Source organism: Staphylococcus sp. HMSC062A01 (assembly GCF_001836805.1).
Lineage (GTDB): Bacteria > Bacillota > Bacilli > Staphylococcales > Staphylococcaceae > Staphylococcus > Staphylococcus haemolyticus.
This window is the reverse complement of sequence record NZ_KV830610.1, coordinates 1-57671: the sequence shown is the minus strand read 5'-3', so window position 1 is coordinate 57671 and position 57671 is coordinate 1. Positions and strand designations below refer to the sequence as shown.

The window sequence follows — 57671 nt, the reverse complement described above, 5'->3', positions numbered from 1 at the left end:
AAAATAATCTAAAGCAAATTTAGTTTCAGGATTAATATCTCCTAAACGATATGGCGTTGCTTCAGAGTTACCAGTTAATTGTTCAAAATCAGCCATGATGATAGCTGAAGCTATTGCATCTGTGTCTGGATTTTGATGTCCAAAAATATAAGTTTTTGCCATTGTTATTATCCACCCTTATCATTTAATTTTTCATCTTATTTTATCATGTTTTATTTAGCTACATCTACCTCTGCGCCTAATGAGTTTACAAAATGTCCTAATGCCCATTTATGACCACTCTCATTGAATGAAGCAACACCATCTTTAGGAATTGTAATGTTATACCCTAAGTTATAGGCTGAAACAGCAGTGTGTAGAATACAAATATCAGTACAAACACCTACTATTTCAATATCCTTTATATTTCTCTCTTTCAATAGACTATCTAGAGGTGTACCATAGAATGAATCATAACGGCGCTTATTTAAGTAATGAATATTACTGTTTCCACTAAAGTTATTATAAAAGGCTTTAATCTTACCATATAATTCACGTCCTGCTGTGCCCTCAATATTATGAGGGGGGAATAATTGTGTCTCAGGATGGAACATATCGTTCTCATAATGTAAATCCATCATAAAGAAAATGTCATGGCCTTCAGACTGATATGTCTCTAAACGCTTCAGTATAAAAGATTCAATATCTTGCCCAGGTTTACCACATGTTAATCGACCATCATCTGCAATGAAGTCATAAGAATAATCTACTACTATTAGTGCTTTTCTAGTCATGATCAATCTTCCTCTCTATTAAATGTTTGAGGTATTTAAAAATTGTATAATTATATAGAAACGATTAAATTATTACCTCATTAATCATTATATATATTATAGCTAATCTCATTCTAAAATGGTATATAACAATATAATAGGTTTGAAAGTTTAGATAGGGGATACGTTATGTTAATAAATGCTCAAGATTATGGATTAAAAGGATGTAATAAACGCAAAGACACTAAAGCAATACAACGAGCACTGAATAAAGCAAGATATGGTGAACACACTGTACTTATACCTAGCGGTACATATTATATTTCGAAAGCACTCATCATTTATGACTCAACAACTTTATTACTAGAAGATGATACGACATTAATAAGATGTGGTAAAGATGCACTTTTAAAAAATGGCCATCGTTTCGGTTTTTATAAAGGGTATCAAGGTAATAGTCATATTTATATCAAAGGTGGTACGTTTGATATGAATGGCTCTAAATATCCATACAATAATACTGCGATGTCAATTGGACATGCAGAAGATATTCAATTAATAGGTGTAACAGTATTAAACGTAGTTGGCGGACACGCTCTAGACGCTTGTGGTATTAATGGTTTGTATATCAAGAATTGTAATTTTAAAGGTTTTAATGATTTTGATGGGGATCGTTCATTTTCTGAAGCAATTCAATTAGATATTCAAGTACCTGGTGCGTTTCCTAAATTTGGGACGACAGACGGAACCATCACTAAAAATGTAGTCATTGAGAATTGTTATTTTGGGAATTCAGATGACCATCAAATGCGTCCATGGAATAGAGCAATTGGCTCACATGCAAGCAGGTATAACAAGTTCTACGAAAATGTGCATATAAAAGATAATTGTTTTGAGGGAACTCAAGACTATGCATTAACACCTCTAAAAGCTAAAAATATGATTATTTCACGCAATAAATTCAAAAATTGTAAAGGTGGTATTCGATTTTTAGGGGTAAAAGATGGAAAAAATGCTGCTGACCCTGTTACTGGCAAAGTTATGGAATCTCAAGCTGGTGAGAATTTCAGTGTGATTGGTAATCACTTTATTGGAGAAATGAAAAAAGATGCCATTCACATTAGAAGCTATAATAATATAAAACATCAGCAAGTGTTTATCGCCGGTAATACTTTTGATAAAGCATCACAAACCATACATTTAGAAGATATAGAAGATTTAACCCTAAACCAGGGTGAAGACGTTACTATTAAAAAAATTAATGTAGACTGAGTAGAGATAATGTTTTCGAACACAACCCAACAATAAATAGCCAGTAAATACGTTTTGAAGACGCATTTACTGGCTATTTAATTTCGATACATCAGTGTTAAATAAGGGCAAGACAACAATTTTTTATAATTTCGTCATAATGCCTTACGATACTTATCTAATGGCGATTAAATGCACCTATAATTTTAACTTCAAACTCTAAAGTCTGTAATATTGTGATAACCTTATTGAGTTTTTCATTTTTCCCAATATCGGTTTGAACAAAAAATCTGTACATACCTAACTGCGTCTTAAGAGGTCTAGACTCAATCCATGACAAGTTAATGTCAAATAATGCAAATGTGTTAAGTATACTAGCTAATAATCCAGCTTTATCATGTTTAGGTGTTATCAGTAATAGCGTACTAGAAGCAGATTCATTGTAGTGCTCGTTACTTTTTACTACCAAAAAACGAGTGACATTATGTGGATAGTCTTGTATATGTGTGTCTATCGGTTCGAAACCATATGACTCTCCGCTTCCTAATGGTGCAATAGCAGCGATATGTGTGTCAATTTTCTCTAAACTTTGAATAGTACTATCAACATAATCATATAAGAAATGATGTCGATGGATATATTGACTCGTTTGACTTATTGCAGGTGCAATGGAATAAACCTTTTCAATATCATCCAGTGAAGTACCTTTATTAGCGTATAAACCAAAATTAATATCTAAATGGATTTCGCCATGAGCGTATATATCTTCTTGTGCAAGTGCATCAGCTACAATATTAATAGTACCTTCAATTGAGTTCTCAATAGGTACGATACCAACAGCATCACTATGACTATTAACGGCTTTAATTACTTCATAGAGATTTGATTTAGGTGAATATGTAACTTCTTCCTCAGATAAATAAGTTTTTGCAGCTAAATAAGAAAATGTTCCCTTAGGGCCTAAATAATATAAACGCATCTTTGTTCGTCACCTCGTATTATCGAACACTAGTGAAATGGACATTTCATTGACTGTTTCATTTTATAATGAAAATTAGGATCCTTGATTTCATTATTATAGCCATGATGATAATTTGAGGTTAGGGTCGGTGAAAGTGGTGGGGCTAACCACGACCATTTACCCGTGACATCACGGTTATTTGCTAATTCCTTTTCTTCAAATAATTGAAATTGTTTTGATGCAGTTAGGTGATCAACAATAGAAACACCTTGAGATTTAAATGAATGGTATACCGCATAATTAAGTTCAACGAGTGTTCGATCTTTATTAAAAGAATTATTTTTTAGTGTACCAAATTCAAACGCTTCTGCAATACTTTCTAATAAATTATAGCGGTAAGAGTCAGTGAAATTGCGTACTGCTATTTCGGTTACCATATACCATCCATTAAACGGGGCAGTTGGATAAGTAATGCCACCAATTTTCAAATCCATATTAGAAATGATTGGAACACCATACCATTTTAAATTTAAATCTTTTAATTTTGGATAATGTTCATGTTCTATTTCAACTTCTTTTATTAATTCATGGGGTAATTCATACCATTTTATAGAATCATTAGGTAATTGATAAATGAGTGGTAGTACATCGAAATCAGTACCTTTGCCTTTCCAACCTAAATGCTCCGCTAATTGTGTGATTTCACGTTCAGATGGATCACCGGCATGTTCATAACCAGCATATCTAATAAGTTGATTATTATAGATACGAGGTGCTTGATTAGGTGAAAAAATCGTTATATAAGGCTTGATCTTACCATTATTCGTCGCATGTTTAAGATGATGATTGATTGTATCTATAAAATCACGCTCATTATCAACATTCCTAGCATCTTCTACATATAAAGAATCCCAAAATAAGCGTCCAATACAGCGATTAGAATTACGCCAAGCAAGTTTAGCACCATACGTCAATTCTTCCGAAGTATGCGTATATGTACCAGTATGTTCAATTTCTTTTCCTATCTCTTTTATTCTTTTATCAAAAATAGATGGATTGTAATTAAGTTCACGATACATCGTTTCGATAAAACTTCTTGCTTCTTCCAATAACATATAACCACCTCGGTTCATATTATAATCTAGACATTGAATTAACTCATTCAATTACATAGATTGTCACGAATTTGTCTTATTGGTACTTATTTAAATTTTAATTGTATCAATGGTATGTGAATACGCACTTCTACTGAATTATGATAAAATGTACTAAAACATCGTTAGGAGAGATTGTGGTGTATCGTTACGAAGATGACAGTTTAATGTTACATAATGACTTATACCAAATTAACATGGCAGAGAGCTATTGGAATGATGGTATTCATGAACGAAATGCAGTATTTGATTTGTATTTTAGAAGTATGCCATTTGAGAGTGGATATGCAGTTTTTAATGGTTTAAAAAGAGTAATTCAATTTATTGAACATTTTCATTTTAGTGATTCTGATATTGAATATTTACAGTCAATAGGTTATAAAAATGATTTTTTAAACTACTTAAAAAATTTAAAGTTCACTGGTAATATTCGCTCAATGCAAGAAGGTGAATTGTGTTTTGGAAATGAACCCTTACTTAGAGTGGAGGCACCATTAATTCAAGCGCAACTTATAGAAACCGTATTACTTAATATAATCAACTTCCATACATTAATTTCGACTAAAGCAAGTAGAATTCGTCAAGTAGCACCTGATGATACATTAATGGAATTTGGAACTCGCCGTGCTCAAGAGTTAGATGCTGCGCTCTGGGGTGCTAGAGCTGCTTATATCGGTGGTTTTGATTCTACTAGTAATGTGCGTTCTGGTAAATTATTTGGTATACCTGTTTCTGGTACGCATGCACACGCTTTAGTTCAAACATATGGTGATGAATATAAAGCTTTTAAAATTTATGCAGAACGCCATAAAAATTGTGTGTTCTTAGTTGATACGTTCCACACGCTTAAATCAGGTGTTCCTACAGCGATTAAAGTAGCGAAAGAACTAGGGGATAAAATCAATTTCATTGGTATCCGTTTAGATTCTGGAGATATTGCTTATTTATCTAAAGAAGCACGCAGAATGCTAGATGAAGCGGGATTCAAAGATGCTAAAATCATTGCATCTAATGACTTAGATGAACAAACGATAATGAGTTTGAAATCTCAAGGAGCTAAAGTTGACTCATGGGGTGTAGGTACAAAATTAATTACTGGTTATGATCAACCAGCACTTGGTGCAGTATATAAACTAGTAGCAGTTGAAGATGATAACGGTCGATATGTTGATAGAATTAAACTGTCCAACAATGCAGAAAAAGTGACAACACCTGGTAAGAAGAAAGTGTATCGCATCATCAATACTAAAACAGGTAAAGCAGAAGGTGACTATATTACTCTAGAACATGAGAATCCAAATAATGAAAAACCTTTAAAAATGTTCCATCCAGTTCACACGTATAAAATGAAACATATCAAACACTTTGAAGCGATTGATTTGCATCATTCAATCTTTGAAAATGGGAAACTTGTATACCAATTGCCGAGTGAAAAAGAGGCACAAGAATACTCTAAAAATGCATTATCTAAATTATGGGATGAAAATAAACGTTATTTAAATCCTCAAGAATACCCTGTGGATTTAAGTACAGCTTGTTGGGATAACAAACATAAGCGTATTTTCGAAGTTGCAGAACACGTAAAAGAGATGGAGGAAGACAATGACTAATATACAAGATATTGTAGTCAATGAAATGAAAGTGAAGAAACATATTGATAGTGAACAAGAGTCACGTGAAATTATTCAATTTATTAAAAGCTATGTGCAATCACATTCATTTATTAAATCTTTAGTGTTAGGTATTTCTGGTGGTCAAGATTCTACTTTGACTGGTAAATTAGCGCAGCTAGCAGTTGGGGAATTACGTAATGAAGGGCGAGATTGTCAATTTATCGCTGTGAAATTACCATATGGTGTGCAGAAAGATGCAGAAGAAGTTGAAGACGCATTAAACTTTATTCATCCTGATGAAATCATTACTGTCAATATTAAACCTGCTGTTGATCAAAGTGTTAAATCTTTAAACGAGGCTGGTATTGAATTAACGAATTTTCAACGTGGTAACGAAAAAGCACGTGAACGTATGAAGGTTCAATTTTCAATCGCATCAAATCGTAGTGGTATTGTTATTGGTACGGATCATTCTGCAGAGAATATTACAGGATTTTATACTAAGTACGGTGATGGTGCTGCTGATATTGCACCTATCTTTGGTCTAAATAAAAGACAAGGAAGACAGCTACTTAAATATTTAAATGCACCAAAGCATTTATACGAAAAAGTTCCCACAGCAGATTTAGAGGATGATAAACCACAATTACCTGATGAAGAAGCTTTGGGTGTTACTTATGATCAAATTGATGACTATTTAGAAGGAAAACACATATCTAGTGAAGCCCGTGATACGATTGAAAATCACTATGTCAAAAATGCACATAAACGTGAATTAGCCTATACGCGTTACACTTGGCCTAAAAATTAAAAAAGATTTTCTAGTGACAAAATAAAAATTCACTGATAAAATTATCTCGATTTTAGATATCCATGTAAGAAAAGGGGATTAGTATGTCAGTGATAACTTCAAATCCATGGTCAATGGTATTAGCGATATTCGTCATCAACGTTTTTTATGTTACATTTTTAACAATGCGTACAATATTAACGTTAAAAGGTTATCGTTATATGGCGGCTGCAGTAAGTTTCCTTGAAGTGTTAGTATATGTAGTTGGTCTTGGCATGGTAATGTCTAGTTTAGACCAAATTCAAAATATCTTTGCTTATGCGTTTGGTTTTTCGATTGGGATTTTAGTAGGTATGAAAATTGAAGAAAGACTCGCATTAGGGTATACAGTCGTAAATGTAACCTCATCAGAGTATGAAATTGATTTACCAAATGAGTTAAGAAATTTAGGTTATGGTGTTACACACTATGCAGCATATGGTCGCGATGGTAGTCGAATGGTAATGCAGATTTTAACGCCAAGACGTTATGAACGTAAATTAATGGAGACAGTACGAAATTTAGATGAGAAAGCGTTTATTATAGCATATGAGCCAAGAGCAATTCACGGCGGTTTCTGGACTAAAGGCGTTCGAACTCGAAAAGTAAAAGCATACGAAGTAGAAGAAATAGAAAGTGTTGTGGAGCATGATGATGAAGTTCAAAGTAAATGAAAATGAAACAATCTCAGAATGTTTATCACGTATGCGTGAAGAAGGCTATATACCAGTTAAACGAATTGAAAAACCTATATACACTGAAGATGAAAAAGGTAATGTAGTAGTATTAAGACAGGATATTCAATTTGTTGGTAAAAAGCTTTGATTTAATAATGTGAATTACAACTTAAATTAATTTTATTAAGAGTGAAAAGAAGCTAAAGTACAACTTCTTTTTACTCTTTTTATTATCGGATTATTGTTAGATAAGTGTATTATTTAGATAAAATCCATTATACTAAGTTTGTAAAAAAAGATTTATACATTTGATTAATTATCTGTTAAAATAAAAATGAAGTTTTAAAAACGAACCTTTCCTGATAATTTACGTTTAATGTACAGTTTTGAATTATAAATTTATACATAGAATAGGAGTTTAGAAATGATTGATCGTTATTCAAGAGAAGAAATGGCAAATATTTGGACTGATCAAAATAGATATGAAGCTTGGTTAGAGGTTGAAATCTTGGCCTGTGAAGCTTGGAGTGAATTAGGCCACATTCCTAAAGAAGATGTAAAAAAAATTAGAAAGAATGCTAAAGTAGATGTGAAACGTGCGCAAGAAATAGAACAAGAAACAAGACACGATGTTGTGGCATTTACTAGACAAGTATCGGAAACGTTAGGTGACGAACGTAAATGGGTTCACTATGGCTTAACTTCTACAGATGTTGTTGATACGGCGCTAAGTTATGTTATAAAACAGGCCAACGAAATTATTGAGAAAGATATTGAACGTTTCATAAAAGTTTTAGAAGAGAAAGCTAAAAATTATAAATACACATTGATGATGGGGCGTACACATGGTGTACATGCTGAACCGACTACATTTGGTGTTAAAATGGCATTATGGTATACAGAAATGAAACGTAATCTAAAGCGTTTCAAAGAGGTACGTAAAGAAATAGAAGTTGGTAAAATGAGTGGTGCAGTTGGTACATTTGCTAACATTCCTCCTGAAATAGAACAATATGTATGTGACCATTTAGGTATTGATACAGCACCCGTTTCTACTCAAACATTACAACGTGACCGTCATGCATACTATATCGCTACACTAGCCCTGGTAGCTACATCTCTTGAAAAATTTGCGGTAGAGATACGTAATTTACAAAAAACAGAAACACGTGAAGTTGAAGAAGCGTTTGCAAAAGGTCAAAAAGGGTCATCAGCTATGCCTCATAAAAGAAATCCTATTGGTTCAGAAAATATAACAGGTATTTCAAGAGTGATTCGAGGTTACATTACAACGGCTTATGAAAATGTGCCTTTATGGCACGAACGTGATATTTCTCACTCTTCAGCTGAACGTATCATGTTACCAGATGTTACAATTGCTTTAGATTATGCTTTAAATAGATTCACTAATATTGTTGATAGACTAACTGTTTTTGAAGACAACATGAGAAATAATATCGATAAAACATTTGGACTAATCTTCTCACAACGTGTATTACTAGCGTTAATTAATAAAGGCATGGTTCGTGAAGAAGCATATGATAGAGTGCAGCCTAAAGCAATGGAATCTTGGGAAACTAAAACACCATTCCGTCAATTAATAGAAAAGGATGAGTCTATCACTAATGTGCTTTCTAAAGAAGAATTAGATGAATGTTTCAACCCTGAACATCATTTAAATCAAGTTGATACAATCTTTAAACGTGCAGGTTTAGAGTAATAAGTTAACGGTTTTCAATAAAAATACTACACTTTAACTATTTAATGCGTTAAAATGAGATTATATTGAAAACGGATTATAGGGGTTGTTTGAGATGCAAATAGAGAAATTACGAGGACAAGCGTTAGATGAACTTTTTGATGCAATTCTTACACTTGAAAATAGAGAAGAATGTTATCAATTCTTTGATGATTTATGCACTGTCAATGAATTACAATCATTATCTCAAAGATTACAAGTTGCTAAGATGATTAAACAAGGGTATACTTACGCAACAATCGAAAAAGAATCTGGTGCTTCTACAGCAACAATATCTAGAGTAAAACGATCATTACAATGGGGTAATGACGCATATACAATGATATTAGAACGATTAAATATAGAAACAAAAAAATAATAATACGTTTAACATATATTTATAAATTGAAATGCTCCCTTCAAAATTGACAATAATTTGGATATTTTGATGGGAGCATTCTGTTTTATATTGAATTTATACAGGCTAATAGTAAGTAAACAACTTTTAATTTACTTAATTTTTAACAAATAAACTTATAAGATATTAGGTCTTTCGTTCTTTAAAAGACAGTATAGATTCTAATGATTCTGTTTAGAATTGGTACAACAAAAATGATATAATTTAGTGTATGTTAAAAAAAGGAGTTAAAGGAATATGTATGACATTAAAGCGTGGCAACATGTGTTTAAATTAGATCCCGCCAAAGAAATAAGTGATAATGATTTAGATTCACTATGTATGTCAGATACTGATGCTATCATGATTGGTGGCACAGATAATGTTACCGAAGATAATGTCATTCATTTGATGAGTAGAGTAAGAAGATATCCATTACCATTAGTCCTTGAAATATCTAATATTGAGAGTATTATTCCTGGTTTCGATTTTTATTTTGTACCAACAGTTCTAAATAGTAAGGATACTACATATCATAATGGAATGATGCATAAAGCTCTGAAGCAATTCGGATTCATGGTTAATTTTGATGAAGTCGTATTAGAAGGGTATTTGGTTTTAAATCCTGATAGTAAAGTAGCACAATTAACGCAATCAAATACTAATATAGATATTGAAGATGTAGAGGCATATGCGCAAATGGTTAATGAGATGTACAAACTACCGTTGATGTACATAGAATATAGTGGTCAGTATGGCGATATTGAAAAAGTGGAAGCCGCATCCAGATTATTAACGAATACACAATTGTTTTATGGCGGTGGCATTACATCTATAGAACAAGCCAGAGAGATGGCACAATATGCTGACACTATTATAGTAGGTAATATTATTTATGACGATATTAAAAAGGCTATTAAAACAGTAAAAATAAAAAAGGAGTCTAATAAATGAATTCATTAGTTAATAATATGAATAAAGAGCAAAGTGAAGCGGTAAGAACTACAGAAGGTCCATTACTAATTATGGCCGGCGCTGGTTCAGGTAAAACGAGAGTATTAACACATCGTATCGCCTATTTATTAGATGAAAAAGACGTTTCTCCTTACAATATATTAGCAATTACTTTTACAAATAAAGCAGCTAAAGAAATGAAAGAACGTGTTGAACAATTAGTAGGGGAAGAAGCACAAGTGATTTGGATGTCTACATTCCACTCTATGTGCGTAAGAATATTAAGACGTGATGCAGATAGAATAGGCATTGAACGTAATTTTACTATTATTGATCCTACTGACCAAAAATCCGTCATAAAAGACGTTCTAAAAAATGAAAATATTGACAGTAAACGCTTTGAACCAAGAATGTTTATTGGGGCGATTAGTAACTTAAAAAATGAACTTAAAACACCAGAAGATGCAATTAATGAGGCTAATGACTTCCATTCGCAAATGGTAGCTACTGTTTATAGTGGATACCAACGTCAATTGACTCGAAATGAAGCACTTGATTTTGACGATTTAATTATGAAAACAATTCAGTTGTTTGAACGCATTCCAGATGCACTTGAATATTATCAAAACAAATTCCAATATATTCACGTAGACGAATATCAAGATACAAATAAAGCACAATATACATTAGTAAAGTTGTTAGCTAGTAAATTTAAAAATCTTTGTGTAGTTGGTGACTCAGATCAGTCAATTTATGGTTGGAGGGGTGCAGACATTCAAAATATCCTATCTTTTGAAGAAGATTACCCTGATGCTAAAACGATATTTTTAGAACAAAATTATCGTTCTACAAAGACCATCCTGACTGCTGCAAATGAAGTCATTAAACATAACTCAGAAAGAAAGCCTAAAGGCCTGTGGACTGCAAATACAGGTGGCGAAAAAATTAAATATTATGAAGCAATGACTGAGCGTGATGAAGCTGAGTATGTGGTTAGAGAAATAATGAAACACCGTAAAGCTGGAAAAGATTATAGTGATATGGCAATACTTTATAGAACCAATGCACAATCACGTGTTTTAGAAGAAACATTTATGAAATCTAATCTTCCTTATACGATGGTTGGAGGCCAAAAATTCTATGACAGAAAAGAAATTAAAGACTTATTAAGTTATTTGAGAGTAGTAGCTAATAGTAATGATGAAATTAGTTTACAACGCATAATCAATGTTCCAAAACGAGGTATAGGACCTTCATCAGTTGAGAAAATTCAACGCTATGCGAATGATAACAATATAAGTATGTTTGACGCATTGGCAGAAGTAGATTTTATTGGTCTTTCAAAAAAAGTAACTCAAGAGTGCATTAAATTTTATGAACTAATTCAAAACTTAATTAAAGAACAGGAATTTTTAGAGGTAAGTGAAATTGTTGTTGAAATATTAGATAAATCTGGGTATAGAGATATGCTTGAACGCGAACAAACACTGGAATCACGTAGTAGACTTGAAAATATAGATGAATTTATGTCAGTACCTAAAGATTATGAAGAGAATACACCATTAGAAGAACAATCCTTGATTAACTTTTTAACGGATTTATCACTAGTAGCAGACATCGATGAAGCTCAAATTGAGAGTGGCGTAACCCTTATGACAATGCACTCGGCGAAAGGTTTAGAATTTCCAATTGTATTCCTTATGGGAATGGAAGAATCGCTATTTCCACATATTCGTGCAATTAAGAGTGATGATGACCACGAAATGGAAGAAGAACGTCGGATTTGTTATGTAGCAATAACAAGAGCTGAAGAAGTTCTATATATTACGCACGCGACGTCTAGAATGTTATATGGACGCTCACAATCTAATATGCCTTCAAGATTTTTACGTGAAATCCCGGAAGAGCTATTAGAGACACCATCTAAGCAACAGCGTCAAACGATTACCCCAAAAACATCATCCAAACAACCTAAGCGTGGATTTAGTAAACGTACAACGTCTTCTAAAAAACAAGTCTCTGCTTCTGATTGGAAAATAGGAGATAAAGTTACGCACAAATCATGGGGTGAAGGCATGGTAAGTAACGTTAATGAGAAAAATGGCTCAGTTGAATTAGATATTATATTTAAATCAGAAGGACCAAAGCGCCTATTAGCTCAATTTGCCCCAATCGAGAAAAAGGAGGATTAATTTATGGACAATATCCAAAGTCGTGTGAATGAATTACATGATTTATTAAATCAATATGGTTATGAATATTATGTGCAAGATAATCCTTCAGTGCCAGATAGTGAATACGATAAATTATTAAGAGAATTAATAGATATAGAAGAGGCACATCCTGAATTTAAGTCACCTGATTCTCCTACTGTACGTGTAGGAGGAGAGGTGCAATCATCTTTCGAAAAAGTCAATCATGATACACCAATGTTAAGTTTAGGTAATGCTTTCAATGAACACGAATTACGTCGTTTTGATCAACGTATTCGTGAACAAGTCGGTAGTGTTGAATATATGTGTGAATTGAAAATTGATGGATTAGCTGTGTCCCTTAAATATGTAGAAGGTCGCTTCGTTCAAGGTTTAACTCGAGGGGATGGTACTACAGGTGAAGATATCACTGAAAATTTACGCACCATTCATGCTATTCCATTAAAGATTAATGAACCATTAAGTTTTGAAGTTCGTGGCGAAGCTTACATGCCTCGTAGTTCTTTTATAAGACTAAATGAAGAAAAAGAAAAGAATGAAGAACAACCATTCGCTAATCCACGAAACGCAGCAGCGGGATCGTTAAGGCAACTTGATCCCAAATTGGCAGCTAAACGTAAATTAAGTGTATTCTTATATAGTGTTAATGATTTCACAGATTTTGATGCAACTACTCAGAGTGGTGCGTTGGATGAATTAGATCGTTTAGGATTTAAGACAAATCATGAACGTATGCGCGTGGGTGATATTGAAGGTGTATTAGAATATATTGAGAAATGGACAAAACAACGTGAACAATTATCCTATGATATTGATGGCATCGTTATAAAAGTGAATGACATTGAACAACAAGATGAAATGGGATACACTCAGAAATCTCCAAGATGGGCGATTGCATATAAATTTCCTGCCGAAGAAGTGGTAACAACATTACAAGATATTGAGTTAAGTATTGGTAGAACAGGTGTTGTAACACCAACTGCGATTCTTGATCCTGTAAGAGTTGCTGGGACAACTGTATCTAGAGCTTCTTTACATAATGAAGATTTAATACATGAGAGAGATATCAGAATTGGGGATAGTGTAGTAGTTAAAAAAGCTGGCGATATAATTCCAGAAGTAGTGAAAAGTATTATGGAACGCCGAACTGAAGGTACATTACCGTATTCAATGCCAACACATTGTCCGAGTTGTGACCATGAGTTGGTAAGAATTGAAGGGGAAGTTGCATTACGTTGTATAAATCCAAAGTGTCAAGCTCAACTTGTAGAGGGGCTGATTCACTTTGTATCACGTCAAGCCATGAATATTGATGGCTTAGGAACTAAAATCATACAACAACTCTATCATCACAATGTGATTAAAGATGTGGCCGACATCTTCTACCTAACGGAAGACGATTTATTACCTTTAGAGCGTATGGGTTCCAAAAAAGTTGAAAATTTACTAAAAGCGATTGAAAATGCTAAAACCAATTCACTAGAGCATCTATTATTTGGTTTAGGAATACGTCATCTAGGAGTTAAAGCAAGTCAAGTTCTAGCTGAAAAATACGAAACAATGGATAGATTACTTCAAGTAACCGAAGAAGAACTTATTAGTATTCATGATATTGGAGATAAGTTAGCTCAATCTGTAGTGACATATCTAGAAAATGAAGATATTAAAGCATTAATTGAAAAATTAAAATATAAAAATGTCAATATGGTTTATAATGGAATTAAAACTTCTGATATAGAAGGACACCCTGATTTTAAAGATAAAACAATTGTTTTAACAGGTAAATTACAACAACTGACACGAAAAGAAGCATCTGCCTGGTTAGAATTACAAGGCGCAAAAGTTACAAGTAGTGTAACTAAAAAAACAGATTTAGTAATTGCTGGTGAAGATGCAGGTTCTAAATTAACTAAGGCAGAAAAGTTTGGTACTGAAATTTGGACAGAAGAGCAATTCGTGGCTAAACAAAATGAAATATCAAGTTAGAGGAGAACGGCAATGAAGCGGACCCTATTCTTAATTATAACGTCGATTGTGTTGTTAACGGCATGTGGCAATAACAATGATAATAAAAATAACCAATCTGTGAATAAACAAGAAACTAAAACTGACTCAAATAGTGTGAAAACAATAGCAACAGATAAAAACGTACAAGGTGATAATTACCGCACGATTTTGCCATTTAAAGAAAGTAAGGCCCGTGGTGTATTACAAGATAACATGGCAAATAGTTACAATGGTGACGATTTCGAAAGTGGTTTATTGACACTAAGCAAAGATGTATTTCCAACTGATGATTACCTTTATCAAGACGGACAATATCTAGATAAAGATACTCTTAATAGTTATTTAAATCCCAAATACACTAAAAAAGAAATAGATAAAATGAGTGAAAAAGAGAAAGAATCCAATAAAGCGAGTGAGAATTTAGGATTAAATCCATCACACAAAGGTGAGGATGATCCAGAAAAAATCGCAGAACAATCTCCAGCTTATTTATCTAATATTCTTGAACAAGATTTTTACGATAGTGGGGATACAAAAGGAAAAAATATTAAAGGTATGACAATTGGTTTAGCCATGAATAGTGTTTATTATTATCAGAAAGAGAAAGATGGAGAAACTTATAGCAAAGAACTTGATGATAAGGAAATTAAAAAACAAGGTAAACAAATGGCTTCAGAAATCTTAACAAGATTGAGAGCCAATGATGCTTTAAAAGATATTCCTATTCATTTTGCGATTTATAAACAATCCGATCAAAATTCAATTACACCAGGAGAATTTATTGCTAATACTACAGTTGATGATGATCAAACTAAAATTAATAAATGGAAAAAAATTGATCAAGTGTCAGCATTATTGCCATCTTCAACAGCAAAAAAATACAATGAAAATTTGAATAATAATTTTAAACAATTCAACGACAACCTACAATCTTACTTTACTAACTTCACTCAAGCAGTAGGTAAAGTTAAATTTGACGGTAAAAAACCAACACAATTAACTATAGATTTACCTATTGATTATTATAGTCAAGCTGAAACGATTGGTATTACTCAATATGTTACAGAACAAGCTAGAAAATATTTTGACAACATCGATAGCTATGAAATTCGAATTAAAGACGGAAATACACCAAGAGCCTTAATTAGTAAATCTAAAGAAGATAAAGAGCCTCAAGTTCATATTTATAATAATTAACATAAAAACTACGGATAACGCCTACAAATTGGGTTATCCGTAGTTTTTGTTTAATATTATTATTTTTCACGAACAATAGATTTAACTTTTTCAATATCTCTTTCAACAAAGTCACCTGGATGTTGAGTCAATAAACTCACTACATATGTAAAGATGACACTAACGATGAATCCTGGAATAATTTCATACATTCCGAAAATTTCATTTATACTCGCTAAAGGTTTTATCCAAGCAATCCATATAATTACAACAAGGGCACCTGCTACCATACCGCTGATAGCACCAGCTCGTGTTAGCTTTTTCCAATAAAGTGAGAATAATACTAAGGGACTGAAAGAAGCTCCAAAGCCGGCCCATGCGTTGCCAACTAAGTTAAGAATTGTATCATTTGGAGACCAAGCAATTGCAATTGCTACAATTGCCACAACTAATACCGACAATCTACCAACTAACACGAATTCTTTTTGATGTGTTTTCGCACGCTCTTCACCACGTATTAATTTATAAAAGTCTTCAGTTAATGAACTTGATGTTACTAATAGTTGTGATGAGATTGTGCTCATGATAGCTGCAAGAATGGCAGCCAATAAGAACCCGCCTACTAAAGGATGAAATAAAATTTGACTCATAATGATGAATAGTGTCTCAGGATCATCCATCTTAATATGATTATCTGGAATGAATGCGATACCAGTTAATCCTACGCCTACAGCACCAAGTAAACCTACAGTCATCCAACTTATACCTAAACGGCGAGCTTTAGGTAGCATTTTATGTGACTTAATAGACATAAATCTAACGATGATATGAGGTTGTCCAAAATAACCTAGACCCCATGCAAATAATGAAACAATACCTAGGAAGGTTGTGCCTCTAAATAAATCCATATTTGTTGGCTTCATTTCAGCAACTCGAGAAAATGTATCCCAACCATTAAGTTGTAACATTGCAACAATAGGGACCATAACCATTGCAATTAACATGATTACACCTTGGAAGAAATCAGTTATAGATACAGCTAAATATCCTCCGAAGAAAGTATAAGCGATAACGATAACTGCAACTAAAATTAATCCAAAATGATAATTTAGTCCAAACGCGCTTTCAAATAGTTTACCACCTGATACAAACCCAGAGTGCGTATATAGAGTAAAGAATATAACTATTATTAAACCAGAAATAATTTTAATAATATTTTCTTTATCGTTAAGTCGATTTTTAAAGAAATCTGGAAGGGTGATTGCATCACCTGCCACTTCAGTATAAACTCTCAACCTTGGTGCAACGACTAGATAGTTAACATATGCACCTAATGTGAGACCAATTGTTATCCATATTGCTGATAAACCAGTACTATAGACTGAACCTGGTAGCCCCATTATCATCCAGCCACTCATATCTGATGCACCTGCAGATAAAGCTGTGATGTATGGGCCGATACTACGTCCACCAAGCATATAATCACTTAAATTACCTGTAGCTTGTTTGTAGCCATAATATCCAATAATAAGTAAAATAATAAAATAAATCGCAATCATTATGTATGTTTGCCAATTGGTATTAACTTGACTAGGCAAGCTTGCTCCTAAAATAAGCATAAAGAAATACCCCCTTTTTTTATATGATGTAAAGACTTAGATGACTTATAAACATTGGTAAATTTCAATTGCATGAGTATGTAACTTTTTTAAATAATTTAGTTACATGTAATATTATACAATGTAGTGAATGGTTTAGAGAAGTATAAATTTTAATTTTTAAAAATATAAACACTTTTAAAGTAAGGTAGTAAGCGTTTACAAAATGTAAAAATATTTATTGATTTTATTATACGTAACATGCAAATTAAAGATTATAAATATTTTTGATATAAAATTTAGGTCATTATTATCGTTAAATTAATAATTGAGTTACATTATTTGTAAAGCATTTATTAATTACTTACCTATGAATTAATCATCAATAATGTCATGAAGTTATGTTGTCTCAATAAATATTTAGATTTTTAAGTGAAAATTTGATACAATTTTATGATGAATGAGTAATAAGGAGGCTTTTAATAAATGACTAAAGTTACACGTGAAGAGGTTGAACATATAGCACATTTAGCAAGACTTCAAATTTCTGAAGAAGAAACTGAAGAAATGGCTAATACACTTGAAAGTATCTTAGATTTTGCTAAACAAAATGACACAGCAGATACAGAAGGTATTGAACCAACTTATCATGTATTAGATTTACAAAATGTGTTACGTGATGATGAAGCAATCGAGGGCATTCCTCAAGAACTTGCATTAAAAAATGCTAAAGAGACAGAAAATGGTCAATTTAAAGTACCAGCTATCATGAATGAGGAGGAAGCTTAAGATGAGTATTCGTTATGAATCAGTTGAAAAATTATCAGAAATGATTAAAAACAATGAGATTAAGCCTTCAGAAGTTGTCAAAGACATCTATGATGCAATTGAAGAAACGGATTCTACTATTAAATCATTTTTAGCACTAGATAAAGATAATGCTATTAAAAAAGCAAAAGAATTAGATGAATTACAAGCAAAAGGCCAAATGGAAGGTAAATTGTTTGGTATTCCTATGGGAATTAAGGACAACATCATTACTAAAGATGTGGAAACAACATGTGCTAGTAAGATGTTAGAAGGTTTTGTTCCAATCTATGAATCTACTGTAATGAACAAACTACATGATGAAAATGCGATTCTAATCGGTAAACTAAACATGGATGAATTTGCTATGGGTGGTTCTACTGAAACATCATATTTCAAACAAACTGTTAACCCATTCGATCATACAGCTGTTCCAGGTGGTTCGTCAGGTGGTTCAGCAGCAGCAGTTGCTGCAGGTTTAGTACCATTCAGTCTAGGTTCAGATACTGGTGGTTCAATTCGACAACCAGCAGCATATTGTGGTGTAGTGGGTATGAAACCAACTTATGGGCGTGTATCACGTTTCGGTTTAGTTGCTTTTGCATCTTCATTAGACCAAATTGGTCCAATTACAAGAAATGTTAAAGATAACGCTATCGTTCTAGAGACAATTTCAGGCGTTGATAGAAATGATTCTACAAGTGCACCAGTTGAAGATGTTGACTTTACTTCAGAAATTGGTAAAGACATTAAAGGCTTAAAAGTTGCTTTACCAAAAGAATATTTAGGTGAAGGTATCAATGATGATGTTAAAGAAGCTGTTAAGAATGCAGTTGAAACACTTAAATCTCTAGGTGCAGAAGTTGATGAAGTATCACTTCCAAATACGAAATATGGTATACCATCATATTATGTTATCGCGTCATCAGAAGCATCAGCGAACTTAGCTCGCTTTGATGGTATACGTTATGGCTACCATTCAAAAGAAGCGCAATCATTAGAAGAATTATATAAAATGTCTAGATCAGAAGGATTTGGTGCTGAAGTTAAGCGTCGTATCTTCCTAGGTACATTTGCATTAAGTTCTGGTTATTATGATGCTTACTATAAAAAATCACAAAAAGTTAGAACATTAATCAAGAATGACTTTGATAAAGTTTTTGAAAACTATGATGTTGTTGTAGGTCCAACTGCACCAACTACTGCGTTTAACTTAGGTGATGAAATCGATGATCCTTTAACTATGTATGCTAATGACTTATTAACTACACCTGTTAACTTAGCTGGTTTACCAGGTATTTCTGTTCCTTGTGGGCAATCAAACGGTAGACCAATTGGCTTACAATTTATCGGTAAACCTTTTGATGAAAAGACGTTATATCGTGTGGCATATCAATATGAAACACAATTCAATTTACATGACGCATATGAAAAATTATAAGGAGTGGAAATAATGCATTTTGAAACAGTTATCGGACTTGAAGTTCACGTTGAGCTAAAAACAGACTCAAAAATGTTCTCTCCATCACCAGCACATTTTGGAGCTGAACCTAACTCAAATACAAATGTTATTGATTTAGCATATCCTGGTGTATTACCGGTTGTTAATAGACGTGCTGTAGACTGGGCTATGCGTGCATCAATGGCTTTAAATATGGATATCGCTACAAATTCTAAATTTGACCGTAAAAACTATTTCTATCCAGATAATCCTAAAGCTTATCAAATTTCTCAATTTGATCAACCAATTGGTGAAAATGGTTATATTGATATTGAAGTAGATGGTGAAACAAAACGTATTGGAATCACACGTCTTCACATGGAAGAAGATGCTGGTAAATCAACACATAAAGATGGATACTCTTTAGTAGACTTAAACCGTCAAGGTACACCATTAATTGAAATTGTATCTGAACCAGATATTAGATCTCCTAAAGAAGCTTATGCTTACTTAGAAAAATTACGTTCAATTATTCAATATACAGGTGTATCAGACTGTAAAATGGAAGAAGGCTCATTACGTTGTGATGCCAATATTTCATTACGTCCTTATGGACAAGAAGAATTTGGTACAAAAACTGAATTGAAAAACCTAAATTCATTTAACTATGTTAGAAAAGGTTTAGAGTACGAAGAAAAACGCCAAGAAGAAGAATTATTAAACGGTGGTACTATTGGACAAGAGACACGCCGTTTTGATGAATCAACTGGTAAAACAATTCTTATGCGTGTTAAAGAAGGCTCAGATGACTACCGTTACTTCCCTGAACCTGATATTGTACCTTTATACGTAGATGAAGAATGGAAAGAGCGTGTACGTCAAACAATCCCTGAATTACCAGATGAGCGTAAAGCTAAATATGTAAATGATTTAGGTTTACCTGAATACGATGCGCACGTATTAACACTTACTAAAGAGATGTCTGATTTCTTTGAAGGTGCTATTGAAAAAGGTGCAGACGTTAAGTTAACTTCAAACTGGTTAATGGGTGGCGTTAATGAATATTTAAATAAAAACCAAGTTGAGTTACAAGATACTAAATTAACACCAGAAAACCTTGCTGGTATGATTAAACTTATTGAAGATGGTACGATGAGTAGTAAAATCGCTAAAAAAGTTTTCCCAGAATTAGCTGAAAATGGTGGCGATGCTAAACAAATTATGGAAGATAAAGGTTTAGTTCAAATTTCTGATGAAGCTACTTTAACTAAATTCGTCACTGAAGCTTTAGATAATAACCCTCAATCTGTTGAAGATTATAAAAATGGTAAAGGGAAAGCAATGGGCTTCTTAGTTGGTCAAATTATGAAAGCATCTAAAGGCCAAGCTAATCCTCAAAAAGTAAACCAAATATTAAAACAAGAATTAAATAAACGTTAATTAAAGATTTAAACATAATGAATTAAAGCATCATTTAAGGTTTGTTTCCTATCATGGTTAGGGAACAAGCCTTTTAATTTTGGTGTGTGGTGTTTTTAGTTCAATTATTTTTAATGTTATAACTGCTATGATTATTTAATTGTAAATAGTGTAATAAATGTATTTTAAAGATTATTGATTTAAATACTTCCAACTCTCTTATAAATCATTTAATATAAGAATATGTATAAAAAGATGAGGGATAATTTATGAGAAAACGTGCAAGAATCATTTATAATCCAACTTCTGGAAAGGAACTTTTTAAAAGAACTTTACCAGATGTTTTAATTAAATTAGAACGTGCCGGGTATGAGACAAGTGCTTATGCAACTGAGCGTGAAGGCGATGCAACGCTTGAAGCTGAACGTGCACTTAAAAGAGATTATGATATTATTATAGCAGCTGGTGGAGATGGCACACTTAATGAAGTTGTTAATGGCATAGCTGAACAGCCCAATCGCCCTAAATTAGGTATCATCCCTATGGGGACAGTGAATGATTTCGGTAGAGCCTTGCACTTACCAAGTGATATTATGGGTGCTGTTGATGTTATTATTGATGATCACACGACTAAAGTGGATATAGGAAAAATGAATAATCGTTATTTCATCAATTTAGCAGCTGGTGGTCAATTAACTCAAGTTTCTTATGAGACGCCAAGTCGATTAAAGTCAATTGTAGGCCCCTTTGCGTATTATATTAAAGGATTTGAAATGTTACCTCAGATGAAAGCTGTAGATTTGCGTATAGAATATGATAATCAAGTTTTTCAAGGTGAGGCATTATTATTCTTATTAGGACTGACAAACTCAATGGCAGGATTTGAGAAATTAGTTCCAGATGCTAAGTTAGACGACGGGCATTTTACATTAATTATTGTAGAAAAGGCTAACCTTGCTGAACTAGGGCACATCATGACCTTAGCATCTCGCGGAGAACACATTAAGCATCCAAAGGTTATTTATGAGAAAGCTAAATCAATTAATATCTCATCCTTTACTGAAATGCAATTGAATGTAGATGGTGAATATGGTGGTAAATTACCAGCTAATTTCTTGAATTTAAAAAGACATATCGAAGTATGTACGCCAAAAGATATATATAATGAGGAATTAACTGAAGATCAACAAGTCGAAGATGGTATTATTGAAGAGAAGCCATCGAATGAAGAAATTATTAAAAACAATGAAATATCAGAGTAAATTATACAGTTGAAGAGGTTGAGCAATAATTTTGATGTCTTAGGTATGAAAAACAAAACCAAGATTAAACTACTCTAACCTCTTTTTATGTGGGGTGAAATAATGCAAACCATAATTAAAAATGAAATAAAACAAGGTAACATTGTTGATTTAACACATGAAGGGCATGGCGTCATTAAAATCGACCGTTATCCGATATTTGTGCCAAATGCGTTAATTGGTGAAGTGATTAAATATAAAATTATAAAAGTAAAGAAAAATTTTGCTATTGGTAAACTACTTCAAGTTATTAAACCAAGTGAACAACGCGTGGAACCGCCATGTAAATACTATTGGAAGTGTGGTGGTTGTCAATTGCAACACATGACATATGATGCCCAATTAGCTATGAAGCAGTCACAAGTTACCAACTTATTCCATAGAAAAGCACAATTTAGTAATACAATCATTAACAAAACTATCGGTATGAATCATCCTTGGCATTACAGAAATAAATCACAGTTGCCAATTGGTAAAGATAGAGATGGAAAAGCAATTATAGGATATTATCGACAAAGAAGTCACGATATTATCGATATGGATAGTTGCTTAATTCAAGATGATATACACCAAGATATTATGAATCACGTCAAACAATGGATTATTGATTACGATATTAGTGTTTATAATGAGTGTACAAAAAAAGGACTTTTAAGACATTTAGTTATTCGCACAGGCTATTATTCTGATGATAAGATGGTCGTTTTTGTAACAAATGGTAAAAATTTCCAGCAAGCTTCAATTTTAGTTGAAAAATTAAAAGAAACTTTTCCTAACATAGCTAGCATTAAACAAAATATTAATAATAGTCATTCCAATGTAATTATGGGGCAACAGTCTGTAACGTTATACGGCAAAGATAAGATTGCTGATCAACTTAGTGATACTACATTTAAGATAAGTGACCAATCATTCTATCAAATAAATTCTTCTCAAACTGAAAAATTATATCAAAAAGCAATAGAGTATGCGCAATTGACAGGTGAAGAAACAGTTCTTGATACATATTGCGGTATTGGTACGATAGGTTTATATATGGCGTCAGTAGCGAAACATGTTTATGGTGTTGAGGTCGTGCCGTCAGCGATTAAAGATGCACAACAAAATGCGACTTTAAATGGATTTGAAAATACAACTTTTGTCTGTGGAAAAGCAGAAGAAGTCATTATAAAATGGAAACAACAAGGTATCAAACCAGATGTTGTTATGGTAGACCCCCCGAGAAAAGGGTGCGATGAAACTTTCTTACAAACACTGCTTAAACTAAATCCTAAGCGTATTGTCTACATTTCTTGTAATCCATCTACGCAACAAAGAGATGCTCAAATATTAGATTCACAATATGAATTGCAAGAAATTACACCAGTCGATATGTTTCCTCAAACAACACATGTAGAGACAGTTGCATTATTTGAAAGAAAATCTTAAACGTAAAATTTTAATACAAATATTAAGAAATGGTTACAGAGCATTAAATCTTATAAAAAAGTTTTTTTTCTTAACATCGACTGTGTATACTATGGTTGCAAATTAACAGAGATTGGAGGTCATTATTGTGCAGAAAATTGATTTTTCTCTAAATAGAATCAACTTACCTAAATTTATGGCAACTCAATTAGTAGTGATTTTATTTATGATAGTGTTTACTTATAAATGGGCATTCATGTTTACAACCATTCATGAACAAACATTTTTAGCTAACTTATTATATGGTATTTTAGGTTTTATAGTTATTTTAGGACTACATGAACTGATTCATAGAATTTCATTTTTTATCTGTTCAAAAGGAGAACAGCCTCATTTTAAATATAAAAAAGGTTTTTTATTAGTACATATTTCCAAAAAATATTTTAATAAATGGCAATTTTGCACAATAATGCTAGCTCCAATGTTTATATTAACAGGAGTATTAATGTTTATATTCAGTATTTACGCATACTCCTCAATTATTATTATGTTAAGTATACATATTGGATATTGCTTAATTGATTTATATTTAGTAGGTATTACATTTACTAATAAATTTGAATATATACATCCATCAGATGAAGGTTTAATTATGTATCATCAAAGACCTATACAAGCTAATGACGAATTTGAATAAATTGTGAGTCTCAATATAATTATTTATGTGCACATTTCATGAGTTTTGTTGCTAGTCACATTATAATTATATTGAGGCTTATTTTATTTTGGTTTATTTTAAAAGAGGTGAGACGATGGCTGAAAGAAGGATTATTCATATAGATATGGATTACTTTTTTGCACAAGTAGAAATGCGAGATAACCCTAAATTAAAAGGTAAACCTGTAATTGTAGGTGGTAAGACAAGTACTCGTGGTGTGGTTTCTACTGCTTCTTACGAGGCTAGAAAATATGGGGTTCATTCTGCAATGCCAATGTCTCAAGCGCATAAATTATGTCCTAATGGATATTATGTAAGAGCAAGATTTGACGCTTATAGAGAAGCCTCTGCCGTGATAATGTCTATATTTAAAAGTTATACAGATATTGTAGAACCTATGTCATTGGATGAAGCGTATTTAGATATTACTCACCTTGTTAGACCTGACTTGTCTGCATCTAAAATCGCAACGTTTATTCGACGCGACATATTTGAACAAACTGGATTAACTTCTTCTGCAGGTGTATCGTATAATAAATTTTTAGCAAAATTAGCAAGTGGTATGAATAAGCCTAATGGCATGAAGGTTATCGATTATAATAATGTAAACGATATTTTAATGAATCTTGATATTGGTGACTTTCCAGGTGTGGGTAAAGCATCGAAAAAAGTCATGCATAACCATGATATATATACAGGTAAAGATTTGTATGATAAAACAGAATTTGAATTAATACGTTGGTTCGGAAAAAGAGGTCGTGGCTTATATCTTAAAGCTCGAGGAATTGATCATAGTGAAGTAAAAGCAACGAGAGTGCGTAAATCCGTGGGTACTGAACGAACATTTTCAACTGATGTGAATGATGATGAAGAAATTTTACAAAAAATACGGGAACTATCTGGCAAGACTGCAGAACGTCTATCTAAGTTACAAAAATCAGGTAGCACCGTAACAGTTAAATTAAAAACGCATCAATATGAAACATTTTCAAAACAAAGAAGTTTGAGAGAAGCAGTAAGTAGAGATATTGATATATATAATGTAGCTTATGATTTATATAATGATTTGAAGGATCCTGATGTTCCAATAAGGTTAATCGGTGTAACGGTTGGCAATTTAGAACAGTCAACATATGAGAATATGACGATTTATGATTTTATAGAAAGATAAAGGTTCATGATGACATTAGCAATTAAACTAAACCAGTAATTGCAATTCATATGGGTTAACCTTTATCTTTTAAATTTTTGCCATAAATTTGTAGCATACTTTGTAAATTGTCATAGTGTTTTAATAATCTAAACGTAATCATTGCACATGCTTTAGCATCGTTGAGTGCATCATGATGACCGCGAAAATCTAATTTATAATGTTTCATTAAATGTTTTAGTCCGTAGCGATATGCATCAATTGTACGTTTAGCAAGTTGATATGAACAGAAGTAAATCATGGAGGGTGTTTCTATATTTAACTGTTTTAAACTTTGATGAAGTACATTCATATCAAAAGCAGCATTATGAGCAACAACAGGTAATTTACCAATAAATTGCATCATATAAGGGAATACATATTCAAAACTGGGAGCATCATTCACGTCTTCAGGTGTAATACCGTGAACCTCAATATTCATCTGAGAGAAATAATCAAAAGGGTTAACTAAAGTATAAAAAGATTCCACAATCTCATTGTTAACTACTTTGACCATACCAACTGAACAGATACTTGTACGTTTACCATTTGCAGTTTCGAAGTCTAATGCTATAAAGGCATTTTCCATTTCTAACACTGTCCTTTCAAATGTTGATTCTTTTATTTTAGCTAAAAATATAAATTTATTTCCAGAATGTTGCATTCATAAAATAAAAAAAGAGTAGAAATGAATTCATTTCGAATTCATTATCCACTCCATTAATATTTATGAGTCTTGAGAATAACTAGCATTATACATTTTTGTGCATGTTAGTTACTTACAATGTACTAGGCAAGCAATAAAAATAGTTTGTCTCAATCATAATTAAACCTTGAGATAAAAGTTATTCTTCATCAAATGAACGAGCTGCTAATTCTTTTTCATATAAATATAAAGTATTGCAGTCATCACCAATACGATTTAAATAATCAATATGTGTTTCAAATGTTGATTCTTCTTCAACTTGCTCATCTAAGAACCAGTTTAAGAAAGAAATCGTAGCATAGTCTTTATCTTTTTGAGCTATTTCAGATAAATTGTAAAAACGACGAGTAACATCTTGTTCCTGTGCTAATCCATCTTTAAATGTTTCAAGGATAGATTTAAATTCAGTTTTAGGCGCTGGTATTGATTTAAATTCAGCATGTTCACCACGATCATTGATATAATCATAGATTTTTTTACCGTGGAAACGTTCTTCTTTAGCTTGTTGGATATAGAAGTTAGCGAAACCTTCATATGAAGCATCATCGCAATAAGCTGCCATTGCCATATAAGCATGAGCTGCGAAATATTCATGGTTCATTTGATCATTAAGTGCTTCTAACAAGTCTTTACTTAGCATAATTAAGTCACCTCTATTTAAGATTTTATAATTGATTTTGTCTTTGTTCATTAAAAGTATAACAAATCTATTCTCATTAGTAAATAATAATTATTATAATCTAGAATGTGACTTGTTATTTTTAATTGAGAATGTTTTTTGTTATACCCTTTACGTGTTATAATTATTCAAGTGATTTATATGAGGAGGAAGCACATGAGACAATGGACTGCAACGCACTTAGCGAAATTGGCTCGTAAGGCTAGTATCGCTGCTGGGAAAAAAGGTACAGATTTACCTGGACAAGTTGCCCGCAAAGTGGATCAAAATATATTAAGAAAATTAGCTGCACAAGTAGATGACATCGTTTTTATTAGTGGGACTAATGGTAAAACGACGACATCTAATCTTATAGGACATACATTAAAAGCAAATCGTATTGATATTATACATAATAATGAAGGTGCTAATATGGCAGCAGGTATCACATCTGCCTTTATCATGCAAAGCACTAAAAATACTAAAGTAGCGGTTATTGAAATCGATGAAGGATCTATTCCTCGAGTTTTAAAAGAAGTCACTCCATCAATGATGATATTTACTAACTTCTTCCGTGATCAAATGGATCGCTTTGGCGAAATAGATATAATGGTAAATAACATAGCTAAGTCAATTAGTAATAAAGGAATTAAATTGTTACTCAATGCAGATGATCCTTTTGTAAGTCGACTTAAAATAGCTAGTGACTCTATCGTTTATTATGGTATGAAAGCACACGCACATGAGTTTGAGCAAAGTACTATGAACGAGAGTAAGTATTGCCCAAATTGTGGCAAATTATTAGCATACCATTACATTCATTATAATCAAATCGGTCATTACCATTGTTCATGTGGATTCAAACGTGAATTACCTAAATATGAAGTTTCATCATTCACAGTATCTCCGTTCTTAGCATTAAATATAAATGAAACAACATTTAACATGAAAATTGCCGGAGACTTCAACGCTTATAATGCATTAGCTGCCTATACTGTGTTGAGAGAATTAGGGCTCAATGATGAGTCTATTCGAATTGGTTTCGAATCATATACTTCAGATAATGGTCGTATGCAATATTTTAAACTTAATCATAAAGAAGCTATGATTAATTTAGCTAAGAATCCTGCAGGTATGAATGCTAGTTTATCAGTAGGAGAACAGTTAGAAGGTAAAAAAGTATATGTCATTAGTCTAAATGATAATGCTGCTGATGGTCGTGATACTTCTTGGATTTATGATGCCGATTTCGAGAAATTAAGCGAACAAAATATTGAAACGATCATTGTTACTGGGACCCGAGCTGAAGAATTACAATTACGTCTGAAATTAGCCGAAATAAATGTTCCAATTATACTTGAAAAAGATATTTATAAAGCAACTGCAATGACAATGAATTATGAAGGTTTCACTGTAGCTATTCCTAACTACACATCTTTATCTCCAATGTTAGAACAACTTAATCGTTCATTTAAAGGAGGGCAATAAATATGAATGAATTAACCGTTTATCATTTTATGTCAGATAAATTAAATTTATATAGTGATATAGGAAATATTATTGCACTCAAACAAAGAGCAAAGAAACGTGGTATTCAATTAAATGTAGTAGAAATTAACCAAACTGAAGGTGTGACGCTTGATAATTGTGATATCTTCTTTATCGGCGGTGGCAGTGATAGAGAACAAAGTATTGCTACTAAGGAATTAAGCAAGATAAAGACTACACTTAAAGATGCTATTGAAGATGGTATGCCAGGATTAACGATTTGTGGTGGTTATCAATTTTTAGGAACAAAATATATTACGCCTGATGGAACTGAACTTGAAGGTTTAGGTATCTTAGATTTCTATACTGAATCACGAACTGAACGATTAACTGGTGATATAGTAATCGAGAGTGATACATTTGGAACGATAGTTGGCTTCGAGAATCACGGTGGTCGAACACATCATAATTTTGGTACGTTAGGACACGTTACGGTTGGTTACGGTAATAATGATGATGATAAACAAGAAGGTATTCACTATAAAAATTTATTAGGAACATATTTACATGGGCCTATCCTTCCAAAGAATCATGAACTGACTGATTATTTATTAGAAAAAGCCTGCGAACGTAAAGGTATACCTTTTGAACCTAAACAATTAGATAACACTGAAGAAGAAGCGGCTAAAAGAGTTATTATAGAAAGATCATCAAAAAAATAACAAATATAATAAGCAATTAAAAATGACGTACCGGATTTATAGAAATTTTCCAGTACGTCACTTTTTATTTGTCATTATATCTACTATCTAATAATTTATAGATTAGAAGTATTTCATAAATGACATGACTTTTGATTTGATTCTGATCAAATTCTTCTAAGCGTTTGACAGAAGATTTAAGTGTTGATGCAGATGAGAGGTGAGGCTCAAAATGATTGCTTTTGATAATATTATTGACGCTATTACTAATTTTAATAATAGCTATTTTTTCCTCAGGTGTAAAAACTAAATGTATGTGCTTAGGTAAATATATAATATTTGATAGGTGAGTAGCCAGTAATCTATCGATATAGGAACGGTTCGAAATATTTTTTAATCGTTTCCATTCATTTTCTTTATTTTTATGATAACGTAATTCGTCTTTTTGATAGCCAGTTAAAGTTTCAGTCTTGTTTATAACACCCATCAACTTATTTAAAAGATCGTTACTATGATTAGAATCAAATTTTCCTAATAATAATTCGTTACATCTTGAAGAGAACAACTCATACATTTTATATTCGGATTGCGTTAAATTATCTTCAATTTGCTGATAATATTTAGGAGGCAGAACTATAAAATTGACCAATCCTGCTGTAACCAAACCGATTAATGCAGTTAATAATCTTGAAAAAAAGTTGAATAAATAGGCGTCGTGTATGCCAGGTATCATGGCAACCGATGTTAACACCGCAACAGTAGTACCAACTTGCAGGTTTAATTTAGTACAAACTAAGATAGTAAAAAGTGCACTAAACGTATACGTTAAAGCCGATTGGTCACCAAAAATAAAAGTAAAAAGTACAGCAAATAATGCACCAATTACCGTTGCGGGCAATCTTCTATAACCTTTTTTTAATGACGCCTTTGCAGTAGGTTCGATAGTTACAATAGCAGTTAATATAGCGAAGATTGGAGTGAGATCAAGCATCAAACAAAATAGCGATGTTAAAAAGGTCGCTAGGCCAGTTTTGATTGTTCTCGCTCCTATAATTTTCTTGTACCATTTATCCATATGATAAATCCTCTCGTTGTACGAAAATAACAATTATAATTTTATCTTTTAAACAGAAATTATTTTGCGCTTCATTTTTTGTATGTTTAGTATATCAAAATTTTTTTGGTATAATAAGATGTAATCACAATTTAAAAAGGAACGGGATATTATGATTGTAAAAACAGAAGAAGAATTACAAGCCTTAAAAGAGATAGGTTACATTTGTGCTAAGGTTAGAGATACTATGCAAGAAGCTACTAAACCTGGTATTACAACTAAAGAATTAGACAATATAGCTAAAGATTTGTTTGAAGAACATGATGCTATTTCAGCACCTATTCATGATGAGAATTTCCCTGGGCAAACATGTATAAGTGTTAATGAAGAAGTAGCGCATGGCATTCCTGGCAAACGAATCATTCGTGAAGGAGATTTAGTTAATATAGATGTATCAGCTCTAAAAAATGGTTATTACGCTGATACAGGTATTTCTTTTGTTGTGGGTAAAGCAAGTGACCCACTTAAACAAAAAGTATGTGATGTTGCACTAATGGCATTTGAAAATGCAATGGCAAAAGTTAAACCTGGAACTAAATTAAGTAATATCGGTAAAGCAGTACATGCAACAGCACGTCAAAATGATTTAACTGTCATTAAAAATCTAACTGGGCATGGAGTAGGTCAATCACTACATGAGGCCCCTAACCATGTTATGAACTATTATGATCCTAAAGATAAAACTTTACTTAAAGAAGGGGTTGTAATTGCAGTAGAGCCATTTATTTCTTCTAAAGCAACTTTTGTAACAGAAGGTAAAAATGAATGGGCCTTCGAAACTAGAGATAAGAGTTTTGTCGCTCAAATCGAACATACGGTTATCGTTACTAAAGATGGACCATTATTAACTACAAAAATTGATTAATTTCATATTTAATTACTATTAATTAAAAATTCGATATATATAAATTAACCAGTAAATGAGATGACAACGCTCATTTACTGGTTTTTTTGTTTATACTAGTTAGTTTTATAAAGTTATTTACCTAATAATTTATAGACTTGTTTCTGCTGTTGTTTGCCATCTGGGTCTAGTTTGGTTTTAATTTTTGTGAAAGTTTCAGACCAATCAGACGTACGCGTTCTGATAGGTGGCTCTTTCATTTCAATTGTTTTTAAAATGACTTGCGCAACTTCATGTGAACTTTGAGAAGCATCATGGCCATAATTTTCTTTAATATCACTAATATATGAATTGTATAAGTGCGTATATTCATCTTCTTGTATGCCACCAGTTTGAGTTAAGTGTTTTATAATGTTGGGCATAAATTCAGATTGGATGCCTCCGGGTTCAATAATAGTAAATTTAATATTGAATTCAGGTTGAATATAACTTGCTAAAGATTATGTATAACCTTCAACACCAAACTTAGCGGCACAATATATTTCGTTGAAAGGTTGTCCAACTAGGCCTCCAACTGACGAAATATTGATAACACGACCTTCTCTTTGTGATCTCACGATTGGTAATACAGCTTTGCTCATTCGAATAACACCCATTAAATTTAAATTAAGTTGCCAATTTATTTCTTCATCGGTTGCTTGTTCTGTAGTTTTATTAAAGCCGGCGCCAGCATTGTTAATCAAAATGTCTATACGACCTTCTTCTTGTATAATGAATTCAACAGCAGATTTAATACTATCTAATTTAGTTACATCCAATTCTAAAATGGTTAGGTCTACATTTCTTTTAGTCGTTTCATTTTTTTAATTTATTTGTTTTTCTAAATTACGCATCGTGGCATATACTTGAAATCCTTTTTCAGCAAGCATGAGCGATGTTTCAAATCCTAGTCCTGATGAAGCGCCAGTAACTAGAGCAATAGTTTTATTCATAACATAATCTCCTTTGTGAAAGTCACTAAAGTATTAACTATTCTACGAATAATGTCAAAGAAATGAATCTATTAAGACCATCGTTGTTCAATTTTGCCAAATTTCCAAATTAAAATAGAAATGAGCCAACTGATAATAAATAAAATCACTAAAATATAACCTATATTATCAAATTGTATGTTTTCAATAAATTCCGAGAAAGAACCTTTTAATTGAAGCTTATCAACTAGTATTTGTAGTAATTCAACAGGGCCAATTAATAGTGTAGCGATAACAGATATAGCAGTAATTGTAATATTGTAATAAATTTTTCGAATAGGATTGAAGAATGCCCAATTATAAGCAGAAGTCATAAGTATACCGTCTAATGTATCTAGCAAACTCATTCCGGCAGCAAACAATATAGATAAAGATATTATACCTACGAATGAAATTGCTTGCTGTGATACACCTGAAGATAAAGTTAGCAATGAGATTTCACTAACAGTATCAAATCCTAAACCAAATAGAAAGCCTAGTGGCAAGACATGCCAACTATGACTAATAAATTTAAAGTATGGTCCGACCATAAGAGAAACAAAGCCACGTGTATCTAATAAATCATTTAACTTCTCATCATTAATTTTGTCTTTGCGAAACTTAAAAATAAAGTTATTAAAGAAATTAATATCATCAGATTTAATATATCTATGATAATTAAAAATGTTCCTGAAACGAGAGTGACAATAATTCCACCAATTTCTTGAAAGTGGGGTAATGCATCTTTAGCCTATTTAATTGAAATGCCTAAAAAGACAGCCATAAAAAAGACTACTGTAGAATGTCCAATTGAGAAGTAGAAACCTACACCTACTGGATTACGTTATTGTTGGATTAATTTACGCACAGTATTATCAATAGCAGCTATATTGTCTGCATCAAAAGCGTATCGAAGACCTAATAATGTATAGGCAAGTAATCTCATACCTAGTAGTAAATGATTAGTATTTGCTAAATAGAGGAGGCCAAAACCCAGAATGTGAAGTGAAATCACAATAAGTACATAAGGAAGTCAATTAAGACGATGTGTGTTAATCATTGATGTTACCTTCTTGCAAAAATAAATATAATTAATCATACACCTGTTTAAGTTGAAAATAAAATATGAGGTATAACTTACATGAATTTTATATAAAATCTATAGAAATAATAAACATCGTACTAAAGTATGAGAGTAAGATGGTCCTAGAGCCTATATGAGTTTAAGTCATTTTAAACTATAATTGAGCTTAATCAAGGACGAGGTGGTTCTATGAATTATATGGACTTATATTTACAACACTTTCTTAAAGTAGTTATTAAACGAAACATTAATGATTACAAAATCAGTTTAGATCAAAAATTAAAGAGTATTGAAAATTACATTGAATATTTAAAAGAAAAGAAAACGCAAATGAATAAGTTGATTGACAGTTTAACTGCAACATTAGAAAATAAATATATTGATATTACTAATACGTATAATATTAAACATGCACAAGAAATTAATAATTATGAAATTGAAGGTCTTAAAAGACAGCTTGATCTATTTGAAGCCTATTGTGCAAAAATTGAAGCGGATATTCATCGTTGCTCTAAAGAAAAGATCACAACACAAGGCCAATGTGACATTATTGAACAAATGAGTGTAGTAGCTTAATTGAAAGGAATAGGAGGCGACACATTGACTCGAAAATATATATCGACAGAGTTATTAATCGTATTTACGGCATTAATGATTATTGCCAATTTTTATTACATCTTTTTTGAGAAAATAGGCTATCTATTTGTATTACTTTTGGGATGTATATTAGTTTATGTAGGCTACCTTTACTTTCATAAAGTAAGGGGTCTCTTAGCGTTTTGGATAGGTGCATTGCTTATAGCATTTACTTTATTGTCGAATAAATATACCATCATAATATTATTTGTCTTTCTAGTTATCGTAATCATTAGATATCTCATTTTTAAGTTTAAACCTTTAAAAGTGATTGCTTCAGAAGATGAAGTTACATCACCTCAATTTATTAAACAAAAGTGGTTTGGAGAGCAGCGCACACCAGTATATGTTTATAAATGGGAAGATGTACAAATTCAACATGGTGTTGGTGATATACACATTGATATGACAAAAGCTGCAAATATTAAAGAGAATAATACAATAGTAGTGAGACATATTTTAGGGAAAATTCAGTTAGTGGTACCATTGAATTATAATATTAATTTACACATGGCTGCTCTATATGGAAATGCTTATTTAAATGGCCAATCGTATAAAGTTGAAAATAATCATATCCAAGTTGAAGAGAAGCCTAAAGAAGAGAATTATAATGTCAATGTTTATGTTTCAACATTCATAGGAGATGTTGAGGTGATTTATCGATGAACCACTACTTAAGAACTATCGGTTCAATGCTTATACTAGTTTATAGCATGTTAACCGCGTTCTTATTTATAGATAAAGTATTTGTTAATATTATCTATTTCCAAGGTATGTTTTATACTCAAATTTTTGGGATACCTGTTTTTCTATTTTTAAATTTAGTCCTCATTTTACTTTGTATTATTGTAGGTTCAATTCTCGCATATAAAATTAATCAACAAAATCAGTGGATTAAGTCGCAAATTGAACATGCCATTGAAGGAGAAACAGTAGGTATTAATGATCAAAACATTGAGCTTTATAACGAAACCATAGACCTTTATCAAACATTAGTTCCGCTAAATCAAGAGTTGCACCGTTTACGAATGAAAACACAAAACTTAACTAATGAAAATTACAATATGAATGATGTCAAAGTTAAGAAAATCATTGAGGATGAACGACAGAGATTAGCTCGCGAGTTACACGACTCTGTAAGTCAACAACTTTTTGCAGCAAGTATGATGTTATCTGCAATAAAAGAAACAAAGTTAGAGGCACCGCTTGATCAACAAATACCAGTTTTAGAGAAAATGGTTCAGGAGTCTCAACTTGAAATGCGCGCATTATTACTTCATTTAAGACCTTTAGGGCTAAAAGACAAATCACTAGGTGAAGGTATCAAAGATTTAGTTATTGATTTGCAAAAGAAAGTTCCTATGAAAGTCATACACGATATTCAAGATTTCAAGGTGCCTAAAGGTATAGAAGATCATTTATTTAGAATTACACAAGAGGCTATATCAAATACGTTAAGACATTCAAATGGAACTAAAGTCACAGTGGAATTATTTAACCAACAAGATTATCTATTACTTCGAATTCAAGATAATGGTAAAGGATTCAATGTTGACGAGAAATTAGAGCAAAGTTATGGATTAAAAAATATGAGAGAACGCGCATTAGAAATTGGTGCGACATTCCATATTGTATCGTTACCGGATTCTGGAACGAGAATAGAAGTTAAAGCACCGTTAAATAGGGAGGATGATAATAATGACGATTAAAGTTTTGTTCGTTGATGACCATGAAATGGTTAGAATTGGGATATCAAGTTATCTATCAACACAATCTGACATTGAGATAGTTGGAGAAGGGGAATCTGGTAAAGATGCCATTGCAAAAGCTCATGAATTAAAACCTGATTTAATTCTTATGGATTTATTAATGGATGACATGGATGGCGTTGAAGCAACTACTCAAATCAAAAAAGATTTGCCACATATTAAAGTTGTAATGTTAACTAGTTTTATTGAAGATAAAGAGGTATATAGAGCATTAGATGCTGGTGTAGATAGCTATATTTTAAAAACGACTAGTGCTAGTGATATAGCCGACGCAGTACGCAAAACTTATAATGGTGAATCTGTATTTGAACCTGAAGTTTTAGTTAAGATGCGTAACAGGATGAAGAAACGTGCAGAATTATATGAAATGCTGACTGAGCGTGAAATGGAAATTTTATTATTAATTGCAAAAGGGTATTCAAATCAAGAAATAGCGAGTGCTTCTCATATTACAATTAAAACCGTTAAAACTCATGTAAGCAATATATTGAGTAAATTAGAAGTACAAGATAGAACACAAGCCGTAATTTATGCATTCCAACATAATTTGATTCAATAAAAAAGGTTGAGGCGATAAACCGTTGCCTCAACCTTTTATTAATTTAATTAGTATTTAAACACTTATTTTTTATTATCATCGTCATTATTAGTAAATTTATCTTTAATTTTCTCAGTTAATGAAGCATCTTCTTCTTGTTTATCTTTTGGATCTTTATCGACTTTATAGTCTTCATCTTTGCCAGTAGCTGTATGTTTATATTCATAAGTAGTATCTTCATTATAGTGATTCTGGTTATTATCATCATGGTCGAGCGCTGCTTCTTCAGGAGTTTGTCCTTTAATAACATGTCTCTGATGGATGATTGCATTAATTTCAGCACCAATAATAATGATAAAACTTGTTAAATATAACCAAATTAATAAGATAATAATACCTGCGATACTGCCATAAGTCTTAGAGTAGTTTCCAAAATTTGAAATGTAGAAACCAAATGCGAAAGACCCAAGTAACCAGATAACTGATGTAAATATAGCTCCTGGTAATACTGATTTTAGTTTAGTTTTAACATTTGGAGCTACTGAGTATAGAATTGTAAATAGAATCAAAATAATAATTAATGGTAATACAACTCTAATTAAACTAAAGATCCATTTAACTTGACTATCTAATCCAAGAGGACCGAATAAGAAATGAGCAATAACTGACCCCATAGTAGGTAATGCCATGGCAAGTAAAAATACGACGCCTAACACAATTGTGAAAATAACACTTAGTAACTTTAAAAGAATACCATTTCTATTATCTTCAACATTATAAGCTACATTGAATGAATTCATAATTGCAGTCATACCATTTGAAGCTGACCAAATTGCTAAGATTAACCCGATAGAAAGTAAACCGCCACTAGAATTTTTAGTGACATCGCTAATTACATCTTTAATAAGACTCGATGTGTCAGCAGGTGCATTACTTAATAAACCGGTGATTTGGCTTTGATCTAAGTTAAATAATGGTAACAATGTTAATAGGAAAATTAACATTGGGAACATAGCTAATACAAAATGATAAGTCATTTGTGCTGCTAAGCCTGAAGCGTCATCTTTGCCTATTCGATAAATTAAATAAGAAAGAAAATTAGAATTTTTTGTATACTTAGCTGGTTTGTTTAACCGTGAAACGAAAAAGACTTGATTCTCTTTTTTTGGTTCTTTAGATTGAAATTCTTGAGGCTCTACATATGTACGATCAACATTAATTTTATCTTGATTCTTCTCTTGCTCGTCTTTAATAGAGTTAAGATACTTCGAGTTTGATTTATTTTCTTTTGACATAACAATCTCCTTTGCTTTAACCACATACATTAATTTAAATAGTAAAATAAGCGGGACAGAAACCTGTTATATAATAAAGATTTCATTGTCCCGCCTTACTATGAGTGAAAAACAAAAATAATATTTTACTTATCACTTTCAGTTAGTTTTTATTTTAACTAAAGTTATAAAAGAGATTTAGCTAAAATAAACAATCAATTATTGACCAATGCGGTTATTCTTACGTTCAACGAAAGTATCTTTAGCATCTTTAATTGATTTTTCTAATTCTGGGTTATTGCGACGAATTTCCTCAATTGTATCTTTCCAATATAAAACTTCGTCTTTAATAGAATTGAATTTAGAAGGTTTGCGTGTACGATTACCTTCTTTAACATCTTTTACAGATTGAACTAAAGCGTTACGTGTTGATTTGTCAGCTAAAGTAGCAGCACCACCAACAATAGCGCCAATTAAAATACCAGGAATTAATTTGTTTTCCATTTTATTTACCCCTCTTTCAAATTTGCATCTTTGACGATGAAATCAATTAGATTGTCACAAGATGATTGTACCATTTCATATACACCTTCAAAATTATTAGTGTAATAAGGATCTGGCACATCACTCTCTTCCATGTTACTAAATTCGAGCAATTTGAACAATTTTCCTTTTATATTAGGATTGATGTTTTGGATGTTATCAACATTGCTCTGATCCATAGCAATAATATAATCAAAATCATCACTTGATTCAAATAACTCACTAATCATACCATCAAAAGGTATATTATGGCGATTAAGAATATCTTGAGTACCTTCATGAGGAGGTTCTCCAAGGTTCCATTTACCTGTTCCTCTTGAGTAAACGTTAACGCCTGAAATGTTTCTATCTATCAAACGTTGACGCATGATTGCTTCAGCCATAGGAGAGCGACATATGTTTCCTAGACATACAAATGCTACATCTACCATATTCTATTCCCCCTAATTAATCCTATATAAACCATTTTATATTTATTTTAAAATTTTATAAAGGCATAATAATACTATATCCGATAAAAGTTTGTTAAATTATCATACTTTGATAGAATATTGTATTAAAGAGGTGATAACGTGAGTCAAAATAATAATGAAACAATGATTGCAGATATTAGAAAAAAATTAAATATTGTTAATCAAGGTTTGTTAAATCCGGCTAAATTTAAAAATGCCAATCAGCATGATATAGAAGAAATTCATAATTTTGTTATGTCTAAAGATTCTTTTTCACCAAGCGAAGTTACAGCAATTGCTGATGAGTTGGGGAACTTACGTCAAGATTAGGGAGGATGATGATATGACTTCATTAAGTTATAACAAGAAATTACAACAGTATGCAGAATTATTAGTTAAAATAGGTATGAATATACAACCTAAACAACCTGTTTTTATTAGATCTTCAGTTGATGCCATCGATTTAACACGTTTAATTGTTGAAGAATCATATAAAGCTGGAGCTTCAGACGTAAAAGTAAATTATTCAGATTCTAAATTAAATAGACTTAAATTTGAGTATGAATCAGTAGATTACTTTGAAAATCATGCAGTTAAATCGTATGAAGTAGATGAACGAATGGATTATGCTAATCGTGGCGCTGCAAATTTAGCTTTACTTAGTGGTGATCCAAACTTGCTAAATGGTATAGACCCTGAAAAACTCAAAGCCAATCAAATGAGTTATAGTCAAGCATTCAAAGGATATATGGAAGGAAGTCAAAAGAATAAGTTTCCATGGGTTGTTGCTGCTTTTCCTTCTAAAGATTGGGCTAGACGTGTTTATCCAGATTTAGATGAAGAAATTGCATTAGAGAAGTTTATTGATGAAGTGTTTGATATCGTAAGAATTGACGGGAACGATCCTATTGAAAATTGGAAAAAACATATAGAAAACTTAAGTGTACATGCTAAATTGATGCAAGAAAAAAATTATAAAGCGTTACATTATCAATCCGAAGGGACAGACTTAGTTGTAGGACTTCCTAAAGGACATATTTGGGAAGATGCTACGAGCTATGTTAATGGCAATCAACAAGCTTTTATAGCTAATTTACCAACTGAAGAAGTTTTTACAGCACCTGATCGTAACAACGTTAATGGATATGTAACAAACAAACTACCATTAAGTTATAATGGTACAATCATCGATGGCTTTACATTAACGTTTAAAGATGGACAAATCGTAGATTTCAAAGCGGATAAAGGCGAAGATGTGCTTAGAGATTTGATCAATACTGATGAGGGTTCTAAGCGACTAGGAGAAGTCGCTTTAGTACCTGATGATTCTCCAATTTCAAATCGTAATACTATTTTCTACAACACGTTATTTGATGAAAACGCATCATGTCATTTAGCCATTGGTTCGGCATATGGCTTTAATGTTGAAGGTGGTACTGAAATGACGACTGAAGAAAAAATTGCCAGTGGTCTTAATGATTCAAATGTCCATGTTGACTTCATGATAGGAAGTGCAGATTTAACGATTTATGGAATTAAACAGGATGACACTAAAGAATTAGTGTTTAAAAACGGCAATTGGGCTCAATAAAAATAGAAATTAAAATAAAAGGGGTATAACGCATGTCAAATTCTCAAGGTATTCGTAAATCAATGTCTGAATCAAAAAGTTATAAAGCTAAACAAGTATTTCCTCAAGACACCAATCATCACCATACAATGTTTGGTGGTTCATTGATGGCTAACATAGATGAAATTGCAGCCATTACTGCAATGAAACATGCTAATGCCCAAGTAGTTACAGCATCAACTGATTCTGTAGATTTTTTAAGACCAATCAAAACAGGAGATATTACTTCTTATGAAGCGATGGTTAGTTATGCAGGTACAAGTTCAATGGAAGTTTGTGTTCAAATAATTATTGAGGATGTATTAAATAAAGAAAAACATTTAGCAGCCTTAAGTTTCTTAACTTTTGTTGCATTAGATGATAATGGTAAGCCAGTCCAAGTACCAGATGTCTATCCAGAATCAAAAGTTGAAAAATGGTTCTATGAAAGTGCGCCTAAGCGTGTACAACGTAGAAAAGATAGAAGAGAAGAAAGTAAAAATACTATTGAATTTTTATCAAATGCACAACATATTGAAGAATTATAAATCACGGACAAGTTAAACGTTGTAACTAGTATATTATAATTCTCATAAAACAGAACTAAGCACCACATAAAATTATTCTAAAACTCACTTTATGTGGTGCTTATTTTATAGATATGTGTGAATTATTGATGCTTAACTAAAAATATTTTCTGTGTGCATTTCTATTTCTTTCTGTTTGAAATCAGTGTTTGGATAATACATGTTTTTCACTAATACATTAGGGCCTAAACAATGAAATGCCTCACAATGACAATTTAAAGATTTTGCTAAATCTGAAGTGAGCCATTTATTAAATACATCAGTCAATTTGTCTGTTTTTATATTTGAGATGGTACCATTTTCATCTCCAAAGTCTGTTACAATGACATCTCCGCTAAACACATTTACATTTAAGCGACTTCGTCCATCTGGATCATTTCGTGTTGTCACATTTTTTGCATCTCTTAAGCGTTGTAATAGTGCTTGATCATTTTCGTCATTAATACATGGATAGATAGGTAACGTACCAAACAGCATCCATACATTCTCATCTCGAATATCTAATAAATGATGAATTGCTTGTTTCATTTCTTTTAGAGAAAGAACATTTAATTGACTTGCGAAATCTGCTGGGTACATAGGATGAACTTCATGACGACTGCATTTCATATCATTAACGATTTCTTTATGAATTTTATCTAAGTAAGGTAAAGTACTCTGATTTAACATCGTTTCAGCTGAAACAAACATACCTTGACTTGATAGGGTACTCGCATTATCTAACATCTGTTCATATAATTTTAATTTTGCTTTTAAAGGTGGTTGTTTTTTCATGGCGCCAAAGCCAACATCAGTAAATTCTTGTATAGTTCCCCAATTATGTGAAATGTGCATAACATCTATGTATTCCGCGATATCTAAATAACGATCTTGAGGCAACGTTAAATTAGAATTCATTTGAACATAAATACCTCGATCTTTCGCGTATTTTAATAAGGGTTTAACGATATTTTTAATTGATTTCTTTGAGAACATTGGTTCTCCACCCGTGATTGACATTGTTCTTAATTGAGGTATTTCATCTAAACGACGATAAATAATATCCATAGGTAATGCATCCGGATCTTTTGTTTGTAATGTATAACCAACTGCACAATGGCTACATCTCATATTACATAGCGTTGTGGTTGTAAATTCTATATTACTCAACGTCAACTGTCCGTAATCTTCAATATCGTTATAAGCTTCCCAAGGATCATTTGAAATTGAAATGGGTTTTTTCTGATTTGTCATCCACATATTTATTACTCCTAAACTAAAAAAATTCCTCTATTCGTTGCAAAAGTACAGTAAACATTATTAAGATTATATCCCTTTTTGTCAAATTCTGTTAGGATAAAATTAACGTATTGTTAAATAAACTCATATAAAAAAGGAGAAACATTTATGAATGAACAACAAACAATGGAACAAATTAAAACGAGATTATCAAAATTTTTAGAAGATATTGATCATGTTAATCCTGATGAAGTAAGTGTTGAAGACATTGATGAATGGATTGGGTTACTAGATCAATTAGAAGAAAAAGTAAAACAAGTGTCTAACTAAATAATAACCGGTTAAGTTCAACTATGTTTAATATCCTTCTATTTCGTCTATATAATAAATATAATTCGAACAAGAAAGGTGATTAGTACATGACTAAAAAAGTAGCAATTATTTTATCAAATGAATTTGAAGATATTGAATTAACTAGCCCTAAAGAAGCAATTGAAGAAGCTGGTTTTGAAACAGAAATCATTGGTGATACTGCAAATGCTGAAGTAGTAGGTAAGCATGGTGAAAAAGTTACTGTAGACGTAAGTATTGCTGATGCTAAACCAGAAGATTATGATGGACTTCTAATACCAGGTGGATTCTCACCAGACCATCTTCGCGGAGATGCAGAAGGTCGATATGGTACGTTTGCTAAATACTTCACTAAAAATGATGTTCCAGCATTTGCAATTTGTCATGGACCTCAAATTTTAATTGATACTGATGATTTAAATGGACGTACGCTAACAGCTGTACTTAATGTACGTAAAGATTTATCAAATGCTGGTGCAAACGTAGTAGATGAATCAGTTGTAGTTGATAAAAATATTGTAACTAGTCGTACACCAGATGACTTAGACGATTTTAACAGAGAAATTGTTAAACAACTTCAAGCATAAATCTTGTTGATGTAAAGCTTGAATATTATTCGATATAATCTTATACGTCAATTTTACAAATTCGCAATATTTAATGAACCGAGAAGAGACTTTAATATGTCTCTTCTCGGTTCTTTTTTTATTCAAAAATTTAGTTATAGTAATTTAATGACTTAACTTCAGATATTGGTCTCATAGTCATATATTCTCATACACCTTGGGACCGATTTTTCGCTTTAAGTATGGCTTATTATAAGAACTACTGTTAAACTCTCAAATATAGAGTGAGTTTAAGTAAAGGAGCTACCGCATGAAAAGAAGCCAAAGAATGAACAACTCGCCTGAGAGACATTCACAATACCGTAATGAACCACATTACAATACGTATTATCAACCTGTAGGTAAACCACCTAAAAAGAAAAAGAGTAAACGCATATTTTTACGTCTGTTTATTATATTTATCATCATATTTGCATTGTTTATCGGATTAATGTATTACTTATCTTCTAGAGCAAATGTTGATGACCTTAAAACTATTGAAAATAAAAGCAGTTATGTATCTGCAGACAATATGCCTGATTATGTAAAAGGTGCATTTATTTCAATGGAAGATGAACGTTTTTATAAACACCACGGTTTTGATGTAAAAGGTACAACACGAGCATTGTTTTCAACGATAGGGGATAGAGATGTTCAAGGTGGAAGTACAATTACGCAACAAACTGTGAAAAATTATTATTATGATAATGAACGTTCTTTCACTAGAAAATTAAAAGAATTGTTTGTAGCACATAAAGTAGAACAACAATATAGTAAAAATGAAATATTGAGCTTCTATTTAAATAACATTTATTACGGTAGCGATCAATATACAATCGAAAGTGCCGCCAATTACTATTTTGGTACGTCAGTAAATAAAATTAGTGATAGTATGTCTCAAATTACAGTATTACAAAGTGCGATATTAGCTAGTAAGGTCAATGCACCTAGTGTTTATGATATAAGTAATATGTCTGATAACTTTAAAAATAGAATTAAAACAAACCTTGAAAAAATGAAACAACAAGAATATATATCTGATAGCCAATATCAAGAGGCATTAAGTCAACTAAATAACTATTGAATTGTTTTGCATGCGTATATACAAAATTCGTAATTATAATTTAGTCTTCATAAAGTAGTCATAATATAAATGAACTTTATGAGGACTTTTTATATAGGTAAAACATTTTGTGTAATGCGATAAGTGATATAAAATAATGTTTGTTAGAATATTTTAAACTGAATGAATTAAAAGAGAACATATTTAGAAGTTAAGGTGGTGGGTATATGACTAAAATTACGAAAATAGAAGTACAAAAGAATAACAAAGAGCGATTTAATTTATTCTTGGATGAAGTATTTGAAATGGGAATAGATATCGATACACTTGTAAAGTTTAATTTAAAAAAAGGTCAAATTCTTGAGCCATCAGATATGGAGAATATTCAAAAGTATGAGCATTATCGTTTAGGTATTAATATGGCAATTCAATACTTATCATATAAAAAAAGAACTGAAAAAGAAGTGCGACAACACTTGCAACAAAATGAAATAAGTGACATAGCAATCCAACAAGTTATAGATTATTGTTACAAAGAATCGTATATTAACCATGAAGATTATGCTGAAAGCTTAAAGAATACCATGATAAACACTACTGACAAAGGTCCTGAAATTTATAGACAGAAATTATATCAAGTTGGAATTGAACCTAATATTATAAATACATATGTTCCGATTTACGAAGAAGAGCAATCATTTGAAGCGGTAATTGAAGTTGCCAAAAAAGTTATGAAAACTAAAAAAGGCCCTGAAATTAAAATACGTCAAAAGGTACTTCAAAGTCTGATTCAAAAAGGATATTCTATGGATGTTGCACAACAGGCAATAGCTGAATTAAATTTTGAACAAGATGAAAATATATTAGATGATTTATTGCAAAAAGATCTTGAAAAAGTATATACAAAACAAAGGCGTAAGTATGACGGACAACAATTAGTAATGAAGACGATAGAGTCACTTATGAGAAAAGGATATAAATATGATAAAATTAAATTAAAATTAGAAGAAAGTGGTATTTCTGATGAATGATAAAAAGCTAAGTGAAATGTCTGAGCAAGAATTAAGACATGAAATACAAACATATAAAGAAAAAATGCGTAAAGCTGAAATGAATGGCATCATGAATGAGTACGATGTATATCAAAGTAAAGTCATCATTGCTGAAAGTTACTTAGTCGATCGTACTAAGGTAGTGCTTGGTAGAATGTATAAACTTAATGATGGAAGCGACCAATACTTCAAAGTCGAACGATTAAAAGGTGTATTTGCATGGGGATATAGAATTAATAGTAAGACTCCTGAAGAAGGATTGCCACTCGCTTTATTAAAAATTTAGAAGGATGTAACATGAATGGGAAGTTCAATAGTCTTAAAAATGCTCAATGTCACGCATTATTATAGAAGTAAGAAAAATAGAAAGTGGTATTTACCATTTGGTTATGCCGCAGAAGACATAGAATTAAACAATATTTCACTACATATATATCAAGGTGAGGCTTTAGCTATTATTGGCGAGCCAGGGGCTTCTAAAACTTTATTAGGTAGGATAATGGCTGGTGACATTAAACCTGATAGAGGTAAAATTAATAAATCGGTCTCTACTTATTATGGTGATATAAAAGACAAACATTTAATACATATAACAGTGCGACAATATGTAAAAGAAATTCAAAGATTATTTTCTTACGAAACAACATCGCACAGTGTTGATCAAATTATCAAATTTGCACATTTAGATGATAAGTCTACGTTTAATATAAATATGCTTAGTCACTCTGATTTTGCACAATTAATCTTAAGCATTGCACGTGTATGTCGAAAAGAATTGATTATTTTTAACCATATCATTGAACATCTTGATGAAGACTTTTTAGAGAAAGCAAAACAATTATCGAAAGACTATGTTAACGATAATAATTCGTTAGTATTCATCGATAATGATCTTGAAAAAGTTGAAAAAGTAAGTAATTATGTAGCATGGATTTCACATGGGCAAGTGAGGATGGAAGGTTCACTAAATCAAGTTTTACCTGTGTTTAAAGAACATGAGCAAGATCGAATGAGTATAGGAAATGATGAAGAACAGCAAAATTTTGATTTAGATTGGAAAGAAAGTCGTAGCCGACTCCCTGAAATGAGCTATAACTTTAAAAGAGTAGAAAGATATAGACATGCGAAAGTTCCTGATTTTGTCGTGAGGTTTTGGACAATTTTGATTGCAAGCTTGATTTGTTTGGCCATCGTTGGAGCATTAGTCATTAACAACATTGGGCGCTTTGATGTTCCTATAATTGAAGCTCAAAAGAAAGTTGAAAATAAAGACCCATTTGAGGAAAAATTGGCATATGGAATCGTATTAGACGACTCGATAACGTTAAATGGTGATTCTAATACAAAAGTTCCTAAATACGCATTTTTAACAATAACAGGTGAAAATTCAAAAAAATATCGTGTTAATATCGATAATCAAGATTATGTTGTAGAAAAACATAAACTACAATATTTTAACCCAGCAGCTTTATATGAGTCGCATTCATTTAAAAAATTATCTCCATATATGAAATCAAATTATAGTAATTTTGTAGATTATTATAATAGCCATTTACATAAAAAACATGATCGAGTTAAAAAATCACTTGTTCCCGATAAGGATTCTAGATATGTTGTAGGAGTAACGCAACAACCAGTAGAAATGTTATTTAATGATCAAGACAAATTAACAGGATTTGTTTTTCCAATAATTAATAAAGATGAATTTAAAGATAAATATCATATTAATCAAGATATATGGATTGTTAAGTCAGGTGATGGATATTTTATCGCAGATATGAAAAATAGTAAGTGGATATACATTGAATTGTAGGTGTAAAAATGATAGATAACATTTTATTATATATAAAACTTTTCCCATCACTAATAAAGTTTACTAAGCAACGTATAATAGATACTTGGAAATGGTTTGCAATTCTCTTAATTGTTGAACTTGTCTTAGTATTAATAGCACTAATTATGCTGTCGTTTATCGAGATTGAAGATCTTAGTAAAGCTAGGTGGTTATATAGAATTTTTGCTATGATTACATTTGCTACAATGTTTGCGACAATTTTTAAATCTTTTAAAGAGTATAGTCAAGATTATTTAATAACTAAGTCGTTCCAATCAACACCATTGATAACTACAGTTGCGAACACACTTATCGGAAGTTCTATTTGTTGTATATTATCAATTATTACTTTATTGTTTAAACCAGTGAATTTCGATGCATCTTTCATTGCATTTATTGTATTTTATATAATGATGATTCTATTTATAATATTCATATCTGTTACTTTAGGATTGTTAGATATTATATATAAAAATATGACTATGATATTCTTGTTAGCTGTAGTTATAAACTTTTTTATAGTGCCTATTATTTTTATTCCTTCTGCAAATGAGAATTTAATGATTCAATTGTTAAAGTTAAATCCTCTGTTTTATTTAATTGATGGATTAGCGACTTCTACGATTTATGGTGAAGTGAATATGTATAATATTTCATATCATATCTATTTCATTTTAATAATAGTAACGATTGGAGCAATTAATTTTATGCTTATGAGATATGTAGCACATTCAAAATATAAATACTCCTCTAATATAATTTCGACAAAAAAATAAATAAAAGAGTGAATCAGAATCATAGTGTCGTTTATGGTTCTGGTTCACTCTTTTTAAAATTTAATTAGAATATAATTTTTTTTGTAATTTTTCTTCAGTGAAAACCCATCCTATATATGAGTGATCTATATTGTTATCATTATCGACATGTGCTATTGCTGCAAAACTATAGTGCCCTTTATTTAAATAGCGTAAATCTATTAGACGAACTTCTGTAGTATCGTCATCTAGCTTACGAGTTTGCCATCGATAAATTGATGAGAAGTTCAGAAATGTTCTAATGTCTTTATTACTTTTAATCTGCCAGAGTAAAGTGTCTGGAGAAAATTTTTGTCGTTTAACTTTATCACTAAAGACAACATATCGACCAAATGCTCTTCCAACATAATCATGTTCTTCAGTTTGAATAGCAACGCGCCATTCCATGAATTTCATCGTAGGTGCCACAAATATTTTAACAGGATTATGTTGTGCTTTTATCTGGCTTAATGCTTGCTTTTTAATGATACTCTGCATTTTGAAACGAATAATATAATAAATGATGAGCATACCAATAATTGGAAAGAATACTATGAATGGATGTACACCGAATAACCAAACGACAATCCCTACACAAAGTATAATAAATATGATTGGATCGAATGTATTAATAACACTTAATTGAATCCACTTGTTTGTGAGTGGACGCAAAGCTTGAGTACCATAAGAATTAAATATATCAACAAACACATGTAAAAATACTGCTAACTGTGCCCATAACCATATATGCGTTGTATCTACTCCTGGGAATAAAACATAAATAATAAATGTGATTAGTATAGGCCACAAAATTGTAAATGGTATAGAATGAGTGATACCACGATGGTGTGAAATATATGTGGCGTTATTTTTCAATTTTAAAACGGTGTCACCATCTGGAATTAACGATCCGGCAATTAAGGTTGTAGCAGTAGCTGCCATAGTATTTGCCATAGCTGGATCTTGACTAGCTAGAGCAGTTAATCCAACACCTATTGCTATATGCGTGGCTGTATCCATAACGTTCACTCTTTTCATGTTAATTTAATATATATTATAATCTAAAAATTGAAATAACGAAATTAAGAAACTTATTAAAAAACTATTAGTTTGCTATAAACCGATTAGATGAAATAAATAATGAGATTGGAAAGGATGTAAATATGTTAAATGAATCTACATTTAAAAAGAATTTAATACAGTGGTTTAATGAAAATCAAAGAGAAATGCCTTGGCGTGAGACTTCTAATCCATATTATATTTGGTTGAGTGAGGTTATGCTTCAACAAACACAAGTTAAAACCGTTATTGACTACTATCATAAGTTTATTAGCCGTTTTCCAACCATAGAAGACTTGAGTCAGGCAAATGAAGATGAAGTGCTTAAATATTGGGAAGGTTTAGGTTATTATAGCCGTGCACGTAACTTTCATACTGCTGTAAAAGAAGTGGCATATGAATACAATGGCGTTGTTCCTTCAACACCAGATCAATTTGGAAAACTTAAAGGCGTTGGTCCATATACACAAGCAGCTGTATTGAGTATAGCGTTTAATAAACCTTTAGCAACCGTTGATGGTAATGTCTTTCGAGTGTGGTCTAGATTAAATAATGATCAAAGAGATATTAAATTGCAATCAACACGAAAGGCATATGAAAAAGAATTACAGCCCTATGTTTATCATCATTCTGGTACTTTCAATCAAGCAATGATGGAATTAGGCGCATTAGTTTGCACACCTAAGAATCCGTTGTGCTTATTCTGTCCTGTTCAAGACAATTGCAGTGCTTTTAAAGAAGGGACTGTGTTAAATCTACCAGTAAAAACTAAAAATATAAAGAAGAAAACGATTCAGCAACATGTGTTTTTAGTTAGAAATGCAAAAGGGGAATATTTAATTGAGCAACGACAAGAGCGATTGTTAAATGGTATGTGGCAATTTCCCATGTTTGAAGCACCAAATGCATTGGAACAATTAGAGAATAAATTAGGAATGTCACTATCGATAGCTGAGGAAATAGTATTTAAACTTAAACATCAATTCACTCATATGACTTGGGATATTAGTGTATATAGTGTAATTGAGACAGTATCTCTTTCCAAAAAAATGATGGAAGACTATAAACTTGAGTGGATGAATTTAAATCGCCGTGATGAATATACATTACCTGTATCAATGGATAAAATATATAAATATATAAATGGTTGAAAACATAAATTTATAGGTGATTTTTGGAGGCTATATTAAAAATAGTAACGCATTTTTAAAGACTTAATTAAAATTATGATATAATCTAAAGTGCGAAAATTACTAAAAGGGTGGTGTGGAGTATGGTAAAAGAATCCATACCTAAAGAAGGCGAAAATATAAAAATTCAAAGTTACAAACACGATGGTAATATTCATCGAGTATGGTCTGAAACGACGATTTTAAAAGGAACAGATCATGTTATTATCGGTGGAAATGATCATACTTTAGTTACTGAAAGTGATGGTCGCACGTGGATTACTCGAGAACCGGCAATCGTTTATTTTCACTCAGAATTCTGGTTTAACGTTATTTGTATGTTTAGAGAAGATGGCATTTATTACTATTGTAATCTTTCATCACCATTCGTTTGTGATGAAGAAGCTTTGAAATATATTGATTATGATTTAGACATTAAAGTTTATCCTAATGGTAAATATCATCTGCTAGATGAAGATGAGTATGAACAACACATGAATCAGATGAATTATCCACACGATATCGATGTTATTTTACGCCGTAATGTAGATATTTTACAGCAGTGGATAGAACAAAAGAAAGGTCCGTTCGCCCCTGATTTTATAAAAGTTTGGAAAGAGCGTTACAAAAAAATTCGAAATTACTAAGCATAAAAGATGTAATTGCTACATATATGTTTTATAGTACTTGAGTAATAATAAGCAGAGGTTGAATTTACTTTAAAGTTGCAAAAGGAGATGCTTGCAATTGAAAGTTTCAACCTCTATTAATTTTCTAAAAAAATTGAATTGAAAATTATAGGGGGGACTAGTATGATACGACGCTATTTAGAATTTGTTAAACCTTACAAATATCGTATAATAGCGACGATAATTATCGGGATTATAAAATTCGGCATTCCTATGTTAATTCCTTTACTTATCAAATATGCAATTGATGGCGTAATTAATAATAGTGCACTTTCTACGAATGAAAAATTTCAACATTTAAGTGTAGCTATCGGCATAGCTTTATTTATATTCTTAATTGTGAGACCACCAATCGAATACTTACGTCAATATTTTGCGCAATGGACAAGTAACAAGATTTTATATGATATTCGAAAACAATTATATAATCATTTGCAAGCTTTAAGTGCTAGATTTTATGCGAACAATCAGGTAGGGCAAGTTATTTCAAGAGTGATAAATGATGTAGAACAAACTAAAGATTTTATTTTAACCGGTTTAATGAACATATGGTTAGATTGTATAACAATTGTCATTGCACTATCCATTATGTTTTTCCTAGATGTTAAGTTAACTTTCGCAGCTATATTCATCTTCCCATTCTATATTTTGACAGTGTATTTCTTCTTCGGTCGTTTAAGAAAATTGACTCGTAAACGTTCGCAAGCTTTAGCTGAAGTACAGGGCTTTTTACATGAACGTGTACAAGGTATGTCTGTCATTAAAAGTTTTGCGATAGAAGATAATGAAGCTAAAAACTTTGATCATAAAAACCAACACTTCTTAAATCGAGCATTTCAACATACGTCATGGAATGCTTACTCATTTGCAGCAATTAATACTGTGACAGATTTAGGACCAATTATCGTCATTGGATTCGGTGCCTATTTAGCCATAAATGGTTCAATTACTGTTGGTACACTTGCTGCATTTGTAGGATACTTGGAACAATTATTCGGACCACTGAGAAGATTGGTTTCTTCTTTTACGACACTAACTCAAAGTTTTGCATCAATGGATAGGGTGTTCCAATTGATGGATGAAGATTACGATATAAAAAATGGTATTGGCGCTCAACCTATTGAAATTAAACAAGGGCATATTGAGTTGAAGAATGTAAGTTTTAAATACAATGAAGATGAATCGACTATACTAAAAGATATAAATCTTAATATTAATAAAGGTGAAACAGTAGCTTTTGTAGGTATGAGTGGTGGTGGTAAGTCAACCTTAATTAACTTGATACCTCGCTTCTATGATGTATCTGAAGGTGAAATATTAATAGATGATCATAATGTTAAAGACTTTCTTACTGGTAGTTTAAGAAATCAAATTGGTCTAGTCCAACAAGATAATATTCTTTTCTCAGATACAGTGAGAGAAAATATCTTACTAGGTCGCCCAGATGCTACTGAGGAAGAAGTTATTGAAGCGGCTAAAATGGCAAATGCGCATGAATTTATAATGAATCTTCATGATGGCTATGATACTGAAGTAGGGGAGCGAGGCGTTAAATTATCTGGTGGTCAAAAACAACGTCTTTCAATTGCAAGAATCTTTTTAAATAATCCACCAATTTTAATTTTAGATGAAGCCACATCAGCATTAGATTTAGAAAGTGAAGCAATTATACAAGAAGCATTAGATGTATTAAGTAAAGACAGAACTACACTCATTGTTGCACATAGACTATCAACAATTACACATGCAGATAAAATAATTGTAATGCAAAATGGTGAAATAGTAGAAACAGGAACGCACAAAGAGTTGATTGAAAAACAAGGTGCTTATGAGCATTTATATAGCATACAAAATTTATAGTAAAAAATGAGCCTGTGGCATAATTCAATGCCTCAGGCTTCGAATATATATTGGCAGTAGTTGACTGGTTAAAATGCACTTGTAACAATCTTTTTTAATTCTACTCAACCTTGCCGGAGTGGTCGGGGGTCAGCAAAGAGAATTTCATAAAGAAAATTTTACAAGCTTCGTAACCCCTTTTTTTGTTATAAATCAAAATCCTCATCAGCAATATCTATATCAGTGTCATTGCGGTGATAAGTGAAGAAACTTAATCTTAATCGATCTAAATGTTCTAAATAATAACGATATTCTTCTATTGTAGCAATAATTTGCATGATATTTGAATATGAATATTCCACTTGATAAGGGTTTTGAATTAACTGTTGTTGAAAAGCATCCATTAGGTCTTTCTTTTGAGGATTCATGATTTGATTATCAAAATGTTCCACATTGTAACGAGCTTTTTTCGACAAGCTTTTTAAAATTTGTTCGTGGTAGGCTGTTAATGAATCTAATTCTAATTTTATCTGGAAAATTAAATTGTAATTTAGATTGTGAAGATCATTCTGATATCTAGCCATACGATTTAGTACTTCATAAGCTTGTCTTGTAGTGCCTACAACTTCTTTAAATAAAATTTTCTTTCTATTTTGTTGGAAGGCAGCCTTTCTAGTTAATGCTTTTTCTTCATTATAGTAATTAAAAATCTGTTCAAGTTTTGATATACGTGATTCAATTTGTTCTCCATCTTCTTTAATCTGATGATAGTCAGATGCGTCATTTAATACGAGTTTAAACCAAATGAAAATATCAGAAGCAATATTCACTGAGTTGTGATATATCTTAGTTTCAAATTTGGGTGGTAAAAATATTAAGTTAACTACAGAAGCGCTGACAACACCAATCATTACTAGTATAAATCTAAAAGCTGCAGTGACATAGAATGACCCAGTATGTTGTCCCATTATAATAAGCGCTGTTACGCCAGCTAATGTAGCAACATGAGCTAAATTTAATTTATATAATATAGCAATTAATAAAATGACAGTAACACCCATAATAACGATATTTTTTCCAAATATTGTTACCATTATGACTGCTAATAAAGCACCAATGACATTACCTGTAGCTTGTTCTGAAATAGTTTTAATAGAACGGTAGATATTAGGTTGCATAGCAACAATTGCACTAATTCCTGCTACAGATTTTAAACCGACATTATCAGGTAAGAAAGACGCTATAAACAAAGCAAGAATAATTGCAATACCAGTCTTTAGTATACGAGCTCCTAGCCTCAACTATAACGCTCCTTTAAATATATTTTTATAATAATATTTTAAACTAGTATACACTTGAAGACTGAATAGATACAAGTTTTTGTTTTGATTAATTAAAAACCTACAATAAAGGCAACGTTATAATTCACGCTCCTTTATTGTAGGTTAAAAATTTGCTATTTCATTTGACTAAACGCATAATCAGCAGCTTTAAGTGTCTCATCAATGTCTTCTTCAGTATGCTCTGTAGTTAAGAACCATGCTTCAAATTTTGATGGAGCTAAATTAATACCTTGGTTCAACATTAATTTAAAGAACTTAGCAAATGCTTCTCCATCTGAATTCTCAACTTGCTCATAATGTGTGATTTTTTCATCTGTGAAGTAAAGTGTTAAAGAGCCATATACTCTATTAATAGTTGCTGTAATATTATATTTATCAATTAGCTCTAATAGACCATCTTCAAGTCGTTTTCCTAATTGATCTAATCTTTCATAAACACCTTTTTGTTCTAGTACTTCTAGTAATGCGATACCTGCTCTCATAGAAAGTGGATTACCTGCCATCGTTCCAGCTTGGTAAGCCGGACCTAATGGGGCAACGTGTTCCATGATATCTTGTCGGCCACCATAGCCACCAATTGGAAGGCCACCCCCAATTATTTTTCCGAATGCAGTTAAGTCTGGATATACATTTAATAGATCTTGGGCTGCACCATAGTGGAAGCGGAATGCAGTAATAACTTCATCATAAATCACCAATGCACCATAATCGTGAGTAATTTCATTAACTTTTTCCAAGAAACCTGGTTGTGGTTCAACCATACCAAAATTACCAACAATTGGCTCAACTAGCACAGCAGCTACTTCTTCTCCCCAATGTTTCATAGCTTCTTTATATGATTCAATATCATTAAACGGTACTGTAATTACTTCTTTAGCGACACTTTCTGGAACACCTGCAGAGTCAGGAGATCCTAATTGTGATGGACCACTACCAGCAGCTACTAATACTAAATCGGAATGACCGTGATAGGAACCTGAAAATTTAATAATTTTATTTCTCTTGGTATAAGCTCTAGCAACACGAATCGTTGTCATAACTGCTTCAGTTCCAGAGTTTACGAACCGTATTTTTTCAAGTGACGGAATAGCTTCTCGCAATTTTTTACTAAATTCAATTTCTAATTCTGTTGGCGTGCCATAAAGTACACCTTTAGCTGCTTGATCTTGAATAGCTTTAGTTATATGAGGATGAGCATGACCTGTGATAATAGGACCATATGCTTGTAAATAATCAATAAATTTATTGCCATCAACATCATACAAGTATGCGCCGTGTCCTTCGCGCATTACAACAGGAGCACCTCCACCAACCGCTTTATAAGAGCGTGATGGTGAATTAACGCCACCCAAAATATATTCATTTGACAATTGTTGTAGACGTTCACTCTCAGTGAATTTCATCTTATTTCAACCTCTCTTATTTTAATTTTATTCCTTATTATCGTATCATATAATTAATATAATTAAGAAATAGGTGATATGGTGCTCAAAAAAGGTCAAAAATTTCCAGAATTTAAATTAGAAAATCAGAATGGTGAATGGATTACTAATGAGACAATAAAAGGAAGTAAAACAATTATTTATTTTTATCCACGTGATAATACTCCAACTTGTACAACAGAAGCATGTGACTTTAGAGACAACTTAGAACAATTTAATGACTTGAATGTTCAAATATATGGAGTTAGTGGTGATACTAAGAAAAAACATCAAAATTTTATTGCAAAACATAATCTTAATTTTGATTTATTAGTTGATGAGGATTTTCAATTATCTAAAGCAACAGGTGTCTATCAATTGAAAAAATCATTTGGTAAAGAATCAATGGGTATTGTTCGCACAACATTTATTATTGATGAGGATGGCGTTATTATCGATGTCATTGAAAAGGTTAAAGTAAAAACACAAATTGAAGAACTAAATCAAATTTTGGGGTGAAATCAATGAAAATAGTTAGTTTAAAGCGATTAGGAGAAATAGAAGCTTCACTTATAAACAACTATCCAGATTTAGAATTTTACTTTTTCAAGAATGCAATGGATATACCGACAGAACTTAAAAATGAATTAGAGATATTGATTGGCTATGATAGTGGCGTTGATAAGAACTTTATTAATGCTTGTCCAAACTTAAAATGGATCTCCTGGTATGCTACCGGTGTTAATAATCTACCATTAGAAGTTATTAAAGAAAAAAATATTATTTTAACTAATACTAGGGGAATACAGGCTAAACAAGTTTCAGAATTTGTTTTATCCTTCATACTTGATGACTATAAGAAAATGCGCACATCATATGTTAATCAAGTAAATAAAGTGTATGATTCTAAACTAACCGGTAAACGATTGAGCGATGAAAAAGTATTAATACTAGGAACAGGATCGTTAGCTCAACAAACCGTCAAATTACTCAAACCGTTTGAATTGGAAATAATCGGTATAAGTAAATCCGGTCATCATAAAGATGGTTTCGATAATATTTATACAATAGAAGATTTAGAATCACATTTAAATAAAGCTGATATTATTATTAATACATTACCTGAAACTCAAGAAACATATCATTTATTGTCAGAGAGACACTTCGAAATTATGAATGATACATGTTTATTTATTAATGTAGGTAGAGGAACAATTGTTGAGGAAAAAATACTCATAAAAGTTTTAAGCCATAACTTAATTCGCCATGCATATTTAGATGTATTTGAAAATGAACCATTAGATGAAAATAATGAATTATATAAATTAGATAATGTGACTATTACAGCGCATATAACAGGAAATGACAAAAATATAAAAAGTGATGCTACAAAACTATTTGAGAGGAATTTGGAAGATTTTCTCAATAAAAATGATGTAATTGAGAATAGAGTCGATTTATATAAAGGTTATTAACGGAAATCGTTCGTACTTATTGACATCACACTTTGGAAACAGTTATATTAATATCAAGTAATAATTATTATTAAGTAGAAAGTGGTGAATCATATGAGTGCAGAATTAGAGTCTATTAATCATGAGTTAGAAGAGTCAATTGCAGCCCTAAGAAGAGCTGGTGTAAGAATCACACCACAACGTCAAGCCATCATTCGTTATCTCATTGCATCTCATTCACATCCAACTGCGGATGAAATTTATCAAGCACTTTCACCTGATTTTCCAAATATTAGTGTTGCGACTATATATAATAATTTAAGAGTGTTTAAAAGTATTGGCATAGTTAAAGAGTTAACATATGGAGATGCATCAAGTCGATTTGATTTTAATACTCATAATCATTATCACGTTATCTGTGAGAAATGTGGCAAGATTGTAGACTTTCATTATCCTCAACTTGATGAAGTTGAACAACTTGCACAGCACATCACAGGGTTCGACGTAACACATCACCGTATGGAAATATATGGTATTTGTAAAGAATGCAAAGATAAAGAAGAATAGAAGTAATAGAAGCAATGGTACTAAACCATTGCTTTTTTTATTAAACTAGCTATAAGTGAAAAATAGACACACCTTAAATGTTTTATTAAGCACGAAAATCATATACATTAGTATTTATAATAGATCCATCGACAAAATAATGCTAAAAATTATGTAAATTATACTCTTAATTCAAAACAATACATTAGAGGTGAAAATTTAGCCATTATTATCTTGCAAAAATGATTGACGTTCCTTTGCAAACTTGCTATTATATAAAAGTCGTCAAAAACGAATGTAAACTTTCTTGTTTCAGAAATTAATTTCATTAAATTAATGTTAAGAAAGTGTAATTTTGACTATTGAAAAACTTCGCAAGACAATATAAGATATTATTTGTTGAAATAATCAATTAAGTTTTGAACAGAAGAATTTTTAAATAAAATAAAATATAAAAAAGTTCTTGACATGATATAAAGATTATTGATATAATTAATAAATGTAATTACTTTAAATGAACATTGAAAACTGAATGACAATAAGTCAACGTTAATTCCAAAACAGTAACTTAAATGTTACAAACATTATTTAGTATTATGAGCTAATCAAACATCATAAA

57 protein-coding genes and 2 pseudogenes (1 of these 59 running past the window's edge) are annotated in these 57671 nt (G+C 31.7%); 41 read left to right on the top strand and 18 right to left on the bottom strand.

What is annotated here, in order from left to right; genetic code table 11:
* Together HMPREF2715_RS03880 and HMPREF2715_RS03875 are read right to left on the bottom strand one after the other, a co-directional pair.
* Positions 1 to 162 carry the 5' end (the start) of a manganese-dependent inorganic pyrophosphatase gene (locus HMPREF2715_RS03880; RefSeq protein WP_070441523.1) on the bottom strand. The gene continues 768 nt to the left of window position 1, outside the view, so 162 of the gene's 930 nt are visible here — the first part of the coding sequence; the start codon lies at positions 160 to 162; its stop codon lies off the left edge, out of view.
* Between the two features lie 50 nt (positions 163 to 212).
* Positions 213 to 773 (bottom strand): cysteine hydrolase family protein, encoded by a 561-nt coding sequence (locus tag HMPREF2715_RS03875; protein ID WP_053025103.1) that lies wholly within the window; start codon positions 771 to 773, stop codon positions 213 to 215.
* A 168-nt stretch (positions 774 to 941) separates the two neighbouring features.
* Here HMPREF2715_RS03875 and HMPREF2715_RS03870 point away from each other — a divergent pair, with 168 nt between their 5' ends.
* Entirely contained in the window at positions 942 to 2024 is a 1083-nt protein-coding gene (locus HMPREF2715_RS03870) for a glycosyl hydrolase family 28-related protein (RefSeq protein WP_053025102.1), read from the top strand.
* A 157-nt stretch (positions 2025 to 2181) separates the two neighbouring features.
* Here the strand turns inward: HMPREF2715_RS03870 and HMPREF2715_RS03865 are convergent, their stop codons facing one another.
* Positions 2182 to 2982, bottom strand: coding sequence for a prephenate dehydratase (locus tag HMPREF2715_RS03865; RefSeq protein WP_070441526.1), 801 nt, complete (start codon positions 2980 to 2982; stop codon positions 2182 to 2184).
* A 29-nt stretch (positions 2983 to 3011) separates the two neighbouring features.
* Entirely contained in the window at positions 3012 to 4079 is a 1068-nt protein-coding gene (locus tag HMPREF2715_RS03860) for a nitric oxide synthase oxygenase (RefSeq protein WP_053025100.1), read from the bottom strand.
* Positions 4080 to 4258: 179 nt separating this feature from the next.
* Between HMPREF2715_RS03860 and HMPREF2715_RS03855 the strand changes: the two genes are divergently transcribed.
* The 10 genes from HMPREF2715_RS03855 (at position 4259) to HMPREF2715_RS03810 (ending at position 15743) form a co-directional block, all read left to right on the top strand.
* Positions 4259 to 5728 (top strand): nicotinate phosphoribosyltransferase, encoded by a 1470-nt coding sequence (locus tag HMPREF2715_RS03855; RefSeq protein WP_070441532.1) that lies wholly within the window; start codon positions 4259 to 4261, stop codon positions 5726 to 5728.
* A complete protein-coding gene (gene nadE, locus HMPREF2715_RS03850) occupies positions 5721 to 6542 on the top strand; it encodes an ammonia-dependent NAD(+) synthetase (protein ID WP_070839457.1) in 822 nt (273 codons plus the stop codon). The genes HMPREF2715_RS03855 and nadE overlap by 8 nt, the downstream gene beginning before the upstream one ends.
* 83 nt (positions 6543 to 6625) lie before the next feature.
* Positions 6626 to 7234, top strand: coding sequence for a DUF2179 domain-containing protein (locus tag HMPREF2715_RS03845; RefSeq protein ID WP_053025097.1), 609 nt, complete (start codon positions 6626 to 6628; stop codon positions 7232 to 7234).
* Positions 7215 to 7385 (top strand): NETI motif-containing protein, encoded by a 171-nt coding sequence (locus HMPREF2715_RS03840; RefSeq protein WP_070441535.1) that lies wholly within the window; start codon positions 7215 to 7217, stop codon positions 7383 to 7385. Before HMPREF2715_RS03845 ends, HMPREF2715_RS03840 begins: the two co-directional genes overlap by 20 nt.
* 276 nt (positions 7386 to 7661) lie before the next feature.
* Positions 7662 to 8957 carry an adenylosuccinate lyase gene (gene purB, locus HMPREF2715_RS03835; RefSeq protein ID WP_070441538.1) on the top strand — a complete coding sequence of 432 codons (1296 nt, stop codon included), beginning with the start codon at positions 7662 to 7664 and terminating at the stop codon, positions 8955 to 8957.
* A gap of 94 nt (positions 8958 to 9051) precedes the next feature.
* Positions 9052 to 9354, top strand: coding sequence for a YerC/YecD family TrpR-related protein (locus HMPREF2715_RS03830; RefSeq protein ID WP_011275350.1), 303 nt, complete (start codon positions 9052 to 9054; stop codon positions 9352 to 9354).
* A 276-nt stretch (positions 9355 to 9630) separates the two neighbouring features.
* The gene (locus HMPREF2715_RS03825) at positions 9631 to 10326 is read left to right on the top strand and encodes a heptaprenylglyceryl phosphate synthase (protein WP_037551162.1); all 696 of its coding nucleotides are present in this window, start codon (positions 9631 to 9633) and stop codon (positions 10324 to 10326) included.
* Complete coding sequence (pcrA, locus tag HMPREF2715_RS03820) at positions 10323 to 12518, top strand: DNA helicase PcrA (protein WP_053025094.1); 2196 nt, start codon at positions 10323 to 10325, stop codon at positions 12516 to 12518. Before HMPREF2715_RS03825 ends, pcrA begins: the two co-directional genes overlap by 4 nt.
* Before the next feature lie 3 nt (positions 12519 to 12521).
* Positions 12522 to 14525, top strand: a complete 2004-nt coding sequence (ligA, locus tag HMPREF2715_RS03815; protein ID WP_070582078.1) for an NAD-dependent DNA ligase LigA — start codon at positions 12522 to 12524, stop codon at positions 14523 to 14525.
* A 12-nt stretch (positions 14526 to 14537) separates the two neighbouring features.
* Positions 14538 to 15743: a CamS family sex pheromone protein gene (locus HMPREF2715_RS03810; RefSeq protein ID WP_053025092.1), complete on the top strand. Its 1206-nt coding sequence runs from the start codon at positions 14538 to 14540 to the stop codon at positions 15741 to 15743.
* Between the two features lie 59 nt (positions 15744 to 15802).
* Here the strand turns inward: HMPREF2715_RS03810 and putP are convergent, their stop codons facing one another.
* The gene (gene putP / locus HMPREF2715_RS03805; protein WP_053025091.1) at positions 15803 to 17341 is read right to left on the bottom strand and encodes a sodium/proline symporter PutP; all 1539 of its coding nucleotides are present in this window, start codon (positions 17339 to 17341) and stop codon (positions 15803 to 15805) included.
* Between the two features lie 465 nt (positions 17342 to 17806).
* Between putP and gatC the strand changes: the two genes are divergently transcribed.
* The 7 genes from gatC (at position 17807) to dinB (ending at position 25584) form a co-directional block, all read left to right on the top strand.
* Complete coding sequence (gene gatC / locus HMPREF2715_RS03800) at positions 17807 to 18109, top strand: Asp-tRNA(Asn)/Glu-tRNA(Gln) amidotransferase subunit GatC (RefSeq protein WP_011275356.1); 303 nt, start codon at positions 17807 to 17809, stop codon at positions 18107 to 18109.
* Between the two features lies 1 nt (position 18110).
* Positions 18111 to 19568 (top strand): Asp-tRNA(Asn)/Glu-tRNA(Gln) amidotransferase subunit GatA, encoded by a 1458-nt coding sequence (gatA, locus tag HMPREF2715_RS03795; protein ID WP_070582079.1) that lies wholly within the window; start codon positions 18111 to 18113, stop codon positions 19566 to 19568.
* Positions 19569 to 19580: 12 nt separating this feature from the next.
* Complete coding sequence (gatB, locus tag HMPREF2715_RS03790) at positions 19581 to 21008, top strand: Asp-tRNA(Asn)/Glu-tRNA(Gln) amidotransferase subunit GatB (RefSeq protein WP_053025090.1); 1428 nt, start codon at positions 19581 to 19583, stop codon at positions 21006 to 21008.
* A gap of 248 nt (positions 21009 to 21256) precedes the next feature.
* Positions 21257 to 22249: a diacylglycerol kinase gene (locus HMPREF2715_RS03785; RefSeq protein ID WP_037537988.1), complete on the top strand. Its 993-nt coding sequence runs from the start codon at positions 21257 to 21259 to the stop codon at positions 22247 to 22249.
* A gap of 102 nt (positions 22250 to 22351) precedes the next feature.
* Positions 22352 to 23716 carry a 23S rRNA (uracil(1939)-C(5))-methyltransferase RlmD gene (gene rlmD, locus HMPREF2715_RS03780; RefSeq protein WP_070582081.1) on the top strand — a complete coding sequence of 455 codons (1365 nt, stop codon included), beginning with the start codon at positions 22352 to 22354 and terminating at the stop codon, positions 23714 to 23716.
* Between the two features lie 127 nt (positions 23717 to 23843).
* Positions 23844 to 24392, top strand: a complete 549-nt coding sequence (locus HMPREF2715_RS03775) for a DUF3267 domain-containing protein (protein WP_070582082.1) — start codon at positions 23844 to 23846, stop codon at positions 24390 to 24392.
* A 115-nt stretch (positions 24393 to 24507) separates the two neighbouring features.
* On the top strand, positions 24508 to 25584 hold the full coding sequence (gene dinB / locus HMPREF2715_RS03770; RefSeq protein ID WP_070839453.1) for a DNA polymerase IV: 1077 nt from the start codon (positions 24508 to 24510) through the stop codon (positions 25582 to 25584).
* 55 nt (positions 25585 to 25639) lie between these two features.
* Here the strand turns inward: dinB and HMPREF2715_RS03765 are convergent, their stop codons facing one another.
* Both HMPREF2715_RS03765 and ftnA read right to left on the bottom strand, forming a co-directional pair.
* Entirely contained in the window at positions 25640 to 26191 is a 552-nt protein-coding gene (locus tag HMPREF2715_RS03765; RefSeq protein WP_070582084.1) for a 3'-5' exonuclease, read from the bottom strand.
* A gap of 256 nt (positions 26192 to 26447) precedes the next feature.
* A complete protein-coding gene (gene ftnA, locus HMPREF2715_RS03760; RefSeq protein ID WP_011275365.1) occupies positions 26448 to 26948 on the bottom strand; it encodes an H-type ferritin FtnA in 501 nt (166 codons plus the stop codon).
* 195 nt (positions 26949 to 27143) lie between these two features.
* On the opposite strand from ftnA, the gene HMPREF2715_RS03755 reads away from it, so the two are divergent.
* The gene (locus tag HMPREF2715_RS03755; protein WP_070839450.1) at positions 27144 to 28454 is read left to right on the top strand and encodes a lipid II isoglutaminyl synthase subunit MurT; all 1311 of its coding nucleotides are present in this window, start codon (positions 27144 to 27146) and stop codon (positions 28452 to 28454) included.
* Between the two features lie 2 nt (positions 28455 to 28456).
* Complete coding sequence (locus HMPREF2715_RS03750) at positions 28457 to 29176, top strand: lipid II isoglutaminyl synthase subunit GatD (RefSeq protein ID WP_070582086.1); 720 nt, start codon at positions 28457 to 28459, stop codon at positions 29174 to 29176.
* A 64-nt stretch (positions 29177 to 29240) separates the two neighbouring features.
* Here the strand turns inward: HMPREF2715_RS03750 and HMPREF2715_RS03745 are convergent, their stop codons facing one another.
* Positions 29241 to 30230 (bottom strand): FUSC family protein, encoded by a 990-nt coding sequence (locus HMPREF2715_RS03745; RefSeq protein ID WP_070839448.1) that lies wholly within the window; start codon positions 30228 to 30230, stop codon positions 29241 to 29243.
* 151 nt (positions 30231 to 30381) lie between these two features.
* On the opposite strand from HMPREF2715_RS03745, the gene map reads away from it, so the two are divergent.
* Positions 30382 to 31134 carry a type I methionyl aminopeptidase gene (map, locus tag HMPREF2715_RS03740; protein WP_070582088.1) on the top strand — a complete coding sequence of 251 codons (753 nt, stop codon included), beginning with the start codon at positions 30382 to 30384 and terminating at the stop codon, positions 31132 to 31134.
* 113 nt (positions 31135 to 31247) lie between these two features.
* On the opposite strand, the gene HMPREF2715_RS12210 is transcribed toward map, so the two are convergent.
* The 3 genes and pseudogenes from HMPREF2715_RS12210 to HMPREF2715_RS03730 all read right to left on the bottom strand — a co-directional run bounded on the left by HMPREF2715_RS12210 (position 31248) and on the right by HMPREF2715_RS03730 (position 33141).
* Entirely contained in the window at positions 31248 to 31535 is a 288-nt protein-coding gene (locus tag HMPREF2715_RS12210; protein WP_240565914.1) for a Rossmann-fold NAD(P)-binding domain-containing protein, read from the bottom strand.
* A 78-nt stretch (positions 31536 to 31613) separates the two neighbouring features.
* Positions 31614 to 32105 (bottom strand): annotated as a pseudogene (locus tag HMPREF2715_RS12205) (SDR family NAD(P)-dependent oxidoreductase).
* A 71-nt stretch (positions 32106 to 32176) separates the two neighbouring features.
* Positions 32177 to 33141, bottom strand: a pseudogene (locus HMPREF2715_RS03730) (HoxN/HupN/NixA family nickel/cobalt transporter).
* A gap of 255 nt (positions 33142 to 33396) precedes the next feature.
* On the opposite strand from HMPREF2715_RS03730, the gene HMPREF2715_RS03725 reads away from it, so the two are divergent.
* The 4 genes from HMPREF2715_RS03725 to vraR are packed head-to-tail and all read left to right on the top strand — an operon-like array spanning position 33397 to position 36171.
* Positions 33397 to 33783: a hypothetical protein gene (locus tag HMPREF2715_RS03725; RefSeq protein WP_037551139.1), complete on the top strand. Its 387-nt coding sequence runs from the start codon at positions 33397 to 33399 to the stop codon at positions 33781 to 33783.
* 24 nt (positions 33784 to 33807) lie between these two features.
* Entirely contained in the window at positions 33808 to 34509 is a 702-nt protein-coding gene (gene liaF, locus HMPREF2715_RS03720; RefSeq protein WP_070582089.1) for a cell wall-active antibiotics response protein VraT, read from the top strand.
* Positions 34506 to 35552, top strand: coding sequence for a sensor histidine kinase VraS (locus tag HMPREF2715_RS03715; RefSeq protein WP_070839446.1), 1047 nt, complete (start codon positions 34506 to 34508; stop codon positions 35550 to 35552). Before liaF ends, HMPREF2715_RS03715 begins: the two co-directional genes overlap by 4 nt.
* Positions 35542 to 36171, top strand: coding sequence for a response regulator transcription factor VraR (vraR, locus tag HMPREF2715_RS03710; protein WP_037551137.1), 630 nt, complete (start codon positions 35542 to 35544; stop codon positions 36169 to 36171). Before HMPREF2715_RS03715 ends, vraR begins: the two co-directional genes overlap by 11 nt.
* A gap of 62 nt (positions 36172 to 36233) precedes the next feature.
* Here the strand turns inward: vraR and HMPREF2715_RS03705 are convergent, their stop codons facing one another.
* The 3 genes from HMPREF2715_RS03705 to HMPREF2715_RS03695 all read right to left on the bottom strand — a co-directional run bounded on the left by HMPREF2715_RS03705 (position 36234) and on the right by HMPREF2715_RS03695 (position 38398).
* Positions 36234 to 37445 carry a YihY/virulence factor BrkB family protein gene (locus tag HMPREF2715_RS03705; RefSeq protein WP_070582091.1) on the bottom strand — a complete coding sequence of 404 codons (1212 nt, stop codon included), beginning with the start codon at positions 37443 to 37445 and terminating at the stop codon, positions 36234 to 36236.
* A 198-nt stretch (positions 37446 to 37643) separates the two neighbouring features.
* Positions 37644 to 37928: a YtxH domain-containing protein gene (locus HMPREF2715_RS03700; protein WP_070582092.1), complete on the bottom strand. Its 285-nt coding sequence runs from the start codon at positions 37926 to 37928 to the stop codon at positions 37644 to 37646.
* Positions 37929 to 37933: 5 nt separating this feature from the next.
* Positions 37934 to 38398, bottom strand: coding sequence for a low molecular weight protein-tyrosine-phosphatase (locus HMPREF2715_RS03695; protein ID WP_037551133.1), 465 nt, complete (start codon positions 38396 to 38398; stop codon positions 37934 to 37936).
* A gap of 141 nt (positions 38399 to 38539) precedes the next feature.
* Here HMPREF2715_RS03695 and HMPREF2715_RS03690 point away from each other — a divergent pair, with 141 nt between their 5' ends.
* The 3 genes from HMPREF2715_RS03690 to HMPREF2715_RS03680 are packed head-to-tail and all read left to right on the top strand — an operon-like array spanning position 38540 to position 40576.
* Positions 38540 to 38749 (top strand): DUF1128 domain-containing protein, encoded by a 210-nt coding sequence (locus tag HMPREF2715_RS03690; RefSeq protein ID WP_076689932.1) that lies wholly within the window; start codon positions 38540 to 38542, stop codon positions 38747 to 38749.
* Positions 38750 to 38762: 13 nt separating this feature from the next.
* Positions 38763 to 40010, top strand: coding sequence for an aminopeptidase (locus HMPREF2715_RS03685; protein WP_070582093.1), 1248 nt, complete (start codon positions 38763 to 38765; stop codon positions 40008 to 40010).
* 32 nt (positions 40011 to 40042) lie between these two features.
* Entirely contained in the window at positions 40043 to 40576 is a 534-nt protein-coding gene (locus HMPREF2715_RS03680) for an acyl-CoA thioesterase (RefSeq protein ID WP_070582094.1), read from the top strand.
* 132 nt (positions 40577 to 40708) lie between these two features.
* On the opposite strand, the gene yfkAB is transcribed toward HMPREF2715_RS03680, so the two are convergent.
* A complete protein-coding gene (yfkAB, locus tag HMPREF2715_RS03675) occupies positions 40709 to 41848 on the bottom strand; it encodes a radical SAM/CxCxxxxC motif protein YfkAB (RefSeq protein WP_176744133.1) in 1140 nt (379 codons plus the stop codon).
* Positions 41849 to 42001: 153 nt separating this feature from the next.
* Here yfkAB and HMPREF2715_RS11830 point away from each other — a divergent pair, with 153 nt between their 5' ends.
* The 7 genes from HMPREF2715_RS11830 (at position 42002) to HMPREF2715_RS03645 (ending at position 47514) form a co-directional block, all read left to right on the top strand.
* On the top strand, positions 42002 to 42163 hold the full coding sequence (locus HMPREF2715_RS11830; protein WP_011275386.1) for an SE1561 family protein: 162 nt from the start codon (positions 42002 to 42004) through the stop codon (positions 42161 to 42163).
* An 89-nt stretch (positions 42164 to 42252) separates the two neighbouring features.
* Positions 42253 to 42771, top strand: a complete 519-nt coding sequence (locus HMPREF2715_RS03670; protein WP_016931358.1) for a type 1 glutamine amidotransferase domain-containing protein — start codon at positions 42253 to 42255, stop codon at positions 42769 to 42771.
* Between the two features lie 289 nt (positions 42772 to 43060).
* A complete protein-coding gene (sgtB, locus tag HMPREF2715_RS03665) occupies positions 43061 to 43873 on the top strand; it encodes a monofunctional peptidoglycan glycosyltransferase SgtB (RefSeq protein WP_070582095.1) in 813 nt (270 codons plus the stop codon).
* 206 nt (positions 43874 to 44079) lie between these two features.
* On the top strand, positions 44080 to 44883 hold the full coding sequence (gene recX, locus HMPREF2715_RS03660; RefSeq protein WP_070582096.1) for a recombination regulator RecX: 804 nt from the start codon (positions 44080 to 44082) through the stop codon (positions 44881 to 44883).
* Positions 44876 to 45190 (top strand): YfhH family protein, encoded by a 315-nt coding sequence (locus HMPREF2715_RS03655; RefSeq protein ID WP_053017412.1) that lies wholly within the window; start codon positions 44876 to 44878, stop codon positions 45188 to 45190. Before recX ends, HMPREF2715_RS03655 begins: the two co-directional genes overlap by 8 nt.
* Before the next feature lie 15 nt (positions 45191 to 45205).
* A complete protein-coding gene (locus HMPREF2715_RS03650) occupies positions 45206 to 46717 on the top strand; it encodes an ATP-binding cassette domain-containing protein (RefSeq protein WP_070582097.1) in 1512 nt (503 codons plus the stop codon).
* 8 nt (positions 46718 to 46725) lie between these two features.
* Positions 46726 to 47514: a teichoic acid transporter gene (locus HMPREF2715_RS03645; RefSeq protein WP_070582098.1), complete on the top strand. Its 789-nt coding sequence runs from the start codon at positions 46726 to 46728 to the stop codon at positions 47512 to 47514.
* A 60-nt stretch (positions 47515 to 47574) separates the two neighbouring features.
* Here HMPREF2715_RS03645 and HMPREF2715_RS03640 read toward each other — a convergent pair whose 3' ends face one another.
* A complete protein-coding gene (locus tag HMPREF2715_RS03640; protein ID WP_070582099.1) occupies positions 47575 to 48552 on the bottom strand; it encodes a metal-dependent hydrolase in 978 nt (325 codons plus the stop codon).
* Positions 48553 to 48695: 143 nt separating this feature from the next.
* On the opposite strand from HMPREF2715_RS03640, the gene mutY reads away from it, so the two are divergent.
* From mutY to HMPREF2715_RS03625, 3 genes are all read left to right on the top strand, one after another.
* Positions 48696 to 49742 carry an A/G-specific adenine glycosylase gene (gene mutY / locus HMPREF2715_RS03635; RefSeq protein WP_070582100.1) on the top strand — a complete coding sequence of 349 codons (1047 nt, stop codon included), beginning with the start codon at positions 48696 to 48698 and terminating at the stop codon, positions 49740 to 49742.
* A gap of 122 nt (positions 49743 to 49864) precedes the next feature.
* Positions 49865 to 50407, top strand: coding sequence for a nucleoside tri-diphosphate phosphatase (locus HMPREF2715_RS03630; RefSeq protein WP_011275396.1), 543 nt, complete (start codon positions 49865 to 49867; stop codon positions 50405 to 50407).
* A gap of 165 nt (positions 50408 to 50572) precedes the next feature.
* A complete protein-coding gene (locus HMPREF2715_RS03625) occupies positions 50573 to 52309 on the top strand; it encodes an ABC transporter ATP-binding protein (RefSeq protein ID WP_070582101.1) in 1737 nt (578 codons plus the stop codon).
* A gap of 185 nt (positions 52310 to 52494) precedes the next feature.
* On the opposite strand, the gene HMPREF2715_RS03620 is transcribed toward HMPREF2715_RS03625, so the two are convergent.
* Positions 52495 to 53589, bottom strand: a complete 1095-nt coding sequence (locus tag HMPREF2715_RS03620; protein WP_011275398.1) for an FUSC family protein — start codon at positions 53587 to 53589, stop codon at positions 52495 to 52497.
* A 155-nt stretch (positions 53590 to 53744) separates the two neighbouring features.
* Positions 53745 to 55034: a glutamate-1-semialdehyde 2,1-aminomutase gene (locus tag HMPREF2715_RS03615; protein WP_053025441.1), complete on the bottom strand. Its 1290-nt coding sequence runs from the start codon at positions 55032 to 55034 to the stop codon at positions 53745 to 53747.
* A gap of 81 nt (positions 55035 to 55115) precedes the next feature.
* Between HMPREF2715_RS03615 and bcp the strand changes: the two genes are divergently transcribed.
* The 3 genes from bcp (at position 55116) to perR (ending at position 57073) form a co-directional block, all read left to right on the top strand.
* Complete coding sequence (gene bcp, locus HMPREF2715_RS03610) at positions 55116 to 55571, top strand: thioredoxin-dependent thiol peroxidase (protein WP_053025439.1); 456 nt, start codon at positions 55116 to 55118, stop codon at positions 55569 to 55571.
* Between the two features lie 5 nt (positions 55572 to 55576).
* Positions 55577 to 56527 carry an NAD(P)-dependent oxidoreductase gene (locus HMPREF2715_RS03605; RefSeq protein ID WP_053025436.1) on the top strand — a complete coding sequence of 317 codons (951 nt, stop codon included), beginning with the start codon at positions 55577 to 55579 and terminating at the stop codon, positions 56525 to 56527.
* A gap of 93 nt (positions 56528 to 56620) precedes the next feature.
* Complete coding sequence (gene perR, locus HMPREF2715_RS03600; protein ID WP_070582103.1) at positions 56621 to 57073, top strand: peroxide-responsive transcriptional repressor PerR; 453 nt, start codon at positions 56621 to 56623, stop codon at positions 57071 to 57073.
* Positions 57074 to 57671: the final 598 nt, after the last annotated feature.

What these genes read in the sequence shown, in the direction of transcription:
- HMPREF2715_RS03705 (WP_070582091.1), bottom strand. Translation starts at nt 37,445, where the DNA reads ATGTCAAAAGAAAATAAATCAAACTCGAAGTATCTTAACTCTATTAAA.
- HMPREF2715_RS03645 (WP_070582098.1), top strand. Translation starts at nt 46,726, where the DNA reads ATGATAGATAACATTTTATTATATATAAAACTTTTCCCATCACTAATA.
- HMPREF2715_RS11830 (WP_011275386.1), top strand. Translation starts at nt 42,002, where the DNA reads ATGAATGAACAACAAACAATGGAACAAATTAAAACGAGATTATCAAAA.
- HMPREF2715_RS03670 (WP_016931358.1), top strand. Translation starts at nt 42,253, where the DNA reads ATGACTAAAAAAGTAGCAATTATTTTATCAAATGAATTTGAAGATATT.
- ftnA (WP_011275365.1), bottom strand. Translation starts at nt 26,948, where the DNA reads ATGCTAAGTAAAGACTTGTTAGAAGCACTTAATGATCAAATGAACCAT.
- HMPREF2715_RS03725 (WP_037551139.1), top strand. Translation starts at nt 33,397, where the DNA reads ATGAATTATATGGACTTATATTTACAACACTTTCTTAAAGTAGTTATT.
- HMPREF2715_RS03650 (WP_070582097.1), top strand. Translation starts at nt 45,206, where the DNA reads ATGGGAAGTTCAATAGTCTTAAAAATGCTCAATGTCACGCATTATTAT.
- HMPREF2715_RS03830 (WP_011275350.1), top strand. Translation starts at nt 9,052, where the DNA reads ATGCAAATAGAGAAATTACGAGGACAAGCGTTAGATGAACTTTTTGAT.
- HMPREF2715_RS03810 (WP_053025092.1), top strand. Translation starts at nt 14,538, where the DNA reads ATGAAGCGGACCCTATTCTTAATTATAACGTCGATTGTGTTGTTAACG.
- HMPREF2715_RS03685 (WP_070582093.1), top strand. Translation starts at nt 38,763, where the DNA reads ATGACTTCATTAAGTTATAACAAGAAATTACAACAGTATGCAGAATTA.
- HMPREF2715_RS03875 (WP_053025103.1), bottom strand. Translation starts at nt 773, where the DNA reads ATGACTAGAAAAGCACTAATAGTAGTAGATTATTCTTATGACTTCATT.
- HMPREF2715_RS03615 (WP_053025441.1), bottom strand. Translation starts at nt 55,034, where the DNA reads ATGAAATTCACTGAGAGTGAACGTCTACAACAATTGTCAAATGAATAT.
- HMPREF2715_RS03605 (WP_053025436.1), top strand. Translation starts at nt 55,577, where the DNA reads ATGAAAATAGTTAGTTTAAAGCGATTAGGAGAAATAGAAGCTTCACTT.
- HMPREF2715_RS12210 (WP_240565914.1), bottom strand. Translation starts at nt 31,535, where the DNA reads ATGCCCAACATTATAAAACACTTAACTCAAACTGGTGGCATACAAGAA.
- ligA (WP_070582078.1), top strand. Translation starts at nt 12,522, where the DNA reads ATGGACAATATCCAAAGTCGTGTGAATGAATTACATGATTTATTAAAT.
- map (WP_070582088.1), top strand. Translation starts at nt 30,382, where the DNA reads ATGATTGTAAAAACAGAAGAAGAATTACAAGCCTTAAAAGAGATAGGT.
- HMPREF2715_RS03755 (WP_070839450.1), top strand. Translation starts at nt 27,144, where the DNA reads ATGAGACAATGGACTGCAACGCACTTAGCGAAATTGGCTCGTAAGGCT.
- HMPREF2715_RS03860 (WP_053025100.1), bottom strand. Translation starts at nt 4,079, where the DNA reads ATGTTATTGGAAGAAGCAAGAAGTTTTATCGAAACGATGTATCGTGAA.
- rlmD (WP_070582081.1), top strand. Translation starts at nt 22,352, where the DNA reads ATGCAAACCATAATTAAAAATGAAATAAAACAAGGTAACATTGTTGAT.
- gatB (WP_053025090.1), top strand. Translation starts at nt 19,581, where the DNA reads ATGCATTTTGAAACAGTTATCGGACTTGAAGTTCACGTTGAGCTAAAA.
- perR (WP_070582103.1), top strand. Translation starts at nt 56,621, where the DNA reads ATGAGTGCAGAATTAGAGTCTATTAATCATGAGTTAGAAGAGTCAATT.
- HMPREF2715_RS03785 (WP_037537988.1), top strand. Translation starts at nt 21,257, where the DNA reads ATGAGAAAACGTGCAAGAATCATTTATAATCCAACTTCTGGAAAGGAA.
- HMPREF2715_RS03765 (WP_070582084.1), bottom strand. Translation starts at nt 26,191, where the DNA reads ATGGAAAATGCCTTTATAGCATTAGACTTCGAAACTGCAAATGGTAAA.
- HMPREF2715_RS03825 (WP_037551162.1), top strand. Translation starts at nt 9,631, where the DNA reads ATGTATGACATTAAAGCGTGGCAACATGTGTTTAAATTAGATCCCGCC.
- HMPREF2715_RS03715 (WP_070839446.1), top strand. Translation starts at nt 34,506, where the DNA reads ATGAACCACTACTTAAGAACTATCGGTTCAATGCTTATACTAGTTTAT.
- pcrA (WP_053025094.1), top strand. Translation starts at nt 10,323, where the DNA reads ATGAATTCATTAGTTAATAATATGAATAAAGAGCAAAGTGAAGCGGTA.
- nadE (WP_070839457.1), top strand. Translation starts at nt 5,721, where the DNA reads ATGACTAATATACAAGATATTGTAGTCAATGAAATGAAAGTGAAGAAA.
- mutY (WP_070582100.1), top strand. Translation starts at nt 48,696, where the DNA reads ATGTTAAATGAATCTACATTTAAAAAGAATTTAATACAGTGGTTTAAT.
- HMPREF2715_RS03700 (WP_070582092.1), bottom strand. Translation starts at nt 37,928, where the DNA reads ATGGAAAACAAATTAATTCCTGGTATTTTAATTGGCGCTATTGTTGGT.
- HMPREF2715_RS03695 (WP_037551133.1), bottom strand. Translation starts at nt 38,398, where the DNA reads ATGGTAGATGTAGCATTTGTATGTCTAGGAAACATATGTCGCTCTCCT.
- yfkAB (WP_176744133.1), bottom strand. Translation starts at nt 41,848, where the DNA reads ATGACAAATCAGAAAAAACCCATTTCAATTTCAAATGATCCTTGGGAA.
- HMPREF2715_RS03680 (WP_070582094.1), top strand. Translation starts at nt 40,043, where the DNA reads ATGTCAAATTCTCAAGGTATTCGTAAATCAATGTCTGAATCAAAAAGT.
- HMPREF2715_RS03655 (WP_053017412.1), top strand. Translation starts at nt 44,876, where the DNA reads ATGAATGATAAAAAGCTAAGTGAAATGTCTGAGCAAGAATTAAGACAT.
- HMPREF2715_RS03640 (WP_070582099.1), bottom strand. Translation starts at nt 48,552, where the DNA reads ATGGATACAGCCACGCATATAGCAATAGGTGTTGGATTAACTGCTCTA.
- HMPREF2715_RS03845 (WP_053025097.1), top strand. Translation starts at nt 6,626, where the DNA reads ATGTCAGTGATAACTTCAAATCCATGGTCAATGGTATTAGCGATATTC.
- HMPREF2715_RS03870 (WP_053025102.1), top strand. Translation starts at nt 942, where the DNA reads ATGTTAATAAATGCTCAAGATTATGGATTAAAAGGATGTAATAAACGC.
- HMPREF2715_RS03625 (WP_070582101.1), top strand. Translation starts at nt 50,573, where the DNA reads ATGATACGACGCTATTTAGAATTTGTTAAACCTTACAAATATCGTATA.
- putP (WP_053025091.1), bottom strand. Translation starts at nt 17,341, where the DNA reads ATGCTTATTTTAGGAGCAAGCTTGCCTAGTCAAGTTAATACCAATTGG.
- HMPREF2715_RS03840 (WP_070441535.1), top strand. Translation starts at nt 7,215, where the DNA reads ATGAAGTTCAAAGTAAATGAAAATGAAACAATCTCAGAATGTTTATCA.
- HMPREF2715_RS03865 (WP_070441526.1), bottom strand. Translation starts at nt 2,982, where the DNA reads ATGCGTTTATATTATTTAGGCCCTAAGGGAACATTTTCTTATTTAGCT.
- gatC (WP_011275356.1), top strand. Translation starts at nt 17,807, where the DNA reads ATGACTAAAGTTACACGTGAAGAGGTTGAACATATAGCACATTTAGCA.
- dinB (WP_070839453.1), top strand. Translation starts at nt 24,508, where the DNA reads ATGGCTGAAAGAAGGATTATTCATATAGATATGGATTACTTTTTTGCA.
- HMPREF2715_RS03630 (WP_011275396.1), top strand. Translation starts at nt 49,865, where the DNA reads ATGGTAAAAGAATCCATACCTAAAGAAGGCGAAAATATAAAAATTCAA.
- HMPREF2715_RS03750 (WP_070582086.1), top strand. Translation starts at nt 28,457, where the DNA reads ATGAATGAATTAACCGTTTATCATTTTATGTCAGATAAATTAAATTTA.
- gatA (WP_070582079.1), top strand. Translation starts at nt 18,111, where the DNA reads ATGAGTATTCGTTATGAATCAGTTGAAAAATTATCAGAAATGATTAAA.
- sgtB (WP_070582095.1), top strand. Translation starts at nt 43,061, where the DNA reads ATGAAAAGAAGCCAAAGAATGAACAACTCGCCTGAGAGACATTCACAA.
- purB (WP_070441538.1), top strand. Translation starts at nt 7,662, where the DNA reads ATGATTGATCGTTATTCAAGAGAAGAAATGGCAAATATTTGGACTGAT.
- HMPREF2715_RS03745 (WP_070839448.1), bottom strand. Translation starts at nt 30,230, where the DNA reads ATGGATAAATGGTACAAGAAAATTATAGGAGCGAGAACAATCAAAACT.
- vraR (WP_037551137.1), top strand. Translation starts at nt 35,542, where the DNA reads ATGACGATTAAAGTTTTGTTCGTTGATGACCATGAAATGGTTAGAATT.
- recX (WP_070582096.1), top strand. Translation starts at nt 44,080, where the DNA reads ATGACTAAAATTACGAAAATAGAAGTACAAAAGAATAACAAAGAGCGA.